The organism is Aequorivita sp. 609, assembly GCF_014212065.1.
GTDB lineage: Bacteria > Bacteroidota > Bacteroidia > Flavobacteriales > Flavobacteriaceae > Aequorivita > Aequorivita sinensis.
This window is the reverse complement of record NZ_JACJVM010000034.1, coordinates 1-57,671: the sequence shown is the minus strand read 5'-3', so window position 1 is coordinate 57,671 and position 57,671 is coordinate 1. Positions and strand designations below refer to the sequence as shown.

Annotated in this window: 58 protein-coding genes (1 of these 58 running past the window's edge); 35 read left to right on the top strand and 23 right to left on the bottom strand. The window is 34.9% G+C overall.

Going from position 1 to position 57,671, the window contains the following annotated elements:
- Positions 1-368 carry the 5' portion of an FAD-binding oxidoreductase gene (locus H4O20_RS09730; protein ID WP_185099121.1) on the bottom strand. 289 nt of this gene lie to the left of the window's left edge, so 368 of the gene's 657 nt are visible here — the first part of the coding sequence; its start codon is at positions 366-368; its stop codon lies off the left edge, out of view.
- A 187-nt stretch (positions 369-555) separates the two neighbouring features.
- Here H4O20_RS09730 and H4O20_RS09725 point away from each other — a divergent pair, with 187 nt between their 5' ends.
- Together H4O20_RS09725 and H4O20_RS09720 are read left to right on the top strand one after the other, a co-directional pair.
- Positions 556-894, top strand: coding sequence for a T9SS type A sorting domain-containing protein (locus H4O20_RS09725; protein WP_185099120.1), 339 nt, complete (start codon positions 556-558; stop codon positions 892-894).
- 4 nt (positions 895-898) lie between these two features.
- Positions 899-1,417: a hypothetical protein gene (locus H4O20_RS09720; RefSeq protein ID WP_185099119.1), complete on the top strand. Its 519-nt coding sequence runs from the start codon at positions 899-901 to the stop codon at positions 1,415-1,417.
- Positions 1,418-1,480: 63 nt separating this feature from the next.
- Here H4O20_RS09720 and dusB read toward each other — a convergent pair whose 3' ends face one another.
- Positions 1,481-2,473 (bottom strand): tRNA dihydrouridine synthase DusB, encoded by a 993-nt coding sequence (gene dusB, locus H4O20_RS09715; RefSeq protein WP_185099118.1) that lies wholly within the window; start codon positions 2,471-2,473, stop codon positions 1,481-1,483.
- Positions 2,474-2,804: 331 nt separating this feature from the next.
- On the opposite strand from dusB, the gene lepA reads away from it, so the two are divergent.
- Positions 2,805-4,601, top strand: a complete 1,797-nt coding sequence (lepA, locus tag H4O20_RS09710) for a translation elongation factor 4 (RefSeq protein WP_165144745.1) — start codon at positions 2,805-2,807, stop codon at positions 4,599-4,601.
- On the opposite strand, the gene H4O20_RS09705 is transcribed toward lepA, so the two are convergent.
- Together H4O20_RS09705 and H4O20_RS09700 are read right to left on the bottom strand one after the other, a co-directional pair.
- Positions 4,598-4,825 (bottom strand): hypothetical protein, encoded by a 228-nt coding sequence (locus H4O20_RS09705; protein WP_139853932.1) that lies wholly within the window; start codon positions 4,823-4,825, stop codon positions 4,598-4,600. The genes lepA and H4O20_RS09705 overlap by 4 nt on opposite strands.
- A 36-nt stretch (positions 4,826-4,861) precedes the next feature.
- Positions 4,862-6,730 carry a sodium:proton antiporter gene (locus tag H4O20_RS09700; protein WP_139853931.1) on the bottom strand — a complete coding sequence of 623 codons (1,869 nt, stop codon included), beginning with the start codon at positions 6,728-6,730 and terminating at the stop codon, positions 4,862-4,864.
- 138 nt (positions 6,731-6,868) lie between these two features.
- On the opposite strand from H4O20_RS09700, the gene H4O20_RS09695 reads away from it, so the two are divergent.
- From H4O20_RS09695 to H4O20_RS09685, 3 genes are read left to right on the top strand one after another with little or no spacing between them, the layout of a single operon-like run.
- Entirely contained in the window at positions 6,869-7,729 is an 861-nt protein-coding gene (locus H4O20_RS09695) for an MBL fold metallo-hydrolase (protein ID WP_139853930.1), read from the top strand.
- 18 nt (positions 7,730-7,747) lie between these two features.
- Entirely contained in the window at positions 7,748-9,415 is a 1,668-nt protein-coding gene (locus H4O20_RS09690) for a S8 family serine peptidase (RefSeq protein ID WP_185099117.1), read from the top strand.
- The gene (locus tag H4O20_RS09685; protein ID WP_185099116.1) at positions 9,415-11,310 is read left to right on the top strand and encodes a M1 family metallopeptidase; all 1,896 of its coding nucleotides are present in this window, start codon (positions 9,415-9,417) and stop codon (positions 11,308-11,310) included. The genes H4O20_RS09690 and H4O20_RS09685 overlap by 1 nt, the downstream gene beginning before the upstream one ends.
- Here the strand turns inward: H4O20_RS09685 and H4O20_RS09680 are convergent.
- Together H4O20_RS09680 and ahcY are read right to left on the bottom strand one after the other, a co-directional pair.
- Complete coding sequence (locus H4O20_RS09680; RefSeq protein WP_185099115.1) at positions 11,307-12,449, bottom strand: methionine aminotransferase; 1,143 nt, start codon at positions 12,447-12,449, stop codon at positions 11,307-11,309. The two genes, H4O20_RS09685 and H4O20_RS09680, sit on opposite strands and share 4 nt — an antisense overlap.
- A 146-nt stretch (positions 12,450-12,595) precedes the next feature.
- Positions 12,596-13,912, bottom strand: coding sequence for an adenosylhomocysteinase (gene ahcY, locus H4O20_RS09675; protein WP_185099114.1), 1,317 nt, complete (start codon positions 13,910-13,912; stop codon positions 12,596-12,598).
- A 93-nt stretch (positions 13,913-14,005) separates the two neighbouring features.
- Here ahcY and H4O20_RS09670 point away from each other — a divergent pair, with 93 nt between their 5' ends.
- From H4O20_RS09670 to H4O20_RS09630, 9 genes are all read left to right on the top strand, one after another.
- Positions 14,006-14,641 carry a 4'-phosphopantetheinyl transferase family protein gene (locus tag H4O20_RS09670; RefSeq protein WP_139853925.1) on the top strand — a complete coding sequence of 212 codons (636 nt, stop codon included), beginning with the start codon at positions 14,006-14,008 and terminating at the stop codon, positions 14,639-14,641.
- Between the two features lie 3 nt (positions 14,642-14,644).
- Complete coding sequence (locus tag H4O20_RS09665; RefSeq protein WP_185099113.1) at positions 14,645-15,358, top strand: geranylgeranylglyceryl/heptaprenylglyceryl phosphate synthase; 714 nt, start codon at positions 14,645-14,647, stop codon at positions 15,356-15,358.
- Between the two features lie 140 nt (positions 15,359-15,498).
- Positions 15,499-15,759 carry a thiamine-binding protein gene (locus H4O20_RS09660; RefSeq protein ID WP_139853923.1) on the top strand — a complete coding sequence of 87 codons (261 nt, stop codon included), beginning with the start codon at positions 15,499-15,501 and terminating at the stop codon, positions 15,757-15,759.
- Positions 15,743-16,381: a nicotinamide riboside transporter PnuC gene (pnuC, locus tag H4O20_RS09655; RefSeq protein WP_185099112.1), complete on the top strand. Its 639-nt coding sequence runs from the start codon at positions 15,743-15,745 to the stop codon at positions 16,379-16,381. The genes H4O20_RS09660 and pnuC overlap by 17 nt, the downstream gene beginning before the upstream one ends.
- The gene (locus H4O20_RS09650; RefSeq protein ID WP_185099111.1) at positions 16,378-16,908 is read left to right on the top strand and encodes an AAA family ATPase; all 531 of its coding nucleotides are present in this window, start codon (positions 16,378-16,380) and stop codon (positions 16,906-16,908) included. Before pnuC ends, H4O20_RS09650 begins: the two co-directional genes overlap by 4 nt.
- 84 nt (positions 16,909-16,992) lie before the next feature.
- Positions 16,993-18,528 carry a DUF4301 family protein gene (locus H4O20_RS09645; RefSeq protein ID WP_306785645.1) on the top strand — a complete coding sequence of 512 codons (1,536 nt, stop codon included), beginning with the start codon at positions 16,993-16,995 and terminating at the stop codon, positions 18,526-18,528.
- On the top strand, positions 18,525-18,929 hold the full coding sequence (gene arfB, locus H4O20_RS09640; protein WP_139853920.1) for an alternative ribosome rescue aminoacyl-tRNA hydrolase ArfB: 405 nt from the start codon (positions 18,525-18,527) through the stop codon (positions 18,927-18,929). Before H4O20_RS09645 ends, arfB begins: the two co-directional genes overlap by 4 nt.
- 205 nt (positions 18,930-19,134) lie before the next feature.
- Positions 19,135-19,515 carry a hypothetical protein gene (locus tag H4O20_RS09635; RefSeq protein WP_185099109.1) on the top strand — a complete coding sequence of 127 codons (381 nt, stop codon included), beginning with the start codon at positions 19,135-19,137 and terminating at the stop codon, positions 19,513-19,515.
- Positions 19,516-19,639: 124 nt separating this feature from the next.
- Complete coding sequence (locus H4O20_RS09630; protein WP_139853918.1) at positions 19,640-20,998, top strand: sigma-54 dependent transcriptional regulator; 1,359 nt, start codon at positions 19,640-19,642, stop codon at positions 20,996-20,998.
- A gap of 2 nt (positions 20,999-21,000) precedes the next feature.
- Here the strand turns inward: H4O20_RS09630 and H4O20_RS09625 are convergent, their stop codons facing one another.
- Complete coding sequence (locus H4O20_RS09625; RefSeq protein ID WP_185099108.1) at positions 21,001-23,502, bottom strand: ATP-binding protein; 2,502 nt, start codon at positions 23,500-23,502, stop codon at positions 21,001-21,003.
- A gap of 504 nt (positions 23,503-24,006) precedes the next feature.
- Between H4O20_RS09625 and H4O20_RS09620 the strand changes: the two genes are divergently transcribed.
- The gene (locus tag H4O20_RS09620; protein ID WP_185099107.1) at positions 24,007-26,394 is read left to right on the top strand and encodes a TonB-dependent receptor; all 2,388 of its coding nucleotides are present in this window, start codon (positions 24,007-24,009) and stop codon (positions 26,392-26,394) included.
- Between the two features lie 82 nt (positions 26,395-26,476).
- Here H4O20_RS09620 and H4O20_RS09615 read toward each other — a convergent pair whose 3' ends face one another.
- A complete protein-coding gene (locus H4O20_RS09615) occupies positions 26,477-26,911 on the bottom strand; it encodes a hypothetical protein (RefSeq protein ID WP_139853915.1) in 435 nt (144 codons plus the stop codon).
- A 189-nt stretch (positions 26,912-27,100) separates the two neighbouring features.
- Here H4O20_RS09615 and greA point away from each other — a divergent pair, with 189 nt between their 5' ends.
- Complete coding sequence (gene greA, locus H4O20_RS09610) at positions 27,101-27,577, top strand: transcription elongation factor GreA (RefSeq protein WP_139853914.1); 477 nt, start codon at positions 27,101-27,103, stop codon at positions 27,575-27,577.
- A 2-nt stretch (positions 27,578-27,579) separates the two neighbouring features.
- On the top strand, positions 27,580-27,975 hold the full coding sequence (locus H4O20_RS09605) for an HIT family protein (protein ID WP_139853913.1): 396 nt from the start codon (positions 27,580-27,582) through the stop codon (positions 27,973-27,975).
- Here H4O20_RS09605 and H4O20_RS09600 read toward each other — a convergent pair.
- Entirely contained in the window at positions 27,970-28,317 is a 348-nt protein-coding gene (locus H4O20_RS09600; RefSeq protein WP_185099106.1) for a hypothetical protein, read from the bottom strand. The two genes, H4O20_RS09605 and H4O20_RS09600, sit on opposite strands and share 6 nt — an antisense overlap.
- 2 nt (positions 28,318-28,319) lie before the next feature.
- A complete protein-coding gene (locus H4O20_RS09595; RefSeq protein ID WP_139853911.1) occupies positions 28,320-29,471 on the bottom strand; it encodes a HAMP domain-containing sensor histidine kinase in 1,152 nt (383 codons plus the stop codon).
- 97 nt (positions 29,472-29,568) lie between these two features.
- Here H4O20_RS09595 and H4O20_RS09590 point away from each other — a divergent pair, with 97 nt between their 5' ends.
- The 4 genes from H4O20_RS09590 to H4O20_RS09575 all read left to right on the top strand — a co-directional run bounded on the left by H4O20_RS09590 (position 29,569) and on the right by H4O20_RS09575 (position 32,121).
- Positions 29,569-30,447 (top strand): flavin reductase family protein, encoded by an 879-nt coding sequence (locus H4O20_RS09590; RefSeq protein WP_185099105.1) that lies wholly within the window; start codon positions 29,569-29,571, stop codon positions 30,445-30,447.
- Positions 30,448-30,518: 71 nt separating this feature from the next.
- Positions 30,519-30,899 carry a DUF3127 domain-containing protein gene (locus H4O20_RS09585; RefSeq protein WP_185099104.1) on the top strand — a complete coding sequence of 127 codons (381 nt, stop codon included), beginning with the start codon at positions 30,519-30,521 and terminating at the stop codon, positions 30,897-30,899.
- A gap of 95 nt (positions 30,900-30,994) precedes the next feature.
- Positions 30,995-31,639 carry a leucyl/phenylalanyl-tRNA--protein transferase gene (gene aat, locus H4O20_RS09580; protein ID WP_139853908.1) on the top strand — a complete coding sequence of 215 codons (645 nt, stop codon included), beginning with the start codon at positions 30,995-30,997 and terminating at the stop codon, positions 31,637-31,639.
- A 224-nt stretch (positions 31,640-31,863) separates the two neighbouring features.
- Entirely contained in the window at positions 31,864-32,121 is a 258-nt protein-coding gene (locus H4O20_RS09575) for a hypothetical protein (protein ID WP_139853907.1), read from the top strand.
- A gap of 5 nt (positions 32,122-32,126) precedes the next feature.
- On the opposite strand, the gene H4O20_RS09570 is transcribed toward H4O20_RS09575, so the two are convergent.
- From H4O20_RS09570 to H4O20_RS09545, 6 genes are all read right to left on the bottom strand, one after another.
- Positions 32,127-32,696: a DNA-3-methyladenine glycosylase I gene (locus H4O20_RS09570; RefSeq protein WP_139853906.1), complete on the bottom strand. Its 570-nt coding sequence runs from the start codon at positions 32,694-32,696 to the stop codon at positions 32,127-32,129.
- 53 nt (positions 32,697-32,749) lie between these two features.
- A complete protein-coding gene (locus H4O20_RS09565) occupies positions 32,750-33,478 on the bottom strand; it encodes a hypothetical protein (protein WP_139853905.1) in 729 nt (242 codons plus the stop codon).
- 71 nt (positions 33,479-33,549) lie between these two features.
- Positions 33,550-34,239 (bottom strand): tRNA pseudouridine(55) synthase TruB, encoded by a 690-nt coding sequence (truB, locus tag H4O20_RS09560; RefSeq protein ID WP_139853904.1) that lies wholly within the window; start codon positions 34,237-34,239, stop codon positions 33,550-33,552.
- The gene (locus H4O20_RS09555) at positions 34,240-35,034 is read right to left on the bottom strand and encodes an undecaprenyl-diphosphate phosphatase (protein ID WP_139853903.1); all 795 of its coding nucleotides are present in this window, start codon (positions 35,032-35,034) and stop codon (positions 34,240-34,242) included. It lies immediately after the preceding gene.
- Positions 35,034-35,297 (bottom strand): DUF3098 domain-containing protein, encoded by a 264-nt coding sequence (locus tag H4O20_RS09550; RefSeq protein WP_139853902.1) that lies wholly within the window; start codon positions 35,295-35,297, stop codon positions 35,034-35,036. The genes H4O20_RS09555 and H4O20_RS09550 overlap by 1 nt, the downstream gene beginning before the upstream one ends.
- A 29-nt stretch (positions 35,298-35,326) precedes the next feature.
- Positions 35,327-36,205, bottom strand: coding sequence for an ABC transporter permease (locus H4O20_RS09545; protein WP_139854408.1), 879 nt, complete (start codon positions 36,203-36,205; stop codon positions 35,327-35,329).
- A 153-nt stretch (positions 36,206-36,358) separates the two neighbouring features.
- Between H4O20_RS09545 and leuS the strand changes: the two genes are divergently transcribed.
- A complete protein-coding gene (gene leuS / locus H4O20_RS09540) occupies positions 36,359-39,238 on the top strand; it encodes a leucine--tRNA ligase (RefSeq protein ID WP_185099103.1) in 2,880 nt (959 codons plus the stop codon).
- Between the two features lie 129 nt (positions 39,239-39,367).
- Positions 39,368-40,057 (top strand): zinc metallopeptidase, encoded by a 690-nt coding sequence (locus H4O20_RS09535; RefSeq protein ID WP_185099102.1) that lies wholly within the window; start codon positions 39,368-39,370, stop codon positions 40,055-40,057.
- 74 nt (positions 40,058-40,131) lie between these two features.
- Here the strand turns inward: H4O20_RS09535 and H4O20_RS09530 are convergent, their stop codons facing one another.
- Positions 40,132-41,505, bottom strand: a complete 1,374-nt coding sequence (locus H4O20_RS09530) for a saccharopine dehydrogenase family protein (protein WP_139853899.1) — start codon at positions 41,503-41,505, stop codon at positions 40,132-40,134.
- Between the two features lie 70 nt (positions 41,506-41,575).
- Here H4O20_RS09530 and H4O20_RS09525 point away from each other — a divergent pair, with 70 nt between their 5' ends.
- The gene (locus tag H4O20_RS09525) at positions 41,576-41,974 is read left to right on the top strand and encodes a DUF423 domain-containing protein (protein WP_185099101.1); all 399 of its coding nucleotides are present in this window, start codon (positions 41,576-41,578) and stop codon (positions 41,972-41,974) included.
- A gap of 70 nt (positions 41,975-42,044) precedes the next feature.
- Positions 42,045-43,646, top strand: coding sequence for a phosphoenolpyruvate carboxykinase (ATP) (gene pckA, locus H4O20_RS09520; RefSeq protein WP_139853897.1), 1,602 nt, complete (start codon positions 42,045-42,047; stop codon positions 43,644-43,646).
- A gap of 73 nt (positions 43,647-43,719) precedes the next feature.
- Here pckA and H4O20_RS09515 read toward each other — a convergent pair whose 3' ends face one another.
- Both H4O20_RS09515 and H4O20_RS15380 read right to left on the bottom strand, forming a co-directional pair.
- On the bottom strand, positions 43,720-44,469 hold the full coding sequence (locus H4O20_RS09515; protein ID WP_185099100.1) for a uroporphyrinogen-III synthase: 750 nt from the start codon (positions 44,467-44,469) through the stop codon (positions 43,720-43,722).
- A 36-nt stretch (positions 44,470-44,505) separates the two neighbouring features.
- Positions 44,506-45,159 carry a DUF4271 domain-containing protein gene (locus H4O20_RS15380; protein WP_185099099.1) on the bottom strand — a complete coding sequence of 218 codons (654 nt, stop codon included), beginning with the start codon at positions 45,157-45,159 and terminating at the stop codon, positions 44,506-44,508.
- 115 nt (positions 45,160-45,274) lie between these two features.
- Here H4O20_RS15380 and H4O20_RS09505 point away from each other — a divergent pair, with 115 nt between their 5' ends.
- Genes H4O20_RS09505 through H4O20_RS09495 form a run of 3 tightly spaced genes read left to right on the top strand, consistent with a single transcriptional unit; the run spans position 45,275 to position 47,761 of the window.
- A complete protein-coding gene (locus H4O20_RS09505) occupies positions 45,275-46,024 on the top strand; it encodes a polyprenol monophosphomannose synthase (protein ID WP_185099098.1) in 750 nt (249 codons plus the stop codon).
- Positions 46,005-47,345 carry a dihydroorotase gene (locus tag H4O20_RS09500; RefSeq protein ID WP_185099097.1) on the top strand — a complete coding sequence of 447 codons (1,341 nt, stop codon included), beginning with the start codon at positions 46,005-46,007 and terminating at the stop codon, positions 47,343-47,345. Before H4O20_RS09505 ends, H4O20_RS09500 begins: the two co-directional genes overlap by 20 nt.
- The gene (locus H4O20_RS09495) at positions 47,345-47,761 is read left to right on the top strand and encodes a DUF4296 domain-containing protein (protein ID WP_185099096.1); all 417 of its coding nucleotides are present in this window, start codon (positions 47,345-47,347) and stop codon (positions 47,759-47,761) included. The genes H4O20_RS09500 and H4O20_RS09495 overlap by 1 nt, the downstream gene beginning before the upstream one ends.
- On the opposite strand, the gene H4O20_RS09490 is transcribed toward H4O20_RS09495, so the two are convergent.
- Positions 47,753-48,763, bottom strand: a complete 1,011-nt coding sequence (locus H4O20_RS09490) for an NAD-dependent epimerase/dehydratase family protein (RefSeq protein WP_185099095.1) — start codon at positions 48,761-48,763, stop codon at positions 47,753-47,755. The two genes, H4O20_RS09495 and H4O20_RS09490, sit on opposite strands and share 9 nt — an antisense overlap.
- Positions 48,764-49,027: 264 nt before the next feature.
- Here H4O20_RS09490 and tyrS point away from each other — a divergent pair, with 264 nt between their 5' ends.
- Positions 49,028-50,326, top strand: coding sequence for a tyrosine--tRNA ligase (gene tyrS / locus H4O20_RS09485; RefSeq protein WP_185099094.1), 1,299 nt, complete (start codon positions 49,028-49,030; stop codon positions 50,324-50,326).
- Positions 50,327-50,506: 180 nt separating this feature from the next.
- On the opposite strand, the gene H4O20_RS09480 is transcribed toward tyrS, so the two are convergent.
- Both H4O20_RS09480 and H4O20_RS09475 read right to left on the bottom strand, forming a co-directional pair.
- Entirely contained in the window at positions 50,507-51,481 is a 975-nt protein-coding gene (locus H4O20_RS09480; protein ID WP_185099093.1) for an acyl transferase, read from the bottom strand.
- A gap of 88 nt (positions 51,482-51,569) precedes the next feature.
- Positions 51,570-52,547, bottom strand: coding sequence for a T9SS type A sorting domain-containing protein (locus H4O20_RS09475; RefSeq protein WP_185099092.1), 978 nt, complete (start codon positions 52,545-52,547; stop codon positions 51,570-51,572).
- A gap of 220 nt (positions 52,548-52,767) precedes the next feature.
- On the opposite strand from H4O20_RS09475, the gene H4O20_RS09470 reads away from it, so the two are divergent.
- Both H4O20_RS09470 and H4O20_RS09465 read left to right on the top strand, forming a co-directional pair.
- Positions 52,768-53,448 (top strand): response regulator transcription factor, encoded by a 681-nt coding sequence (locus tag H4O20_RS09470; RefSeq protein WP_139853887.1) that lies wholly within the window; start codon positions 52,768-52,770, stop codon positions 53,446-53,448.
- Positions 53,449-53,512: 64 nt separating this feature from the next.
- Entirely contained in the window at positions 53,513-54,550 is a 1,038-nt protein-coding gene (locus H4O20_RS09465) for a cell wall metabolism sensor histidine kinase WalK (RefSeq protein WP_185099091.1), read from the top strand.
- Here the strand turns inward: H4O20_RS09465 and H4O20_RS09460 are convergent.
- Positions 54,524-55,591 (bottom strand): glycosyltransferase, encoded by a 1,068-nt coding sequence (locus H4O20_RS09460; protein WP_185099090.1) that lies wholly within the window; start codon positions 55,589-55,591, stop codon positions 54,524-54,526. The two genes, H4O20_RS09465 and H4O20_RS09460, sit on opposite strands and share 27 nt — an antisense overlap.
- 181 nt (positions 55,592-55,772) lie before the next feature.
- Here H4O20_RS09460 and trmB point away from each other — a divergent pair, with 181 nt between their 5' ends.
- From trmB to H4O20_RS09445, 3 genes are read left to right on the top strand one after another with little or no spacing between them, the layout of a single operon-like run.
- Complete coding sequence (gene trmB / locus H4O20_RS09455) at positions 55,773-56,447, top strand: tRNA (guanosine(46)-N7)-methyltransferase TrmB (RefSeq protein WP_139853884.1); 675 nt, start codon at positions 55,773-55,775, stop codon at positions 56,445-56,447.
- Positions 56,448-56,485: 38 nt separating this feature from the next.
- Entirely contained in the window at positions 56,486-57,112 is a 627-nt protein-coding gene (locus H4O20_RS09450) for a LysE family translocator (protein ID WP_139853883.1), read from the top strand.
- A gap of 1 nt (position 57,113) precedes the next feature.
- On the top strand, positions 57,114-57,437 hold the full coding sequence (locus tag H4O20_RS09445; RefSeq protein ID WP_139853882.1) for an MGMT family protein: 324 nt from the start codon (positions 57,114-57,116) through the stop codon (positions 57,435-57,437).
- Positions 57,438-57,671: the final 234 nt, after the last annotated feature.

Sequence of the window (57,671 nt, the reverse complement as noted above, 5' to 3'; positions counted from 1 at the left end):
AAAAGCGCTCTAAAAATTGCGATAAATGGAGTTATCCCAGTTCCGCCAGCAATAAAAATACCTGGCCCTTTATATTTTATAGTCCCAAAAACCTCGTGAAGTAGAAGCTCTGCTCCCGTGTTGAGTTTTCCCATTTGAGCGCTAACGCCTTCGTGCTCTTCGTAAATTTTTACGATGATCTCTAAATAATCCCAATGCTGTAATGAAGTAAACGTGTAGGGACGTAGCTGATTTTCCCAGCCCGGAATATTTATAGAAATAACCGCCGATTGGCCGGGGGCGTAGGTGAAATCTTTCGGTTTTTCTAGTACAAAACGTTTTACGTTATGGGTTATATATTGATTGCTTATTATTTTGAGGGTTTGCATTAGGCCAATTTAAACGTCAAAGATAGAAAGGTTTTTAATGAAAAACAGTTTATTTATTTAAACAAACTTTTAATCATCAAAAACTTTAAAAATGTAAGCAGAGTCATCGCTTATTATTTTTTAATATTTTTCACAATTCTATTGTAAAAAAACAAAAAAATTAATTTTCTTGTAATTAATTTGGAGTATGTTTGATAAAATTTTATTTTTAAAAATCTTAGCCCCCTCTCTCTCCCCCTCCCCCCTCCCTTATTTAAAAAGATGGTTTCTGTCTTTTTTATTTTTAATTCCTTTTGCCTTAATGGCACAGAATGGCCAAGAAGCCGCTTTGGGCTGTGGAACAACCACAGGTGCTGAAGAGTATTTGTTAGACACTTTTTACGGCTCTAACCAAAAGATTGTTGATGTGTTGCTTGAGAACAATGTAAATATCATAAGCGTTTCCTCCTTGCCCAATGGTATTTATTACGTAAGACTCGAAGGCGCAACGGGCGTTTTTACCAAAAAGCTAATCCTTAAAAAATAATATTATGAAAACATTTTATATAATTCTTGTCTTTTCTTTATTGCTCATTTTAGGATGCAACAAAGAAGAAAATAATACACCAGTCGGTTATCCTATGAGTTTTGATGTTTACTTGGATTTACAAAAACCCGATGGCTCGCCATATAACGAAGGCGAGGTTGAGGCAAAAGGTGGCTTCCTTGATGAAGAAGGCCACTTAATTTTTAATGGCGATTGGATTACATTGCCCGTTGATGTGGAGATCTCAGCCATGTTGGAAAAAAGAGTATTTGGGCCATTCGGGTTAAGTATCGGGTGGGAGTCCGGCGAAGAGCCAGAAGAAGGTACTGAATGGGTAATAAATAATATACTCTTGCTACTTTATAAAAATATTTCAGACATAGATACCTTACGTGGTCGGGATAGCACACGATATCCAGAATTCCGTTATTTCGATATATTTAAAAACGGCACATTGCTCCAACGCTTTAACGATCCCGATAATTATATTGAAAGACCGTGGAACATTACCATACAAAAGTAAAATAATCGCAATAATCCCTTAACCTTCCTCTATTCGGGGAAGGTTTTTTTTATTAGCAAAAAACTATGCAAACTCATAATCCCCAAACGCTTCCAAAACCTCATCAAAAGCTTCAAAAACGGAAGCAGAATCATCGCTAGTTACCATTTTCATTCGGTATTCCTTAAAGTTTGGAATTCCTTTAAAATAGTTGGTATAATGGCGGCGGGTTTCAAAAACGCCAAGTTTTTCACCTTTCCAATCAATTGCCATTTGTAAGTGGCGTTTGGCGGCTTCTACACGCTCAAGCATCGATGGGGGTGGTAAGTGTTCGCCAGTTTTAAAATAGTGTTTTACTTCTTTAAAAAACCAAGGATATCCAATACTAGCACGGCCTATCATTGCACCGTCCAACCCATATTTATCGCGCATTTCCATTGCTTTTTCGGGCGTATCAACATCTCCATTTCCAAATACAGGAATATGCATTCTTGGATTGTTTTTTACTTCGGCAATAGGAGCCCAATCGGCATTACCTTTATACATTTGGGCGCGAGTACGACCGTGTATAGAAATTGCTTGGCAGCCTACATCCTGTAAACGTTCGGCAACTTCCATAATTTTTATACTATCGTGATCCCAGCCTAATCGTGTTTTTACGGTTACAGGCAGTTTTGTGTGCTTTACCATGGCTTCGGTAAGGCTAACCATTAAATCGATATCCTTTAAAATCCCTGCACCTGCGCCTTTACTTACTACTTTTTTTACGGGACAACCAAAGTTAATGTCGATAATGTCTGGACCGCTGGCTTCTACAATTTCTACACTGCGCAACATAGATTCTAGAACAGCTCCAAAAATCTGAATTCCTACAGGGCGTTCCTTTTCATAAATATCAAGCTTCATCACACTTTTTGCAGCATCCCGAATAAGTCCTTCCGAAGAGATAAATTCAGTAAAAACCACATCGGCGCCTTGTTCCTTACAAAGTGCACGGAAGGGCGGATCGCTTACGTCTTCCATTGGGGCTAGTAATAATGGAAAATCAGGCAGTTGTATGTTTCCTATTTTTGGCAATTTCTTTTTATTTGAGAATGCAAAAGTAGTAAATATCAGTATAATAAATCACTATTGCCTTACTAAGACTTAAGACCGCTTCGCTAAAGGACGTAAGACATAAGATTTGACCTGTAAAATATTGATGTATAGTATTTTGTCGTTATTTATTTTTAAAATGCGCTAATTTTATGTAATATTTTTTAGGTCTTATGTCTTACGTCTAAAAGTCTTATGTCGTTTATTAAAATTAGTTCTACTAATGAAATTATTATTAACTACTGCATCATAACTAAAATAATCACTCTTTTAATCTATATTTGCAATTCGTAGCACGAAGAAGGATTAATTTATGAAGAACATCAGAAACTTTTGTATTATAGCGCATATTGACCACGGGAAAAGTACTTTGGCCGACCGACTATTGGACGCCACAGGTTCCGTTACTAGTCGTGAAAAACAAGCGCAACTATTAGATAGTATGGACTTGGAGCGCGAGCGTGGTATTACTATTAAAAGTCACGCGATACAGATGGACTATATGTACAAGGGTGAGCAATACGTATTAAACTTAATTGACACTCCTGGTCACGTAGATTTTTCATATGAAGTTTCTCGATCTATTGCTGCCTGTGAAGGCGCATTACTAATTGTAGATGCTGCACAAAGTATTCAGGCGCAAACGATTTCTAATTTATACTTAGCGCTAGAAAATGATTTGGAAATTATTCCAGTATTAAACAAAGTAGATCTTCCTTCGGCTAATGTTGAGGAGGTTACCGATGATATTGTAGACCTTCTAGGGTGTAAGCCAGAAGAGGTGATTCCAGCTAGTGCAAAAACAGGGCTTGGTATTGAAGAAATACTTAGCGCTATTATCGAGCGAATTCCACCACCAACAGGTGTATTGGATGAGCCCTTACAAGCTTTGATATTCGATTCTGTTTACAATCCATTCCGTGGTGTTGAAACGTACTTTAGAGTTTTAAATGGTGAAATAAAAAAAGGGCAGCACATAAAATTTATGGCTACCGGAAAAAGTTATTACGCCGATGAAGTTGGAACTTTAAAATTAAAACAACTTCCAAAAGATTCGATTAAAGCTGGAGATGTTGGGTATTTAATTACAGGAATCAAAGAGGCTAAAGAAGTAAAAGTAGGTGATACCATTACCGATTCAAAAAATCCGACAGTCAATATGATTGAAGGATTCGAAGATGTTAAACCTATGGTTTTTGCTGGAATTTATCCTGTAGATACTGAGGATTATGAGGAGTTGAGAAACTCAATGGAAAAACTTCAGTTGAATGATGCTTCTTTAATATTTATTCCTGAAAGTTCTGCAGCTCTTGGATTTGGTTTCCGTTGTGGTTTCTTGGGAATGCTACACTTAGAGATTATTCAAGAGAGATTGGAAAGAGAGTTTGACATGACAGTAATTACTACCGTGCCAAACGTATCATATCATGCATTTACTAATAAAGAGCCGGATACACCAATTTTGGTGAATAACCCTTCCGACTTACCTGAACCTTCAACTTTAAATAGAGTAGAGGAACCATTTATAAAGGCCACAATTATTACAAAGTCAGATTTTGTTGGTTCTGTAATGTCTCTTTGTATTGAAAAGAGAGGTGAAATTACAAATCAGACGTATTTAACTACCGAACGTGTAGAGCTAACTTTTGATATGCCTTTGGCAGAGATTGTTTTCGACTTTTACGATCGATTAAAAACAGTTTCTAAAGGTTATGCTTCTTTCGATTATTCTCCAATAGGAATGCGTCAATCTCACTTAGTTAAGGTAGATGTGTTATTAAATGGAAACGTTGTAGATGCACTTTCTGCTTTGCTTCACCGAGATAATGCTTATGATATTGGAAAGAAAATTTGCGAAAAACTTCGCGAACTAATCCCAAGACAACAATTTGATATTCCTATTCAAGCTGCTATTGGAGCAAAAATTATTGCTCGTGAAACGGTTAAAGCACTTAGAAAGGATGTTACCGCAAAATGTTATGGGGGTGATATTTCTAGAAAGCGTAAACTTCTTGAAAAGCAGAAGAAAGGTAAAAAGCGTATGCGTCAAGTAGGGAATGTTGAAATTCCTCAGGAAGCGTTTATGGCTGTGCTTAAGCTAAATGACTAATTTCCGCAGCTAGCACCAGTTTCTTCTAAACCAGAAATATAAGTTCCGTAGGGAGTCCCTGTATCTTGTCCGTTTACAGAAGCATTGCCATTGCTTTCTTCACACACTTCAAAATCTAATGTTGAAGGTGAAGAGCAAGTAGTGCAAGATCTTCCGTCGTCTTTTTTACAAGAGGAAACGAAAAGGATGCAAATGATTCCTGTAATATAATAGACTTTCTTCATTTTTTCTTTTTATCTAAAAACAAAAATTTCAACGGTTTATTTCTCAGATTTACCTTCGTTCTCTGAACGCGTAGCATTTACTACATCTTCAAAATCCATAGGTTTTCCTAAGTAAACTAAATTACTTCCTTCTTCAGTTTCTAATTCAGTAGGGGAAGTAATCAGGTCTAAAAATCCGTCTGGGTGTTTTAAAAATAGCGGGATTGCATTTTTATCTTCACCAACAATATTGAGAACTCTTAAAAACTGATTGTGATTTTCAACAGGAATTTCTTGTATAGACGGGAATTCTTGGGCAACTTGTGCAAACCTAGAGTAATCGTGAGTATAAGAGAACAATTCTTTAATCGATAAGTTTTTGTTCTTTTTCATTTCGTCTGAGGTAATTAACCTAAATGTTCCATTTTCCCCAAAATATTTTTCAAATCGGTTAATTGCTTGCTTGTTAATTTCGTCACTCCCCGTCATGGCTAGTATATATCCCACATCATTTAGCTCTATATTGTCTGTTAAATCATCGGTATAGATATTCGCAGTAAAGGCTTCTAATCCTAATTCTTTAGCTCTATTAATATTTAGCTGGTTAGAATCTACTAGCACTACGTGGCGTTCGTTTTTATGTAAATAAGTGGCAATTAGTCTAGATGCTTTTGAAGCTCCTACAATTAAAATTCCTTCAGACTTTTTAAGGTAAACTCCCATCCATCCAGCAACTAATCTGGCAGTAGTTGCGTTTAAAATTACTGTAATTAAAACCACAGCAAAAACTAATGGTGTAATGTATTCGGCACCCACAACACCTTTTGTAACAAGTTTAGTTCCAAATAAAGATGAAATACCAGCGGCAACTATCCCACGAGGTCCTACCCAGCTAATAAAAAGTTTTTCATTTACTTTAAGAGAGGAACCGGTAGTACTGGCAAAGACAGTTAATGGCCGCAAAATAAAAATAATAATAGCTAATAATATTGCCGTTTTCCAGTTGTAAACTAATAGCAAATCTTCAATGCTAATATTTGCGGCAAGTAGAATAAATAGAATTGACACTAGTAAAACACTCAGTGATTCTTTAAAGTAAAGGAGTTCCTTAAGACTGGGAAGATCGCTGTTTCCTAAAAACATTCCCATTACTACCACGGCTAATAAACCAGATTCGTGAGCAAACAAGTCGCTGATTACGAATACCGCCATTACCATTGAAAGTGCAACAACATTAGATAGATAATGAGGTACAAGTTTCTTTTTAATGGCAAAATAAAGCGCATATCCCGCGGTAATACCAAAGGACATACCTATTAATACAATTTTTCCGAAGTCTAGTAATGCTTGCTTAGTATAGCCCGAATCGCCTTCAACACTTATAAACTCATAGACAAGTACAGCTACAAGTGCGCCAATAGGGTCAATTAATATACCTTCCCATCGCAACACTGCAGCAACGTCTTTTTTCAGTGGAATATTCCTCAAAATAGGAGAAATCACCGTCGGACCTGTTACTATAATCAAGGCTGAAAATAGAAACGAAATTCTCCAGTCTAATCCAAAAATATAGTGTGCAGCCGCACCAGCTCCAATAAATGTAATCGCGGCACCTATACTTATAAGTTTACCGATTGCCGGCCCTACTTTAGAAATCTCATCGCGTTTGAGCGTTAGTCCTCCTTCAAAAAGTATAATTCCTACCGCTAGTGATACAAAATAGAAGAGATTCTCCCCGGGGAAGAGCCCTTTTTCTCCATTCCAAATGGGCTGAAGCCATTGAGTTCCATCAGCAGAAATAAGTGTAGAGATTGGTCCTACCAAGAGGCCAATCATAATTAAAGGTAAAATGGCAGGTATTTTAAATTTCCAAGCTACCCACTGAGCCAATATTCCTAAAATTATAATTCCTGCAAGTTCTACCATAAAAAACGGGGTTTTGGCAAATTAAAAAATTTTCTCTTCCACTGAAAAAGAATAATTTGTTAAAAATAGTATAATTATTTTTACTTGGGCCTTAGGAGTGTAACGCTTTTGTTATTTTGCAACTCATTTCTTCAAATTATGCAACTATTTCCAATTGAAGCCGGTAATTTTAAATTAGATGGCGGTGCAATGTTCGGCGTTGTGCCAAAAACCTTATGGACGAGGACGAATCCTGCGGACCAAAATAATATGATTGATATCGCTGCGCGTTGTCTTCTTATTGAAAATGGCGATCGATTAACACTTATTGACACCGGAATGGGTGATAAACAAAGTGAGAAGTTCTTCGGTTACTATTTTAGATGGGGCGACCACAACCTTGACAGCTCTTTAAAGAAACATGGATTTCATCGTGACGATATTACCGATGTTTTTATGACACACTTACACTTCGATCATTGTGGTGGTAGTGTTCAGTGGAATAAGGAACGAACAGGCTATGAAACTGCTTTTAAAAACGCGACATACTGGAGCAATAAAGACCATTGGAAGTGGGCTACAGAGCCTAATAGACGTGAGCAAGCTTCTTTTCTAAAAGAAAATATTTTACCAATGCAAGAAAGCGGGCAGCTTAAATTTGTAGAGCAGCCAACGTCAGACTTTTCGGAGGCTAAGGAGCTGGACTTTGGAATTCTTTATGTCGATGGACATACCGATAAACAAATGATTCCGCATATAAACTATAAAGGAAAAACGTTGGTTTTTATGGCAGATTTGCTTCCTACGGCTGGTCATTTACCACTTCCGTTTGTAATGGGGTATGATACAAGACCACTATTAACCCTTCCCGAAAAAGAAAAATTTCTGAACAAGGCTGCAGAGAACAATTTCTATCTTTTTCTAGAGCACGATGCTCACAACCCAATTATTACAGTAAAAAATACCGAAAAAGGGGTTCGACTTAACGAAACTTTTTCCCTAACAGAATTCTTTAACTAACACTTTAATTACTATAAAATGAATATTTTTAAGATCTCTTTACTTGCAGTTGGTTTTTCAACTGTCTTGGCTAGCTGCGGTGGTGCCTCAGCAATTATTGCTACTCCAATTGAAAACATAGATACGAATCCCTTAAAAACAGCTCCATTAACCGATGCTGAATTAAAGAACTGGCCAATGATGGATCTTGTGGCCGATACAGTTCCTGGAATGAGTGTTGATAAAGCGTACAATGAATTAATTGGAAAAAGAAAAGGAAAAACTGTTATTGTAGGTGTTATTGACAGCGGTGTAGATATAGACCACGAAGACCTTAAGAATGTACTGTGGACGAATCCTGGTGAAATACCTGGAAATGGAATTGACGATGACAATAATGGATTTATAGATGATGTTTACGGATGGAACTTCCTAGGTGATATCACTGGTGAGAATATGGAGTTTGTTCGTATTATCAGAAAACTTAAACCAAAATATGAAGGTAAAACCGAGTCTTCAATTAGTGCAGCTGATAGAGCAGAATTTGCTATCTATCAAAAGGCGTTAGCTGAGTATGAAAAAGAAAAGGCTGAGGTTGATATGAATATAGCTCGTTACGGGCAAATGCTTTCTCAAATAAAACCAGTGCATCAAGCAATGGCGAAAAAGCTAGGTAAAGAAGATTACACTAAAGAAGATTTAGCTGCTATTAAAAACCCTACTGCTGAAGAGCAGCAACAAATAGGAATGCTTAACCAAATGTTGAGTTTTGGAGACTCTATACCTGAACTTATCGAAAATATTGAAGGAGGATTAAAGTACTTCAATTCTAGAGAGCAGAATCATTTTAATATGACAAAAGATTTCCGTGCAGTATTAGGAGACGATCCTTACGATATCACTGATAATATTTACGGTGATGGCAATGTTGCTGGGCCGGATGAATTAAGAGAAGAAGCTAAACACGGAACACACGTAGCAGGAATTATCGCAGCACAACGCGACAATGGAATTGGAATGAATGGTGTAGCTAATAATGTTCAAATCATGTCTGTTCGTGCAGTACCAGATGGTGATGAGTACGATAAAGATATTGCTTTAGCTATTCGTTACGCAGTAGATAATGGAGCTAAAATCTTAAATACTAGCTTCGGAAAATACTACTCTCCAAATTCAGAGTGGGTTTACGATGCAATTAAGTATGCTGCTTCGAAAGATGTATTAATTGTAAATGCAGCTGGAAACGATGGGTTAGATTTAGATACTGTAAACGTTTATCCAAACGATCAAGTAGACAATGGTCCAGAAATGGCAGATACCTTCTTGACCGTTGGTGCGCTTAACTATAAATACGGAAGTGAATTAGTAGCAAACTTCTCTAACTACGGAAAAAACAATGTGGATGTTTTTGCACCGGGTGTAAAAATTTATTCAACAACACCATTAAGTACTTACGAATATTTACAAGGAACATCTATGGCAGCACCTGAAGTTGCTGGTGTGGCAGCTGTAATTCGTTCATACTACCCAGAGCTATCTGCAGTTCAAGTAAAGCAGATTTTAATGGATAGTGGATTAACTTCAACTGCAAATGTTATTTTAGGAGGTGAGCAATCGAACACTAAACCATTCTCAGAAATTTCAAAGTCTGGGAAAATGGTGAATTTGTATAACGCCTTAATTATGGCAGATAAAATGAGTAAATAATGAAAAATATTTTTAGCGTATTATTTATAACCGCTTTAATTTCTGGTCTTTCGGCAACCCTTTATTCGGCCACTGCACAAAACAATAAGTGTTATTGGCAACAAAGAGTTGATTATAAAATGAACATCGATGTAGATGTCGAAAAATATCAATATAAAGGGACTCAGGAGTTGAAATACACAAACAACTCTCCTGATACATTAAACAAAGTTTTTTATCACTTATATTTTAACGCATTTCAACCTGGAAGTGAAATGGATGTGCGCTCTCGTACCATTGCCGATCCAGATAGAAGGGTAGGTGATAGAATTTCAAAATTGACATCGGAAGAGATTGGGTATATTAAACCAACCTTTTTCACTCAAGATGGTGAAGCCGTTAAATACACTATTAAAGGAACTGTGATGGAAGTGATTTTGAATAAGCCTATTCTTCCAAATGAAACCACAGTATTTAATATGAAGTGGGACGCGCAAGTACCTTTACAAGTACGTCGTTCAGGTAGAACAAGTGCTGAAGGTGTAGCATTAACAATGACACAATGGTACCCAAAGATAGCTGAATACGATTTTGAAGGTTGGCATGCACATCCATATATTGGACGTGAATTTTACAGTGTTTGGGGAGATTATGACGTAACTATTACAATTGATGAAAATTATACAATTGGAGGTACTGGATATTTACAAAATCCAGCCGAGGTTGGTCATGGTTACACACTACCAGGTCAAAAACCAATGCATCCTAAAAACGGAAAGTACACATGGCACTTTTTAGCGCCAGACGTTCACGATTTTGCTTGGGCGGCAGACGATAACTACATCCACGATACTTATGAAGGTCCAAATGGGGTTACACTTCACTTTCTTTATAAGGACAATCCTGAAATTGCAGAAAACTGGAAAAATCTTCAGAAAAAGACTGCAGAGTTAATGGAATTTTTCAATGAACATGTAGGTCCCTACCCTTATGAGCAATATTCAGTAATTCAAGGTGGAGATGGCGGAATGGAATATGCTATGAGTACAATGATTACTGGCGAACGTGATTTTGGAAGTTTAGTAGGTGTTACGGCTCACGAACTTGCACATATTTGGTTTCAATTTGTGTTAGCAACAAATGAAAGTAAACACGAGTGGATGGATGAAGGGTTTACAGTTTACATTGCAGATGAAGCAATGAATTATGTAATGGAAGAAAACAAAGCTAATCCACATGCAGGTTCATATAGAAGTTACTTTTTTAACGCAACTAGTGGCCAAGAACAACCACAAACCACTCACGCAGATAGATATGCTACAAACCGAGCTTATAGTATAAATGCATATAGCAAAGGTTCTGTTTTCTTAGCACAACTTGGCTATGTAATTGGTCCTGATAACCTTTCAAAAACGTTGAAGCGTTATTACACCGATTTCAAATTTAAGCATCCAACTCCAAACGATTTTATTCGTACTGCTGAAAAAGTTTCAGGATTTGAATTGGATTGGTATTTGACAGACTGGACCCAAACTACTAATACGATAGATTATGGAGTTAAAGCGGTTGAAACTGAAGGTAAAAACACTAAGGTTACTTTAGAAAGAATTGGTTTAATGCCACTGCCTATAGATCTATATGTAACTTATGAAGATGGATCGCAAGAGTTATTTTACATTCCACTAAGAATGATGTGGGGAGAAAAGCCAAACCCTTTTGCTGAGTTGAATCGCACCGTTTTAGACGACTGGGCTTGGGCATATCCTACCTATACATTCGAAATTAAGAATGGAAAAAAAGTTAAGAATATGATGATAGATGCTACACAAAGAATGGCAGATATCAACCCAGAAAATAACTTTTGGGAGAAAACAAAAAACAAGAGTTTAATAGAAGTAAATAAGAAAAATCCTTAAAACTCATTAAGGATTTTTGCGGCCTCTGCCAAAGTATCATCGGTTTTTGCAAAGCAGATTCGGATTTGTTTATAATCTTTTTCAGCCTTGTTAAAAACCGATGTTGGTATGGTCGCAATTCTATGTTCTTTAGTAAGTCTTTCTGCAAAGACAATATCACTCTCATTTGAAATTTCAGAAAAATCTAACATCTGAAAATAAGTTCCCTTGGAAGGGATAATTTTAAAACTAGATTCTTTCATTAAGTTGAGAAAGAAATCACGCTTTTGCTGGTAGAAATCCGAAAGCTTTAAATATTGGCTATCATCTTTTAAGTAAGTTGCAAATGCTTTTTGAAAAGGGTGATTAACGCTAAACACTATAAATTGATGCAATTTTTGAAATTCTTTCATTAAAGGTGCAGGTGCTACACAATATCCAATCTTCCATCCTGTATTGTGAAATGTTTTCCCAAATGAAGCTGTAACAAAACTGCGGTTTGCTAAATTTTCAAATTTTGAAGCACTTTGATGTATGTTTCCATCAAAAATAATGTGTTCGTATACCTCATCACTTAAAACGAATAAATCATTTACTTCAGCTAAATGCTGTAACTGAAGCATATCGTCTTCAGAAAAAAGCATTCCACTTGGGTTATGCGGACTGTTGATGATAATCATTTTAGTAGATGAAGTAATTTTATCTGCAACTTCTTGCCAATCTAATTTATAGTAAGGTGGTTTTAATTGAATTGGAACAACTTTTCCACCAAACAAAGCTACTGTAGGCGCATAACAATCATAAGCAGGGGTAAATATAATTACTTCATCTCCTTTTGAAATTGTTGCTGAAATTATTGTAAATATTGCTTGAGTTGCTCCAGCAGTTACTGTGATTTCTGTTTCTGGATTATAAAAATGATTGTGAAGTTTTTCAATCTTTTTTGAAATCTCCATTCTAAGTTCAAAATCTCCAGCCATTGGTGCGTATTGATTGAAACCCTCTTCCATAGCCTGATCTACAAGTGCACTTAAAGCAGGATCGGTTGGAAAGTTTGGAAATCCCTGCGAAAGATTAATGGCGTCGTAATCTGCCGCCATTTTACTCATAACTGAGAAGATGGAGGTCGGGATATTTGGGAGTTTTGAGTTTTTAATCATATTGATTGAATTTTTAGACTTGAATGTGCTTGTCTAAGTTACTATTTATTTCAACCAATAAAAAAACCCTCGCTCCCAATAATTATCAGGACTGCAAGGGTTCTAATGTTAATATTGTAAATCTAAAATCTACAATCGTAAATCAATTAATATCTGTAGTACTCAGGTTTGTAAGGTCCTTCAACAGTTACACCGATGTATTCGGCTTGATCCTGGCGAAGCTCTGTAAGTTCAACTCCAATCTTTTCTAAGTGAAGTTTAGCAACCTTCTCATCTAAATGCTTTGGAAGCATATAAACCTCGTTCTCATAGTTTTCACCATTTTTCCAAAGTTCGATTTGAGCTAATGTTTGGTTTGTAAAGCTGTTACTCATTACAAAACTTGGGTGACCAGTAGCACAACCTAAGTTTACTAAACGACCTTCAGCTAAAAGAATAACATCTTTTCCATTGATAGTATATTTATCAACTTGTGGCTTAATTTCAACGTGAGTGTCTCCATGGTTTTCCTTTAACCAAGCAACAGCAATCTCGTTGTCGAAGTGACCGATATTACACACAATGGTTTTATCCTTCATCGCTTCAAAATGCTCACCGCGAACGATATCTTTATTTCCTGTGGTTGTAATTACAATGTCTGCATTGCCAACAACAGTTTCTAATCTTTTCACTTCAAAACCGTCCATTGCAGCTTGTAAAGCACAAATAGGATCAATTTCAGTTACAGTAACGATACTCCCCGCACCTTTAAACGAAGCAGCAGTTCCTTTTCCAACATCACCATATCCACAAACCACTACACGCTTTCCAGCAAGCATAACATCAGTTGCACGGCGAATTGCATCTACGGCACTTTCACGGCATCCGTATTTGTTATCAAACTTACTTTTTGTAACACTATCGTTAATATTAATAGCTGGCATTGGTAAAGTTCCTTTTTTCACACGCTCGTAAAGACGGTGAACACCAGTTGTAGTTTCTTCAGAAATTCCTTTTACAGCATCAGCAAGTTCTGGATACGTATCCAAAACCATATTGGTAAGGTCACCTCCATCATCAAGAATCATATTTAAAGGCTTGCGTTCTTCCCCGAAGAAAAGCGTTTGCTCGATACACCAATTAAATTCTTCCTCTGTCATTCCTTTCCATGCGTAAACTGGAATTCCAGCAGCAGCAATTGCAGCGGCAGCGTGATCTTGAGTAGAGAAAATATTACAAGAGCTCCAAGTAACTTCGGCTCCTAGAGCAACTAATGTTTCAATAAGTACAGCAGTTTGGATGGTCATATGTAAACATCCAGCAATGCGAGCACCTTTTAGCGGCTGTTCCTTCCCGTATTCTTCACGAAGAGACATAAGGCCCGGCATCTCAGCTTCTGCAAGCTCAATTTCTTTTCTTCCCCAGTCTGCCAGAGAAATATCTTTTACTTTATAGGCCGTATAAGGCACAGTTTTAGTTGACATATTTATTATATTTATACCCTATAATGCGGATATCTGTTAATATTTAATTTTGATTTTCAGACCGCAAAAATACATAATATCCCTCAAAAGTCTATGCCACTTTACAAAACTATAACAGTTAATTCCAGCACTAAAGTCTTCATTTGGAAGATTGAAGAGTCTCTTGAGGCTCTTTCCGATGGAATTGAATTGACAGAGAATTGCGCCAATCGTGTAAACAATATGAAAAGCGAGTTGCACCGCCGTGGCTTTATGAGTATTAGACACTTAATGGCCATGGAAGGTTATACCGATTTTGATTTGTATTACGACGAAAATGGAAAACCCCATTTAAAAGATGATAAACACATATCAATTACACATTCGTTCAATTTCGCTGCAATAATTATCAGTGATAAAGAAGTGGGAATAGACATTGAAAAACAACGAAACAAAATTCTGAGAATTGCTCATAAATTTACACCAATTGAAGAGTATAGAACTATTGCAAATGAAGATGCAATGATGCGGAAGCTTACAATTGTTTGGTGTGCTAAAGAATCGCTTTATAAAAGTTACGCAGAAAAAGGAGTAAGCTTTTTGGAAAATATTTATGTAGATGAATTTACTTTAGATGAAAATAAAACAACTGCAAATGTAAATTACGAGGGCAAAGAGCAGAAATATACTGTAGATTTCTTCGAGTTCGAAGGTTTTACTTGTGCTTATGCTCTTCAAGCTGAAGCGTAATACATGGGTGATTCTTTCTACAAATACTTTCAGAAAAACATTGCTGCAGGTAAAAATCAACTTGCAATTTTAATCGATCCAGACAAGTTTGACATTTCTGAAACTGAATTATTTCTTCATAAAATCCCTAACGATACTACACATCTTTTTGTTGGGGGTAGTACAGTTGAAAATGGGCAAACTGAAATAACAGTAAAAGCTATAAAAACTAAAACTGAACTTCCTATTTTTCTATTTCCAGGTGATTTTTCACAAATAACTAACGAGGCCGATGTACTTTTATTTTTAAGTCTTCTTTCAGGAAGAAACGCAGAATATTTAATTGGGCAACAAGTAAAATCCATTTCAAAATTGAAAAATTCTAACTTGGAAATTATTCCTACAGGGTATATTCTAATCGATGGAGGCAATAATTCAGCAGTATCAAGGGTAACAAACACTCAACCGTTGTCTCAGAATAACATTGAAACGATTGTTGATACTGCAATTGCAGGACAGTATATGGGCGCTAAACTCATCTACTTGGAAGCAGGTAGTGGAGCTAAGAATGTTGTAAATTCAAAAATTATTTCAGAAGTAAAAAAAAATATAAGTATCCCGTTAATTGTGGGGGGTGGTATAAGAAGCGAAGAGCAAAAAAAGGAAGCTTATAACGCCGGAGCCGATATGGTTGTTATGGGAACAGCGTTTGAAGAAATTCCCAAATTCAAACACTAAATTTCAAACAAGTAAAAAATTAAATTCTCTGTTTCTCTGTGATATAGTGACAACAATAAGGATGAAACTCTAAACTGCCACTGCCTGTATGCCTAGGGAGGAAATACTATTTATAATTGTAACTTTGAAAAAAAATAATAATGAAAATCTCAGTTGAACTAACCTTAAGCCCGCTGCAAGACGATTACGAACCAGCGATAATTGATTTCATTAAAAGTCTACGAAACTCTGGACTTACAGTTCTCGAGAACCCATTAAGCACCCAAGTTTATGGAGAGTATGATGAGGTGATGAGCTTACTTCAAAAAGAGATGAAAATTGCTTTGGAGGCCGTTGAGAGAGGCTTGCTTTACATAAAAATTGTAAAATCTGATCGCAGCGAGTATGAGCCCCATTTTTGATTGGTTTTTTGCGCAATACCAAGAAGTTCCTACGCATTTAGTAGTACTAGAGGTTATTGCCGTTATTTTTGGTTTTCTAAGTGTTTGGTATGCAAAACAGGATAACATTTTGGTGTACCCTACAGGAATAATCAGTACTGCCATTTTTGTTTATATACTTGCGGTTTACTCACTTTTAGGCGATATGATGATAAACGCCTATTACTTTGCTATGAGTATTTACGGTTGGTATATATGGACAAGAAAAGTGGATGATACTCACTATACACCAATTACAAAAACCACCAAAAAAGAACATAAAACGTCATTATTTATATTTATTGCAACCATAATTTTCGTGTTTGCCGTTTATCAATTTTCGGATAATTGGAATAGTTGGACAGCATATGTTGACATAGTTACCACAGCAATTTTCTTTGTTGGAATGTGGCTAATGGCAAAAAAGAAACTTGAAAATTGGATTTATTGGATTGTCGGAGACTTAATTTCTGTTCCGCTATACCTTTATAAAGGGTTGGTATTTAGCTCGTTTCAATATCTTTTGTTTACTGTAGTAGCTATTTTTGGATACCGCGCTTGGCAGAAAAGTTTAAACAAACCTGAAAAAAGTCTTCTCAATTGATAAAAGTAGTTTTATTTGGTCCCGAATCTACGGGTAAAACCACCTTGGCAAAACAATTGGCAACGCATTATAAAACGCATTGGGTGCCTGAATATATGCGGGAATATCTTGAGGAAAAATGGGAAAATAAAGGTGAACTAGTTACAAAAGAGGATTTAATTCCTATAGCCAAAGGGCAATTAAATCTAGAAAAGAAAATTGCCAAAAAATCTGACAACTTGCTTTTTTTGGATACGAATTTGTTAGAGTTAAAAGTGTATTCAGAATATTATTATGATGGATATTGTCCAGAAGAAATAAAATATGAAGCAACCAAAAATAATTATAGTATCTACCTACTAACTTATATAGACATTCCTTGGGAAGCAGATGTTTTAAGAGACAGACCCTATAATCGCGTGGAAATGTTCAGTATTTTCGAAGCTGAATTAAAAACGCAAGGTTTCCCTTATAAAGTATTAAAGGGGAATGAAATAGAACGATTTAATAAAGCAGTTGAAATAATTGACAAATTATTGATGAAATAGATACTCTTTGTAAATTTTTGCCTCTGCGGTAAATAATATTACACAGCAAAGACGCAAAGTAGGAAGAGGAAAAATCAAATTTGAATGCAAACCATGTTTACAGAAAAAAATATACAACAAATAAAAGCTCACGGCCTCTCAGAAGGTAGTGTAAAAGAGCAACTTCAAATATTTAAAAATGGAATTCCTTTTGCCAATGTAGTAGAACCTGCTTCAGCAAATAAGGGGATAAAAGTTTTTTCGGATGAAGAACAGCAACAATTTGTAAATCTATTTGAAGCCAACAAGGCTAAGCTCGAATTATTAAAATTTGTTCCCGCCTCTGGAGCAGCAACGAGAATGTTTAAATTTCTGCATCAGTTTTTGGAAAACTTCAATCCAGATGAGGATGATATCGAAACATTTATTCAAAAAGAAGAAAATAAAGACCTAAAGACATTTTTTTCTTCTACTGATAAATTCGCTTTTTCACACCTTGTAAAAGCTAAGTTAAACGAAAAATATCCCGATTTTAAAGACTTTAGTTTAGGGAAAAGATATTATTTGTTTGTTCAAGAAGTGCTAGGTGAATCTGGATTAAACTTCAGTAATACACCTAAAGGACTCGTTCCTTTTCATAAAGACGGGGAAGATTTTATAACTGCCTTTGGCGAACAATTGTATGAGGCTGCTTACTATGCAACTTCTAATAATGTTGCGAATTTGCACTTTACGGTTTCAGAAGAGCACCAAGAAAAGTTTAAATCTCGCTATAATGAAATTCAAGATTCAATAGAAGCTAAGACTGGAGTAAAATTTAATATATCGTATTCTTTTCAAAAGAACGAAACCGATACAGTTGCTGTAACTCCCGAGAACGAATTGTTTTTAGATGAAAATGGAAATATTGTTTTTCGTCCTTCAGGGCACGGAGCGCTTCTAGAAAACTTAAACGACATTGATGCCGATATAATTTTCATCAAGAATATCGACAATGTAGTTTCTGAAAATTATGTTGAAACGATTGCTTTTCAAAAGAAAGTTCTAGTCGGAAAATTAATTTCACTTCAGCATAAAATTTATAGTTATGTTGAAAAACTTCAATCTGAAACAATTTTAGATGAAACACTTCAGGAAATTTCACAATTTATTTCTGAAGAGCTAAAGGTTCCTAATATTTCAGTTGATAAGGAAACACTTTTAAATATTCTCGAACGTCCACTTCGTGTTTGTGGTGTGGTTGAAAATACCGGTGCTCCAGGTGGGGGTCCATTTCTTATAAAAGATAGACATGGAAATCAGTCATATCAAATTGTAGAAATGTCTCAGATTGATATTAATAATCCACAGCAAAAAGCTTTGGTGGATAAAGCAACACATTTTAATCCAGTCGATTTAGTTTGTGGGGTTCGAGACTACAAAGGCAAGAAGTACGATTTGTTAAAATATTCAGATCCTGACACCTGCTTTATTTCATCTAAATCCCATCAAGGGAAACCTATAAAAGCCTTGGAGCTTCCAGGTTTATGGAATGGGGCAATGGCAAATTGGAATACCGTTTTTGTTGAGGTGCCACTTATTACTTTTAACCCTGTGAAAACAGTAAACGATCTTTTAAACGAAGCCCACCAACCAAAATGATTGTAGAAACGCTAATATCGGAACTTGCCTTTAAAGCCATTCGCAGTAGTGGTCCGGGAGGACAACACGTGAATAAAACAGCTTCAAAAGTTGAGCTTACTTTCGATTTAGAAAACTCTCAAGCGCTTTCGGCAACTGAAAAAGAACGACTTCGATTAAAACTCTCTTCAAAAATTACTACTGAAGGTTTAATCATATTACAATGTGGTGAAACCCGGAGCCAACATAAAAATAAAGCTATTGTAATAGAGAGATTGATAGATTTACTCAAAACAAACTTGAAAGTTGCAAAAAAACGTAAAAAAACTAAACCTTCTAAAAGTGCCATTGAACGTCGTTTAAAAAGTAAAAAAGTAACCGCATTTAAAAAGCAAAATCGAAAACCTCCCCAGATTGATTAGAGATTATACATTAAGTGTATAATTTTTACACGGCTGTATCGCCTATTACACAATTATCTTTTATCAGAATATTTCCTAATCACTTGTTTTGTTGGTGTTTGTGGGCTTTGTCTAGAGTGTCCTTTCTGTGGCACTAATTTTTCTATATACAAGTCAACAAACAAACTTAGTAAACGATATATATAATATTTAAAAAACAAAAACTATGAAAAGATTAATTTTAAGTACAGCGATAGTATTAGGAGGTTTAACTGCAGTAACTGCGCAATCTGATAAAGAGGTAACTGCTATGAATGAGCAAAAGTCTGCTGCTTTAACTCAGGTTGAAGAAAAAGTTGAAGCTGCTCAAGATTTAAAACTTTCTGCGAACGCTGTTCAAGATTTTAAAGAAGTAAAAGCTTCTGAACTACCTGAAGCCGTACAAAATGCCGTAGCTAATGATTTTGACGGCGCAACTATATCTAAGGCTTATGTGAATGCCAAGGGAGATTATAAAATCGAACTTACTACTGCAGATGCAAAAAAGGCAACTGTATATGCAAACGCTAAAGGTGAGTGGATTAAAAATGAATTAAAGAAGCAGTAAGCTGCAGGTATTTTAGATTCAATACTTCTTTAAAAAGACGCTCTTAAATGTGCGTCTTTTTTTATGATAATTTTAGAGATTACCCTCCTATATAGTCGCTATTTTTACCCTTTGAGATAATACGATGGCGCAGAAAATACACATAGTAGAAGACGATTTAGCATTTGGAAAAATGCTTGGGTCCTTTTTGGAGCGTAAAGGCTTTCAAATTTCAATTTCGTCAACAGGAGAAAGTGCTCGGAAAGCAATAACGGAGGGCGATTTTAACCTGCTTATTACAGATTTAAAACTTCCGGATGATTCTGGTTTAGACCTACTAGAATTTGCTCAAAAAACTTCTCCAAACACCAAAGTAATTTTAATGACCGGTTATGCTGAAGTTGACACGGCAGTAAAGGCAATTAAAAAAGGTGCAATAGATTACATTTCAAAGCCATTCCGCCCCGAAGAATTATTAATGATAATTCAAGAAGATTCTTTACAATCAAAGTCGGAATATACAGACGAGCGTGACAATAAAAACGAATTTAAAAAAGTAGAAGCTCCTCAAATAAAACCAAATTTTGTTGTTGGGATAAGTGAATCATCCAAAAAGTTTAACGAGTACATAAAACTCGTTGGCCCCACGGATATGTGTGTGTTGATACAAGGAGAAAGTGGAACAGGAAAAGAAGTTGCAGCAAAAGCTATTCACGATTTTAGTTCAAGAAATAATAAAACTTTTGTAGCAGTAGATTGTGGCGCAATTCCTAATGAAATTGCAGCAAGTGAGTTTTTTGGTCACATAAAAGGAAGTTTTACTGGCGCTGTTAACGATAAAAAAGGTCATTTTGAAGCTGCAGATGGCGGAACACTTTTCTTAGATGAAGTGGGAAATCTTTCTTATGAAAACCAGATTCAGTTATTGCGTGCTTTACAAGAGAGACGAATAAAACCAGTTGGTAGTAACACAGAAATAGAGGTAGATGTTCGAATTCTTTCAGCTACTAATGAAGATTTATTAAAAGCTGTTCAAGAAGGGAAATTTAGAGAAGATTTATATCATAGATTAAACGAATTCTCAATTCATATTCCTTCATTACACGAACGTAAAGAAGATCTATTTTTGTTTATTGAATACTTCCTAGCCGAAGCAAACGCATCTTTAGGGAAAGAAGTGCTCGGGCTGTCGAAAGAAGTAGAAGAGGCCTTCAAAGCCTATTCTTGGCCAGGTAACTTAAGAGAGTTGAAAAATGTAATTAAGCGTTCGGTATTGTTAACCAATTCAAGTTTAATTCCGTTGGAAGTAATACCACGCGAAGTAATTTTTTCTGTGAATAAAAAGAATGAAATAGTTGATTTTTCAAAAGAAACCAACGAAAAGCAATTAATTCTTAATGCGTTAAAAGAAGCTGATTTCAATAAAACTAAGGCTGCCAAATTGCTTAATATTACTCGAAAAACACTTTACAATAAATTGGAATTATATAATATCGAACTTTAATCTTATCGATTATTAAGTGCTTGTTGTAACACATCAAATTTTTCCACTAGCTTATTAAAATCGCTTCTCATTTCTAACTGAAGTTCATTTGATATTTTGGTAGTTACTTCTGGGTATTCTTCCATTTTTTCTAAAATAGCAACCACATCTTTAGCTTGAAGTTGTCTCGTCATCGTAAGCATTCTATGTGTGATTTCTTTAACTTTATCGACATCGTTATCTTCAATTGCTTTATCAATAAGCTGTAAATCGGTTTTAGTTTGCTGATTGAAAATATTTAAAACTTCTTCTAAAGCTTCAGGTGTACTCAAAAATGAATTTAGCAGCGATAAATTAAAAATATCACCACTCTTTGAACTTTCATTGGTGGTGTTATGTTCATTAGAGCCTTCTGATGCTTCCCATTGCTTAGGGAATAAATGTTTTAGAATATTAATTAAGTCTTCTTTTGAAAAGGGTTTCGCAAGCATTTCAGCAAAACCTTCTTTTAAATAATATTCACGATTGCGCTCTCTACTACCTGTCATTGCTATGATTGGCTGGTTTTTGTAAGCTTTGACTTCCCCTTTCTTTAAGTTTTTTAATAGCGTAAAACCGTCGGTATTTGGCATTTGAATATCGGTTAAAACAAAATTGGCGTTTGTATCCACACGAGATTCAGAATCGGCGTTTTTGAGTTGTTCATAGCTACTGAATGTTTCTGATTCTATCTTCAATTGCTCCAAAATCTCTTTCAAAAGTGCTCGCATTGTTTGGTCATCATCAATAATAATGGCTTTTAAACTATTAAAACTGCTTACAACGTTTTTGGTTTTTGTAGGTAAAATTCTATTGCTATGCTGCAATGGAAGCGTTAAAGTGAATGTACTTCCCTCGCCTAAAACACTTTTTACTTTTAAAGTCCCACCTAAAAGTTCAGTCAGCTTTTTAGATATTGCTAATCCCAATCCATTTCCACCAAATTTATGGGCTATTTCAGTTTCAGCTTGGGTGAATTCATTAAATATGAGTTCTTGCTTTTCTTTCGAAATACCAATTCCCGTATCAATAACTGAAATTTGAATATTAGAAATTTCGTTCTTCTTACTAACTCCTGTTTTCGCGTTTGACAATTCTTCAACTCGAATTTCAACACTTCCTTTTTCAGTAAACTTAAAAGCGTTTCCTAATAGATTATTTACAACCTGCCTAATGCGAAGTGGATCACTCTTATAAAACTTGTTCTTGATAGATTCTGAAATTGAAATCTTAAGTTCCACCGGTTTTTCAATGTACTGTTGATGAACAGCATTTGCGGCATTTTCTATTATGTTTTCTAATGAAAAAGCCACATTCTCAAGAGGTAGTTTTCCAGCTTCCAATTTTGAGAAATCTAATAAGTCATCAACTAATTGAGAGATAAATTGTGAGCTCGATGTAATTTGAGATAGGTAGTATTTTTGTTTTTCAGAGAGTGAAGAGTTTTCAATTAATTCTGAATAACCACTGATAGTATTTAATGGTGTCTTTAAATCGTGGCTTACAGTAGAAATAAGTTGTTCACGACTTTTTAGTAAAGTTTCAGCATAGTTTTTAGAAGCTTCTAAATTCTTTTTATATCGATCGGCTCTAAAAAAGTCTGAAAGAATAAAATAAGAAAAGAGCAGTACTACGATACCACCTAGTAATCCAGCAAATTTCAATATGTCGCCAGTTCGTTTTATCGAAGCTTCGCGTTTCTGTTTTTCAATGAGGTTGTTTTTAGAAATTTCACGATCGAAACTTGCAATAATCTCCCTAAGTTGTTCAGAAATATTAAGGTCATTCCTGATAAGTTCATTTTCTTGTTGATTTAAAGATTTTCGTATTCGAGAATTTAATTTTTTAGCTTCAGCCACTATATAGCGAGAAGCTATAAGCATAGAATCTACGGTTTTAGACCTTACTTTGGCGGTGTCTCGAGTGGAATCTCTATTGAGGTAATCGGCATAATTCTGCCAAATGCGACGTTCATTTCTACTTAGTTGCGAAGGATCTTTAATTAATGATTCGACCGAATTTAATCCAACAGAAGCTTCGAGCTTTCTTACTTCACGCATAATATCATCTAGCGAAGTATCCTTTTGATTTGTAAGCCTAAGGATTCGAAGTTGTTCTATATTTCTATTTTTCTCTTCAATTAGAGATTTTACACTGTCTAATTGTTTAATCTGAAAATCATTAACAGTAAGGGATTTTATTTCTTTAATCTTTTTAAATAGTGAGTCTGTTTTAACTACGTATTTTTCATAGTCTTCTTCACTTTCAGAAAGAAGCGCAAGTCTCGAAAACCCATCTGTTTCGTAAACTAGATTGATTAATGTTCCTGTTTCAATAAATTTTTTCTCACCTGTTTTTTCAATATTTTCGGCAGTGTAGTTTTGAAATTCAGAATATAAAAAGAATCCAACAAGCACTGCTAAAGCAATCAAAACCAAGTAACTTAGTATGATTTTAAGTGTGAATTTATTTCTTGAATTAGCCATCGTGTAAATGTAATTACAATGCGATTGTATAAGTATTAAGGAATTGATAAAATCAGCTGTAAAAACTTATCCAAAAATAAGGATGGAACTGCTATTTAAAATCAATATGGTGCTATTAAAATATCACAAAAGACATTCCAAATAAGTAAATGGACAGCTTTTAATTATGGTTGAGGAAGTCTATTTTAAAGGTTTTGATATATTATGTTTATGTCTAAAAGTAATGTACTTTTGCCGAACATCTCAAAGGGGTGCAGATTTTAGTTAAGAGTTATTAGAATTGAGAGGTAGGTTGAAAAACTTTAAACTCAAAACTTTGAACTCTATACTTGAAGAAGCTGAGATTATACCCAAAGAACCTGAGCAGGTAATGCTGCTAAGGGAAAATTATAAGGTACCCCTGTGATATTGCGCGACGCGATATTTTCAGGGATTTTTTATTTAAAACCATTTAATAAACCAAGAATAACGCCCCTTTTATTCGTAAACTTTAAACTATTACGAATGAAAAAGTTATTGATTTTTTCAGTATTTGCCTTTTTTAGCTTCATCACATTTGCCCAGGAACATATTGTTTCTGGAACTGTAACTAATTCTGATGGGGAGCCTTTAGCTGGAGCTAATGTTGTTTTAAAAAGTAACAGCGGAACAATTACCGATTTTGATGGAAACTATAGTGTGACCGTAAATCATGGAGTTCAATCAATTGTTTTTAGTCACTTAGGATATAATGTCGAAACTAGATCTATTGTTGTAAATGGTGATATGGAGTTAAATATTACTCTTGTAAAAACCACAGAAACGTTGGATGAGGTTTTGGTTCAAGCTATTCGCGTAGATGCCGATTCACCAATTACCCACTCAAATATTGGGAAAGAAGAACTGGAAAAAAGAAATCTAGGGCAAGACATCCCTTATATGTTAAGTTATATGCCGTCTGTAGTTACTACTAGTGATGCTGGAGCAGGAGTAGGATATACTTACATCCGTGTTCGTGGTAGTGATGCTTCTCGTGTAAATGTTACGCTGAACGGAATACCTTATAACGATTCTGAAAGCCAAGGTACTTTCTGGGTTAATTTACCAGATTTTACATCTTCAGTACAAAGTTTACAGCTTCAAAGAGGTGTTGGAACTTCTACAAACGGTTCTGGAGCATTTGGTGCAAGTTTAAACTTGTTAAGCGATGCAGTATCAAATGATGCATATGGCGAAATTTCTAATTCTTTTGGAAGTTACAATACACATAAACACAACGTTAAATTTAGTACTGGCTTACTTTCTAACCATTTTGAAGTATCGGGTAGATTGTCAACAATTAAATCTGATGGCTATATCGATAGAGCGAGCTCAGACTTAAAATCGTACTTTCTTCAGGCTGCATTTGTGGATGACAACACTTTAATTAAGGCCTTAACTTTTGGAGGGAAAAATATTACTTATCAGTCTTGGAATGGTCTAGAAGATCCTGAGAAACTTGAAAATGATAGAACCTTTAACTCTGCAGGTATGTATACCGATGAAAATGGAAACATACAGTTTTATGATAACGAAATAGACGATTACGCTCAAGATCATTATCAGTTACTATGGAATCAGCGCTATGATAGTAATTGGAGTACAAACTTATCTTTTAACTACACTAGAGGAAAAGGATATTTTGAACAATATAAAGAAGATCAAAAGTTTAAAACTTATGGATTTGAGCCTCTATATATAGGTGGTGACACAATTAATAGAACCGATGTAATCCGTCGTCGTTGGCTAGATAATCATTTTTATGCGGGTAATGCCACTGTTAATTACAAAAACAATACTATAGATTTTACGGGAGGTGCATTTTACAGCTATTATACTGGAGATCATTACGGAGAAGTAATTTGGGCGAGATATGCTAGTGCTTCAGAAATTAGAGACCGTTATTACGATAGTAATGGGGAAAAGAGTGAGTTTACTATTTTCTCAAAAGCTACTTACAGATTAAACGATAGGTTAAGTGTATTTGGAGATTTACAAGGAAGATTTTTAAACTATAACACTACAGGTATTACTTCTGATTTGGTTTTAATGGAGATTGATGAAGATTACGCTTTTTTTAATCCAAAAGCTGGTTTGACTTATAAATTGAATCCATCAAATCAATTTTACTTCTCTTATGGTAAAGCACATCGTGAACCTTCAAGAAATGATTACGAACAAGGAATTACTACTCCAGAAAAATTAGATGATTTTGAGTTAGGGTGGAGATTTGGTTCTGCGAAAACAAAAGTTAATACAAACATTTACTATATGCACTATAAGGACCAATTGGTGCTTTCTGGTGAATTGAATGATGTAGGAGCTGCTTTAAGAACAAGTAGTGGGAAAAGCTACCGTTTAGGCCTTGAAGTTGATGCAGAAATTCACCTTTTGAAAAACCTAAGAACTCTTCCTAATATTGCTTTAAGTACAAACAAAAACATAGATTTTGTTACATCTCGTGATGGGGAGCTTGTTAATCTTGGAAAAACAAATATTTCATTTTCTCCATCTGTAGTTGCTGGAAATATGCTTGAATATTCACCAACAAAAAACTTTCAAATAGGCTTGCTTTCAAAATTTGTAGGGGAGCAGTACATGGGAAATATTGATAGTGAAGCTTCAAAGTTGGATAGCTTCTTTATTAACGACCTTAATATTGTTTATACCTTAGATAACTTACCATGGGTTAAAGAAATTGTTTTCTCTGGATTAGTGAATAATATTTTCAATGTAAAATATGTGTCTAACGGATACTTCTACACTTGGGACGATGATTTTAGTAATCCTGGAACGGTTACTACAATTGAAGGTGCGGGTTATTATCCGCAGGCAACAACAAACTTTCTTTTAGGAGCTACAATAAAGTTCTAAATAAACACAAAGACTCCGATAAAATTAGCGGAGTCTTTGTTTTGTAAAATATCGTAAGAGAGTATTGAGTTAACTTAAAGTGTTAGTTATTTATAATAACATTGTTTCCACTTCTTTCAGCTCTATATTGTTGCATAGGATATTTTAAATCAGGTTCTGAAATATGCCTCCCTGATGTAATATAGTATGAGTTTTCATCGTTAGGACAAGGACAAGATGCTGTAATACCATCTATATCCATACGCGAACAGTTGCTAGGAGCGTGGTTGGGATCGGTAAGGTCGAAAGCCAAATACATTTGTTCGCTAACACAATACACAACGATTCCCTTTATTCCTTGGTTAACAATTACATAATTGCCAGGAAAACGCAACGGGTTGTATTCTGGGAGGTTTAAGTTTAGATTTAAGCTTACTAAGGGATCGGTTAAGTAAGGATTGCGTTCACGTTTATCGTCGCTTTTTGAACAAGAAGCAATTACTATCGTGATTATCAGTAAATAAAGTGTTTTTTTCATTAAAATGAATTAAATTTAAAGTTCGAAATTACAACAATTTACATAAGATGTAAATTTTTAGTATATTTGTTTGATATAATCCCATCATCGCATGGGATTTTTTCAGTTTATTAAAGTTAGTCCCGCACGTGTCGGGATTTTATTATATATATAGAATATGTATGTTTTACATACACAAACGATGAAGTTATGAGTAAAGTATCTTATTACACAGCCGAAGGGTTAAAAAAATTAAGAGATGAAATAGATCACTTACGTGATGTAGAGCGTCCAAGAGCTTCTAATGCTATTGCTGAAGCCCGTGATAAAGGTGATTTAAGTGAGAATGCCGAATATGATGCTGCCAAAGAGGCACAAGCTATGTTGGAGATGAAAATCTCTAAACTTGAAGCTGTACTTGCTAATGCCCGTTTGATAGATGAATCTCAATTAGATACTAGTAAAATACTAGTGCACTCTACTGTTAAGTTAAAAAACCAAACTAATGGTATGGAAATGACCTATAAATTGGTAGCTCAGAGCGAAGCAGATTTAAAAGCTGGAAAAATTTCAGTAGATTCACCTATCGGAAAAGGTCTTTTAGGTAAGAAGCAAGGCGAAGTAGCTGAAATTCAAGTTCCTAATGGAATTCTTAAATTTGATATATTAGAAATCTCAAGAGATTAAATATGGCGTCAATTTTCACAAAAATCATTGAAGGAGAAATCCCAGCTTATAAAGTAGCAGAGGACGATAAGTTTATTGCTTTTTTGGATATAAACCCCAACTCCAAAGGACATACCCTTTGTGTGCCAAAAGAAGAAATTGACAAGATATTCGATATGGGAGAACATATGTATCTACAATTGATGCAATTTTCTCGTAAAGTTGCTCATGCTATAGAAAAATCTGTTCCTTGTAAACGCGTGGGCATGGCAGTTGTTGGCCTTGAAGTACCACATGTTCACGTGCATCTTATCCCTTTAAATGAAATGGATGACATGCGTTTTACCAAAAAAATAGATATGAAGGATGAGGAGTTTAAAGCATTAGCAACTAAAATCGCTGAAAATTTAAATTCATAAAGCGTTCATCAAAAAGTAAATACTCAAGGCAATTAATATAATTGCTACAATTAGTACAATATAGAATAGCGGTTTTACCTGTAAATTATGTTTATTGGTTTCCGCTATTTTTTTATTGTATTCATAAACCCGCTCAATGTCTTCAGTCCAATTTACTGGATAAATTATGGTAGTACAAGTATGGCAATAGAGCTTTTCCTCCATTTGTTTTACAGGCTTTTTATAAAACAGCGTTTCTATTTCATCTTGAAAAAATGTAAATTCAAGCCCGTCTGTCCCAAAACAGTTTGGGCAATTATTTTTAGAACGTGCAGTATGCAACGTATGAGTTTTTGTCGACATTTTTAAACGTTAGTTTTAAGAGCAATTTCCATAGTAGTTCCTTCGTTAGGAACACTTTTCAACACACGAATTTTTCCCTTGTGATATTCCTCAATTATACGTTTTGCAAGTGATAATCCCAAACCCCAACCGCGTTTTTTTGTGGTATGTCCAGGTGTGAATATTCTTCTAAACTCACTTTTGGTAAGTCCTTTTCCTGTATCAGAAATATGTACATAAGCAAATCTTGAGTTTTGCGCTATAGAAATACTTATCTTCCCTTTTCCACGCATTGCATCAATCCCATTTTTAACTAAATTTTCAATCGTCCAACTGTATAGCTGTGGATTCATTTGAACGTATATTGGATTTTCAGGAATATCCAGTTGAAATTCTATGAGCTTTGAAGAGCGCTTTTGTAAATATTCAAATGTTGTTTTTGTTTCTTCAACTAAATCGTGTTTTTCCAACTTTGGAACAGAACCAATTTTTGAAAATCTATCTGTAATCTTTTCAAGCCTTGAAACATCTTTTTCCATTTCAGTAATATACTCAGGATTTACATTTTCAGTTTTTAGAATTTCAGTCCAACCTACCAAAGATGAAAGCGGAGTACCTATTTGATGCGCTGTTTCCTTTGCCATTCCGGCCCAAAGTCTATTTTGTTCAGCAGATTTAGATGTTTTATAGAATAGATAAATAGCTAAAATGAAAAGAAAAATAATTAAAATTAAAAAAGCTGGATAATACTTTAGTTTGTTAATAACTGGTGAGTTACCGTAATAAATTGTGGCAAGTAGATTGTTTTCATTTCGAATTTCTATTGGAGTGTATTCCGAAGAAAATTGCTTGATTAACTTCTCCTTTTTCTCTCGCGTATTTATATCGTTTGGATCAATATTTCTATCGGTATATATATCTTCTTTATGAGTATATAATATCATTGGAGTAGTAACATTTCCTTGAATAACCGTAAGAATTACATCTCCAACAGGAGTATCGAGACTGTTATTTTGTAGAAAATCATTATATGCAGCAGCCCATATTTCCATTTTAGCTCGCTCGTTTTCTTTAAGTTGATTAAAGAAAATATAGGTGTTCCATAAAATAAGCCCCACTATAAAAACTGAAGCAATAATAAAAGCCCAACGTGAAAACGTTTTTTTCTGAAGCATAAAGAAAATTTTACCTGAATAAATATAAAGCAAATATGTTGATATTATTGTACAATCAAGTTTTTACAAGCTATAATCTTTGATACCTTTGCATTCTATGATTTCTATAGAACCACACGAATTATCAACAGCAAAATTACACGGTTACCTTTTAGGGGCTGTGTCTCCAAGGCCTATATGCTTTGCGAGTACAATCGATAGCGAAGGAAATGTAAATCTTTCCCCATTTAGTTTTTTTAATGTTTTTAGTGCCAAACCCCCTATCTTAGTGTTTTCACCGGCAAGAAGAGGGCGTGATAACACTACTAAACACACTTATGAAAATGTTTTAGAAGTAGCAGAAGTGGTTATAAACATTGTAAGTTATGATATGGTGCAACAAGTGTCACTTTCTTCTACGGAGTACGACAAAGGTGTTAACGAATTTATCAAAGCCGGATTTACCGAAGAGGCTTCCGATTTAATTACACCTCCTCGTGTTGCTGAAGCACCAGTGCAATTAGAGTGTAAAGTAAACGACGTAATTTCACTCGGAAAAGAAGGTGGAGCTGGTAACTTGGTTATATGTGAAGTTGTAAAACTTCATATTAAAGAAAACATTCTTGACGACGACGGTGCTATCGATCCATTTAAGATTGATACAGTTTCTCGACTTGGAGGAAATTGGTATAGTCGCGCTAAAAACGGACTCTTTGAAGTGCCAAAACCATTGAGAACCCTAGGAATAGGGGTGGATAAGCTTCCTGAAGCTGTCAGAAACAGCAAAGTATTGACTGGTAATGACTTAGGGGTGCTGGGTAACGTTGAAAGTTTTCCAAATACAGAAGAAATTCGTACTTTTATAGATTCTTCAACAGAACTAAAAGATTTAATATCTTCAAACAATATTGAGGCAATTCATAAAAAAGCTCACGAGTTTCTAAGTGAAGGGAAGATTAGCGAAGCTTGGAAAATTTTGCTAGGAAATCAGGCATAAAAATTGCCTTTTTGTAAAGGAGAATAGCATTAAAAATAAAAAATACCAATAACACAGTAACATAATTACGGATGGAATTACAAGGAAAGATAAAATTAATAGACGAAACAAAAACCTTTGGAAACAATGGGTTTAGAAAGCGCGAAATGGTGATTACTACTGAGGAGCAGTATCCACAGACTATAATGATAGAGTTTGTTCAAGACAAAACTGATTTGCTAAATGCATACAAAGTTGGACAAGATGTTAAAGTTAGTATCAATATACGTGGTCGTGAATGGGTAAACCCTCAAGGGGAAACTAAGTATTTTAATAGTATTCAAGGCTGGAGAATTGAGAGTTTATCGCAAGCTGCACCTGATGCTTCAGGAATGCCTCCAATGCCACCTGCAGATGCTTTTGAGCCTGCAAACGACTTTAAAGAAGAAGATCACGACGATCTTCCTTTTTAAAAATACTTTTTTAAAAATAGTATAAAACATATAAACCTCGATGCGTATTAAACGTTTCGAGGTTTTTTATGAAACATTTTTAGCAATTTCGAACAATGCATTTCTTAACTGAAAAACTTTGGTTTCCAAATATAGAAGAAGCAACGTTAGATGGGCTTCTCGCTATTGGTGGTGATCTTTCTATCGAACGATTATTACTAGCATATAATTCTGGTATTTTTCCTTGGTATGAAGATGGACAACCAGTGCTTTGGTGGAGTCCAAATCCAAGAATGATTCTAAAGCCAAATAAGTTTAAAGTTTCTAAAAGCCTGAGAAAAAACATTAGAGACAAAAAATTTACAATTACTTTCAATAAAGATTTTAAATCTGTTATCTCATACTGCGCCTCTGTTCCACGAAAGGGTCAAAATGGTACTTGGATAACTAAAGAGATGCAACAAGCATATATAGCGTTGCACAATGCGGGTCACGCTGTTTCTGTTGAGGTTTGGGAGGACAATAGGCTAGTGGGTGGCCTATACGGAATAGACCTTCAAAATAAGAAAGTATTTTGTGGTGAAAGTATGTTTAGCCTAGTAGGTGATGCTTCTAAAGTTGCTTTTTATCACCTTTCTGAGTTTGTAAAAGCAAAAGATTATAAATTAATCGACTGTCAGATATATAATGAACACTTAGAAAGTTTAGGCGCAGAAGAGATAGAAAGAGACGATTTTCTAAAAATACTAAAATCTAAATAGAGTTATTTGTGTTAAATTGAATAAAATTGTCGTTTAATCGCTTTATTTTCAGTTTTTTTGTGGAAGGATGATCCATACTATTAACTATTGACGTATAGTATAAAGATTGTTTGAAAGTAATGTTATCTCTCACATCTCCAATGACTTTAAAACAAACATTTTTTACTGTTTTTTTGATTGCCTGTGTCTCATCCATTTCTTATTCTCAAACTAACAATAAAGTTATGGATGTAAATAAGGATATTGATGTAGTACGAGTTTATGAGCAAGTAGTGCGCGAAGGGTACGGAACACCGTTTATATATAAGCATTTAGCAATAGCTTATTATTATAATAGCGAATATTCCAAAGCAATTACTTGGTTTCGAAAATTTTTTTCTGTTGAGAAAAACACAGATCCTGAATTAGATTCACATTATCGTCAAGCTCTGAAAGCAGTTGCTGCTGCAAATTTATTGAAGTCTAAGAAGAATATTTATTAGAAAAATTAAACTTGTTGATAACGGAAACAATCAGTTATATGATCGTTTACCATCCCTACCGCTTGCATATATGCATAAACAACAGTACTCCCCATAAATTTAAAACCTCTTTTTTTTAAATCTTTACTTATAGCATCACTTATTGAAGTGGTTGCAGGAACATCTTTGTGGTTTTTCCAACTGTTTTTAATCGGTGTATTGTCAATAAACCTCCAAATATAATTGCTGAAGCTTCCAAATTCATTTTGAATTTCCATAAAAGCCTTGGCGTTGGATACAGCAGAATTCACTTTCAATTTATTTCGGATAATCCCACTGTTTTGAAGTAATTCATCAATTTTATTCTGATTGTATTTCGCTATTTTCTTGTAATCGAAATTATCAAATGCCATCCTGAAGTTTTCTCTTTTTCGAAGAATAGTAATCCAACTTAATCCCGCCTGAAAGCTCTCGAGAATAAGAAATTCAAACAGTATTTTGTCATCCTTAACTGGCACTCCCCATTCTTCGTCGTGATATTTTATATACAACGGATCGGTGCCGCACCAAGCACAGCGTATTTTATTATTATCCATAAGTTGATTCTTTAGATGGAAACTACCCACTACAACTTCGTTAAGTGGACAAATTATTGTTGCCCTGGGAAATTGAAAGTTATTGTACCCAATTGTTTTTCTTTTGAAGCGTCGGTTGTAAAACGAGCTTGCTTTGAATAATCAAGAGCGGCATCTATCAAACATTGATTGGAAGTTGTTGATGCTGTTTTGTTGTAGGAGTTTTTTACAACTTTCCCGAGATTATTTACCTCAATATTTATCACCACCTTTCCATAGCCATAACAAGTATAAACAGGATTAGGTAAATCTATATCCTGGCGGTTTACTAATCGATAACTAATGGTTGTGTTTCTATTTCCACCTTTTACAACAGCCTCACCTTTATCATTACTGTCGGTATTTGAAAAATTTGTTTTTTTCTCTTTTTCAGGTTTAGAGACTTTAGTTGAGATGTTCCCGTTCAAGCTGTTTTTAGAATTCTCCAAGGCTTCTTGCATTTCCTGAAGCTTGCCTTCGGTTGTTTCAGTTAATTCTCGATCTTCACTTTCAAAAGGAGATTTATATTTTTCTGCCTCATTAAAAGCTTTGTTTGTTTCAATTCTACTAACTTCTGGAGTTAACTGCGCGATTTCCTCTTCTTTTTCTTCAGGCAATACCTCATCTGCCATTTCAACCTCATAGGTATCATAGTTGAGTTCTTCCTTCTGCTTTGAAAGTTTTATGCTAAATAGAAATAGCACTAGACTTCCTGTAAGAAGTGAAGTTATTAAAAAAGCTTTATATGAATAATTAAAATTCATTTATGCAAGTACTGAAATTTTATACAAAATTCCACAAAACACTTGAAAATTAGGGCTCTATTAGAGATATTTTAACTAGGGAGCGAAGATTCGAAGTCTGAGATGCTTATAGCATTCGCCACAGAAAAATCACCAATCTTTGTTCTGCGCAATGCAGATAGATGAGCACCATTGTTAAGAGCCTTGCCAAAATCGTTAGCTAGAGACCGGATGTAAGTGCCTTTACTGCAAACCACTCTAAAGTCTACATTTGGAAGGTCTATTCTTGTTATTTCAAACTCTGAAATAGTTATTTTTCTAAAAGGAATTTCAACTTCTTCGCCATTTCTAGCAAATTCATAAAGGCGTTTCCCGTCTTTTTTCAACGCTGAAAATACTGGGGGTTGCTGCTGAATTTCACCTATAAATTGCTTAGTTGCCTCGTGTATTTGTTCTGAAGTGATTTCGGAAATATCGAAATTCTGATCTATTTCAGTTTCTAGGTCGTAGCTGGGCGTAGTAGCTCCAAGAGTGAAAGTCCCTGTGTACTCTTTTTCCTGAGCTTGAAAAGTGTCAATTTTCTTTGTAAACTTTCCTGAACAAATTATTAAAAGGCCAGTTGCGAGTGGGTCTAAAGTGCCGGCGTGACCGACTTTAATTTTCTTAAATCCGAAAGATTTTTTAATTAACCAACGCACTTTGTTTACCGCTTGAAAAGATGTCCATTCTAGTGGTTTGTCTATTAATATTACTTGGCCTTCTTTGTAGTCTTCTCCTGTCATTTATATGTATAAGCTGGTTACTATTGCAATAATACCAACTATCACACAGTAGATTGAAAAATAACGTAGTTTACTCTTCTTAACTAAGGAAATCATCCAAGTACAAGCTATAAGTCCGCAAATAAACGCTGCAATAAATCCGACGCTTAAAGTTCCAAAATTAGTGCTGTGCGTTGTAATATCACCGCTAAGTAGATCCTTTGCAATTTTTCCAAAAATTAATGGGACGACCATTAAAAATGAAAATCTAGCAGCTTTAGACTTGTCGTTTCCTAATAAAACTGAAGTAGAAATTGTAGCCCCACTACGAGATATGCCGGGTAGCATAGCAATTGCTTGAGCAACTCCAATAATAATTGAGTCTTTGAATGTTACAGGTTTTCCAGTGTTTTTTGCAAGATCGGCAAACCATAAAAGTACTGCTGTAACAATTAGCATAGCCCCTACAAAAGCAATACTTCCGCCAAAAAATGACTCTAATTCTTTTTCAAAAAGCAAGCCAATTACAACAGCTGGAATCATTGAGAGAACAATTTTTGTTATGAATTGAGTTTCTTCGTTCCATTGAAATTTAAAGAGCCCTGAAACAATTTCAATGATATCTTTTCTAAACACTACAATGGTGCTTAAAGCCGTAGCGAAGTGAAGAATTACAGTAAAAAGTAAACTTTCTTCTGGGACTGATGTATCTCCTAATATTGCTTTTCCTAATTCAAGATGGCCACTTGAAGAAACAGGTAAAAATTCAGTAAATCCTTGGATAGCTCCAAGAATAATTGCGTCTAGATAATCCACTAATTCTGTTCTTTGTTATCAGGTTTTAATAAAATGGCGTAAACTTCAATTGCAAATCCTATTAGGACTAAGGCTGGAGCTAAACGGATTCTTCTCCAATTATAAATTTCGGGATTAAAAACATTTGGGTCATCACTTCCACCGCCAGTCATTAAAATAAATCCCAATGCGATAAATGCAATGCCAATAAGCATAAACTTGTAGTTTTTACGTTCAAACACAAAGTCTGGCTTAAACCCTTCTTTATTTTTTTTCTCTCCCATTTTTAATATTTTTTATTTTCCACTCACCACTAATAATACAAATCGTCAGTTCTTAGGTTTAAGAATCGTTGCGTAGCAATAAAAGTACTTATCCAGGTAATTAAAACCCCCATCAAAAAGATGAAGATAAATAAACCTGCAAGCATAATTTTATCGCCTAACAATTGAAGTTGTGGGAAGCTTTCGTTTAAGTAATACAGCACCAATCCCATTCCAATCATAGCTACAATAGCACCAATAACTCCTAGACGTACACTTTTCCATACAAATGGCTTGCGAATAAACTTTTTGGTAGCACCTACCATCTGCATTGTTTTAATTGTAAACCTCTTTGCGTAAATACTAAGACGAATGCTGCTATTTATTAGTAAAACAGCTATAAATGTAAAAATACCGCTAATCACTAAAATCCAAAAGCTGATGCGTTTAACGTTGTCGGTAAGTTGTGCAATTAAAGGTTTGTCGTATATAACATCATCTACAAAACCTTTTTCTTTCAGCTCTGTAGTGATTTCTTCCATTTTTTGTGGCGTAACGTAATCGGCTAAAATGTATACGTCAATACTATTTTGAAGCGGGTTTTCGCCCAAATATTCTATAAAATTCTCTCCTAAAGTCTCTTGGTGTTCCTTGGCAGCGTCTTCTTTTGAAACAAATTCAGCGCTTTTGGTGTACTCTGCTAAAGCCAAACTTTGTTTGAGTTGCGTGATTTCAACTTCTTTGGCGCTGTCTTTAAGGAAAACAGTAATTGCAATTTGTTCTTTAAAGTAGTCTGCTACTTTTTTAGAATTTAAAACTAACAATCCCAGTAATCCCAATAGAAATAGCACTAGTGATATACTGATGACTACTGAAAAGTAGGAAGAAATCAATCTGCGTTTTTGATATTTTTCAAAAGAAGCACTCATAGGGTTTGTAGAATTTTGCCGTAAAAATACAAGTAATTTTGCATCTTGCACTAAACAACGTTTAAAGTTTTGACTTTCGTACAATAGCAGTAAATTTGTGCCCAATCTCCTGAACATAAACAAGGGGCTGTTTTTTTACTTGAAACTAATAGAATGAGCAAATATCACTTCAACGAAATAGAAGCAAAATGGCAAGAATATTGGGCCAAAAACCAAACTTTTAAAGCTGAAAATACCAGTGGAAAGCCAAAATACTACGTTTTGGATATGTTTCCTTATCCTTCTGGAGCAGGACTTCACGTAGGACATCCACTTGGTTATATTGCTAGTGATGTTTACTCAAGATTTAAGCGTCATCAAGGTTTTAATGTTTTGCACCCGATGGGTTATGATTCTTTCGGACTTCCGGCAGAACAGTATGCAATTCAAACAGGACAACATCCAGCGGAAACCACAAAAGTGAATATTGAAGGTGGAGTTGATAAAAATGGAAATGAAATTGAGGGCTATCGCAAACAATTAGATAGAATTGGGTTTTCATTCGATTGGAGTCGTGAAGTTCGTACTTCAAACCCCGAATATTACAAATGGACCCAATGGATTTTCTTACAACTTTTTGAAAGTTGGTATGATAAAGATGTGGACAAAGCAAGTTCTATTGAAGAATTGCAAGATGTTTTTTCTACTGAAGGAAACAAGAGTGTAAATGCAGTTTGTGATGAAGATGTAGAGGTTTTCACTTCAGAACAATGGAAAGAGTTTTCTGAAACTAAGAAACAAGAAATCCTTTTAAAATACAGGCTTACATATTTAGCTGAAACAGAAGTAAATTGGTGTCCTGAGCTAGGGACTGTTTTGGCGAATGACGAAATTGTAAATGGTGTTTCTGAACGCGGAGGTTATCCTGTAGTCCGAAAAAAGATGAAGCAGTGGAGTATGCGAATTACTGCATATGCACAACGCCTATTAGACGGTCTTAAGGATATCGATTGGCCACAGCCTTTAAAAGATTCTCAAACCAATTGGATTGGAAGAAGCAAAGGAGCTTCTGTTAAGTTCAGAGTTATGAGTTCAGGGTCAGGAGAAAATTCACCATTTGAAATTCCAGTGTTCACAACCCGTCCAGACACAATTTACGGCGTGAGCTTTATGGTATTGGCACCTGAACACGAATTAGTTTCAAAAATTACGACTGCCGAACAAAAAGAAGCAGTTGAAAATTACATAGCTGTTACAGCAAAACGCAGTGAGCGCGAGCGTATGGCAGATGTTAAAACCATCACAGGAGTTTTTACAGGAGCTTATGCAGAACATCCATTCTCAGGGGAGGCAATTCCTATTTGGATTGGGGATTATGTATTGGCTGGATATGGTACTGGTGCTGTAATGAGTGTTCCTTGTGGAGACCAACGTGATTATGATTTCGCAAAACACTTCAACTTACCAATTCCAAATATTTTTAAAGGAGTAGATATTTCAGAGGAAGCGTATTCCGATAAAGAAAATACAGTTATCACAAATAGTGATTTCTTAAACAACTTAAATTATAAACAGGCAACAGAAAAAATCATCGCTGCTTTAGAAGAAAAAGGAGTAGGTGAAGGTAAAATAAACTACCGTTTACGCGATGCAGTTTTCAGCCGACAAAGATACTGGGGAGAGCCATTTCCAATTTTCTACAAAGATGGAATGCCACAAGCAGTACCAACTGAATGTTTACCACTACACCTTCCTGAAGTTGAAAAATACTTGCCAACCGAAGAAGGCGAGCCACCATTAGGCCGTGCAGAGAATTGGGCTTGGGATACAGAAAACGCTACTGTGGTTAGTAATAAACTTGTAGATAATAAAACTATTTTCCCTCTTGAGTTGAACACTATGCCTGGTTGGGCCGGGAGTAGCTGGTACTTCTTCCGTTATATGGAAGATGCCAAACGCAACGAAGTTTTCGCTTCTAAAGAAGCTATTGACTACTGGCAAAATGTAGACTTGTATATAGGTGGTAGCGAACACGCAACAGGACATTTATTATACAGCCGTTTTTGGGTGAAGTTTATGAGTGATCGCGGATTGGTGCCTGTAGAAGAACCATTTAAAAAGCTTATTAACCAAGGAATGATTTTGGGTGAAAGTGCGTTTGTTCATAGAATTGAAGGGGAAAACAAATTTGTAACTTCTTCCTTGGCAAAGGATTATGTAACACAGCCAATTCACGCAGATGTTTCACTAGTAAACATTCAAAACGAACTGAATACCTCTGCTTTTAAAAATTGGCGTGAAGAGTTCAAAAACGCAGAATTTATCACTGAAGAAGACGGGACTTTCAAAGTTTCTCGCGAGGTAGAGAAGATGTCTAAGTCTAAATACAATGTAGTTAATCCCGATGATATTTGCGAGCAGTACGGAGCTGATACATTAAGGATGTACGAAATGTTTCTTGGACCTCTAGAACAAGCAAAACCTTGGAATACTGCAGGAATTACAGGAGTACACGGTTTCCTTAAAAAATTGTGGAAGCTGTATCACTCTGGTGCAGATGAAAGCTTTAGTGTTTCTGAAGATGCGGCGTCAAAAGACAGTATGAAAACGCTGCATAAAACTATAAAGAAAGTAGAAGAAGACATTGAAAACTTTAGTTTTAATACTTCTGTTTCATCTTTTATGATTGCGGTGAATGAGTTTTCAGCACAAAAATGTAATTCAAGAGAAGTATTAGAGCCTTTAGCTATTCTAATTTCACCTTATGCACCACATATTGCAGAAGAGCTTTGGAGTAAATTAGGACATTCTGAAAGTATTGCTACAGTATCTTTCCCAAAGTTTGATGAAAAACATTTGGTTGAAAGCAGTAAAGAGTATCCTATATCATTCAATGGGAAAATGCGCTTTACCTTAGAACTTTCTTTAGATTTAACGAAAGACGAAATTGAATCTGCCGTAATGTCACACGAGAAAACAGCTCAATATTTAGAGGGTCGTACGCCTAAAAAGGTGATAATTGTACCTGGAAAAATTGTAAATATTGTAGGATAAATTTTTGCACGTTTTTTGATATATTGTTTTTGAAAACTTTGTGTCTTGTAGAATTACGAAGTAGATTTACAATGCACAAGTGATAAAAGTTATAGAAAAAGAAACAAACAAACCTAAAACATTAAAATTATGATGGGATATTATGTAATTGCTGGACTTATCTTTTTGGTAAGCTGGTATGTTAGCAATAAGCTAAAAAGTAAGTTTAAAAAATACAGCAAGATCCATCTCCAAAATGGAATGAGCGGTAAAGAAATCGCTGAAAAAATGCTTGCCGACAATGGAATTACAGATGTAAGAGTTATCTCGGTTGCGGGACAATTAACAGATCACTACAATCCGGCAGATAAAACAATAAATTTAAGTGAGCCAGTTTATATGCAACGAAATGCTGCGGCTGCGGCTGTAGCTGCACATGAGTGCGGTCACGCGGTACAACATGCTACTGCATATAGTTGGTTACAACTGCGTTCTAAAATTGTTCCTGCAGTAAGTGTATCTAGTAAATTATCCAATTTTGTGATTATGGCTGGGCTTATTTTATTTGCTACTGGTTCTGCTTTTGGAACTTGGGTGTTTGGGATTGGTATAGCCTTATTTGCAGTGACTACTGCCTTTGCATTTATTACACTTCCGGTGGAATTTGACGCTAGTAAAAGAGCTTTAGTTTGGTTGGAAACTAATAATATGGTCACTCCACAAGAACACGAAGGTGCAAAAGATGCTTTAAAATGGGCGGCTAGAACTTATGTAGTAGCTGCAATTGGGTCTTTAGCAACCTTACTATATTTTATCTCAATATTCCTTAATAGAGATTAATATCAAACTATATATAAATAATAAAAGCCTGCATTTCTGCAGGCTTTTATTATTTATGATTTTAAATTAAGTGATTATCCTAAGTGCAGGTTTTCTGGGTTGTAGCCTAAATACTTCACTTCTTCCTCTTTAAAAATTACACCGTGATCCTCAAGTTCTTTTAAGATTGGTTCGTAAACTTCTTTAGCAATAGGGCGCTGAACTCCAGGTGTAGTAATTTCACCGTTAAGGATTTTTATGGCGGCGATAGCAACAGGTAATCCTACTGTCTTTGCCATGGCAGTATGAGTTTGATCTTCACCAATTAAAGTCATATGACTGTCAATTTGATGCTTTTCCCCATTTAGTTCATAACCAAATTTGTGGTACATTACAATCATATCTTTATCTTCTTCAGATAAAGTCCATTTTTCCTCCAATATTTTTTGAAGAGCCATGGCAGGCGTAGCATTCTTAATACCAATAGTTTTCTTATCGTTGAAAATGTCTAATTCCTCAAGTTTTTCCCACATTAAATCGTCTTGATCGATTTTTAATGCATAGCGAAGCTTAAGTTCAACTGAATCTGTTGGAGAATAAGCTAAGAATAAATTCACGAAATCACGATAAGTTAAGTTTTCAGAGTCTGGGATGGTGTAAGTGTCATCCGTCATTCCAAGTTGAACAAACATATTCCAAGCTTTGCTAAAACCAACCCTTCTTATGGTTCCGCGATATAAAGTAAGAATGTCTTCAAGTCCATAAACAGATTGATATTGCAGTGAGTTTCTGTTTGCCAACACCTCAAATTTTCCATAGCCTTCAATATTGATAAATTCGGTTCTACGGAAAAGTCTGTGATAAGGGATGTATTTGTACTTACCTTCCTGAATAAATTCAGCCGCGCCACCTTGACCAGCTAAAACTACATTTCTCGGATTCCAAGTAAATTTATAATTCCACAGGTTATCATCACTTTCTGGAGCAATTAATCCACCGCAAAACGATTCAAAAAGAAGCATTTTACCACCTTTTGCTCTAATTCTGTCTATTATTTGCATGGCACTCATATGGTCAACACCAGGGTCAAGACCTATTTCATTCATAAAAATTAGTCCTTTTGCCTCAGCTTTAGGGTTAAGAGCTTGCATTTCTTTGCTCACATATGAAGCCGTAACCATGTTTTTTCCAAGCGCTAGGCAGTCTTTAGCTACTTCAATATGATAGCGAGCTGGTAACATTGAGATTACTAAATCACTGTTTTTAACAGCTTCTTTTCGTTGTGCGTCATTAAAAACATCTAGTAATATCCCTTTTGCATTTGGGTGATTTTGAATTAACTTCTTTGCAGATTGTACTGAAATGTCACCAATGGTTATAAAAAGATTTTCTTCTTCACTTTTGTCTAGCAAATACCGAATTAAACTTGTTGCTGATCTTCCTGCACCTATTATTAATATGTTTCTCATTGGGAGAGTTTTTTTGTTAACTTTGAAGTTTATTTAAGAAGGACGAAATTACTAATTCCAAATTTTAAAAATGACAGTTTTTGATAAAAATGTAGCTGCAACAGCCTCGATCATTTTAGCAATTACCATTGGTATTGGAGCATTCGGAGCGCATAGTTTAAAGGAAGTGTTAAATTCATCATCTCTCATAACTTTTGAAGTTGGAGTGCGTTATCAAATGTATCATGGCCTTGCAATTTTATTTTTAGGACTAGTTCCTTTAATACCGCAGCAGCTAAAAAAGAAAATATTTTGGTTATTTATTACGGGCATTATATTTTTCTCAGGGTCTATATATTTATTGTCTATGGATGAAATTCTATCATTTGATACATCGGTTATAGGTTTTATTACACCTATTGGTGGTTTATTGTTTATGGTAGGCTGGATTTTGTTAGCATTTGGAATTTTAACGTTAAAGAAGCGATAAATTTATTTTAAATTCAGAAGTCTGTATAAGAATTGTTATTTTTGTACACTTCAAAAAACTAAAACAAGTTATGGTGGGTAATAACCAAACTAAAAAAACGATTTCCATAGATGAATATGGAATCAAAAACGCAAAAGTTAAGTATCAACTTTCATCTCAAGAACTTCACGAGGAAACTTTACAAAAGGGCCAGGGGAAGGAATCTAGCACGGGTGCCCTAGCTGTTAATACTGGGGAATTCACAGGGAGATCTCCAAAAGACAGGTTTATTGTAAAAGACGATGTAACTCGTGATAAAGTATGGTGGGGAAATATAAATATTCCATTTCCACCAAGTATGTTTGACGCGCTTTACGACAAGGTTGTAGATTACCTTTCTGGTAAAGATGTATATGTTCGCGATAGCTATGCTTGTGCAGAAGAAGATTACAAACTTAACATCCGTGTAATTACTGAGACTCCATGGTCTAATATGTTTGCTCACAATATGTTTCTTCGTCCTACAGATGAAGAGCTTGCAAGCTTTGATCCAGAGTGGTTAATTGTAAATGCACCAGGATTTATGGCAGACCCTGAAGTTGATGGAACACGTCAGCACAATTTTGCTATCTTAAACTTTACAAAAAAGATTGCACTTATTGGTGGTACTGGGTACACAGGTGAAATTAAGAAGGGGATTTTCTCTGCTCTTAACTTTATACTTCCTGTTTACAAAAATACCATGCCAATGCACTGTTCTGCCAATGTAGGAGAAGATGGTGAAACAGCTATTTTCTTTGGTCTTTCAGGAACAGGAAAAACTACACTTTCTGCAGATCCAGAGCGCAGATTGATTGGTGATGATGAGCACGGTTGGACAGCAGATAACAAGATCTTCAACTTTGAAGGTGGATGTTACGCAAAGGTTATTAACCTTTCTCAAGAAAACGAACCAGATATTTACAACGCAATTAAGCCTGGGGCTATTCTAGAAAACGTTGTGATGAATGATAAAGGCGAAGTAGATTTTGCCGATACAACTATCACACAAAACACGCGTGTAAGTTATCCTATTTACCATATTAATAATATTCAGAAGCCGTCTATGGGTGAAAACCCGAAGAATATTTTCTTCTTAACGGCTGATGCTTTTGGTGTGTTACCTCCAATTTCAAAATTAACTCCAGGACAAGCTGCTTACCACTTTATTAGTGGATACACTGCAAAGGTTGCTGGTACTGAAGAAGGGATTAACGAGCCAACACCGAGCTTCTCAGCTTGTTTTGGTGCGCCTTTTATGCCACTTCACCCTACAGAATATGCAGAAATGTTAAGTAAGAAGATGAAGGATTCTGGTGTGAATGTTTGGTTGATAAACACTGGATGGACTGGTGGTCCTTACGGAGTTGGAAACAGAATGAAATTAAAGTACACTCGTGCAATGATTGCTGCAGCACTAGAAGGTGAATTAAAAGGTGTTGAGTTTGAAAAACATCCAATCTTCAACTTAATGATGCCTAAATCTTGCCCTAATGTGCCTTCTGAAATCTTAAATCCGAAAGATACTTGGAAGAATAAAAAAGCTTATGATATTCAGGCTAAAGAACTTTCAAATTCATTTAAAGAGAACTTCTCAAAGTTCGAAGCCTATGCTAATGATGAGATTTTATCAGGTGCTCCAGCTTCAGAATAACTATTGAAATATACAGATACAAAAAAGGCTTACCATTTGGTAAGCCTTTTTTTTGCAATTAATCGAAGTAATATTATTTCTTATTATTAACTTCTTTTATATATTTCTCCAAGGCCATAGTCATAGATGGTGTTTCAGGTGTTGGAGCTTGTATGTCTACGCGTAAGCCTAACTCAGTAGCCGCTTTTACTGTAGTATTCCCGAAAACAGCAATACGAGTGTTGTTTTGCTTAAAATTTGGGAAGTTTTCGAATAATGATTCTATTCCGCTAGGGCTAAAGAATACCAAGATATCGTAATAAACATCGCGAAGATTAGATAAATCGCTAATTACTGTTTTGTAAAAAGTTGCTTCTTTCCAATCTACTTTAAGTTCATTTAGAACCGCTGGCACTTCAGGTTTTAATTTGTCTGATGTAGGTAATAAGAATTTTTCATTCTTATACTTCTTAATAAGAGGAGCTAGTTCTTGAAAAGTTCTTTGACCAACATATATTTTTCTCTTTCTATAAACCACATATTTTTGTAGGTAGTAGGCTACCGCCTCACTCTGACAAAAATATTTCATAGAATCTGGAACTTTGAATCTAAGCTCTTCTGCAATACGAAAAAAATGATCTACAGAATTTCGACTTGTAAGAATTAAAGCCGTGTATTTTGTAAGATCAACCTTTTGAGTGCGGACTTCTTTACTAGAAACGCCTTCAACGTGAATGAAAGGAACGAAATCTATCTTTACCTTTTGCCTCTCAATAAGGTCAAAATAAGGCGAGTTTTCAATTTTAGGCTCAGGCTGGGAAACCAAAATAGTTTTCACTTTCATAAGGAATTACGATTTTTTAATGAGACAAAATCCGATCTAAATAAACAATTTATAAAGGATTATATATGGTGCTATTTCAAGTGCGCAAAGATACAAAATAAAATATAAGAAATTACCTAATATTAAATCTCCATTTTTTTTATAACTGTATAACAGTACAATAGCGTTTAACACTAATAGAATAAAGGTAAAGATGAGTATTGAAGTAGCTGTTGGTGGGTAAATATAAAGGAAGAATAAATTGCCAATAAAGAATAAAATACCCAGATAGTTGCGATAACTAAGTTTTTGATACAAATAATTGTTGATAATCACGTCTAATGAAAAGATGTTCGCTATAATTTTTTCTAATGAAAATTTAATTAAAACAAACAAACTATAAGCAGTGCAAATTTGCACAAAAAGCCACTTATTGTTCTGAGCCTCAGAAGGATTGAATACGGTGTACAATATGTAAGCGAAAATTGAAACACTTATTATTTGCGTTACAAATAACAGCATGTTGAAAGGATGTTTTAACTCATCACTTTTTCCGTGTACAAAGAAATATTGATTGGTAATCGGGAGTAAAGAGAACTCTTGAAATCTTCGTGGATAAAAATATTTTGCAACGGCAAATAGAGCGAAGCAGCCAACAAGCAAAAATGTAGCCCAATCTGAAGAGATTATTATTCTTTCGCTAAATTCCACGCAATAAATTTTTAGCAAAGGTACGGTAAATTATAGTTTCAGATTAAAGCGTCAAATAGAATTATCTTCACAATTATTTGATCAAAAAAGGGTACATTTGCGCTAAAATTGCAGTATGTCTAAGGCGTTAGTAGTGGTGCCAACCTACAATGAAATTGAAAATATAGAGCGACTTTTGCGCACTATATTTTCATTACAGCGCGAATTTCACGTTTTGGTTGTGGATGACAACTCCCCTGACGGTACAGCACAGGTGGTAGAAGCAAATTTTGATACTTACCCCGAAAAACTTTTTATTTTAAAACGTACAAAGAAAACAGGTTTAGGTTCGGCATATATTGCAGGGTTTAAATGGGGATTAGCTAATAATTACGATTATATCTTTGAGATGGATGCCGATTTTTCGCATAATCCAAACGATTTAATTCGCTTGTACAATGCTTGCCATAAAGACGGTAACGATATGGCTATCGGTTCGAGGTATGTTACTGGTGTAAACGTGGTAAATTGGCCAATGAGCAGAGTTTTGCTTTCTTGGTTAGCTTCAAAATATGTACGTCTTATCATGGGAGTAGATATTTATGATACTACGGCTGGTTTTATTTGTTATAAAAGAGAATTACTGCAAAAAATAAATCTGAATAACATACGTTTTGTGGGATACGCATTTCAAATTGAAATGAAGTTTAAGGCCCACCTAAGTAATTTTAAAATAACAGAAGTACCGGTAATTTTTACCGATAGAACAAAAGGCGAATCAAAAATGAGTTCAGGAATAATTTCTGAAGCTATTTTTGGTGTAATTGCAATGAAACTCAAAAGTGTATTTAATAGAAAAAAATTCAATGAAAGCAGTTTTAATTAAGAATGCGAATATTGTAAATGAAGGGAAAATCTTTAAAGGCGATGTGCTTGTAAATGATGGACGAATTACGGAGGTGTCGGAAACAATCAGTATGAAAACTGCCGACACTAAAATCATTGATGCTGACGGGAGCTATTTATTGCCAGGGATGATTGATGACCAAGTACATTTTAGAGAACCAGGGTTAACACATAAAGCAAATATTGAAACTGAGTCTAAAGCCGCAGTTGCTGGAGGTATTACTTCATTTATCGAAATGCCAAACACAGTGCCTCAAGCTACAACGATCGATTTGCTGGAAGAAAAGTTTGAGATAGCTTCTAAAACTTCTTGGGCTAACTATTCGTTTATGTTTGGTGGAACAAACAATAACTTGGAAGAAATTCTAAAAGTAGACCCTAAAAAAGTTGCAGGGTTAAAACTGTTTCTTGGTTCTTCAACAGGAAATATGTTGGTAGACGATCCAAAAATATTAGAAGAAATTTTCAGCAAAACCAACTTGCTAATTTCTGCACATTGTGAGGATGAAGAAACTATCAAACAAAATTTAGAAAAATATAAAGCCGAATACGGTGAGGATATTCCAATTGAAATGCATCCAAAAATTAGAAGTGAGGAGGCTTGTTATATTTCATCGTCTAGAGCAATAAAACTCGCCCAAAAAACTGGAGCAAGACTTCATGTATTTCACGTTTCAACAGAAAAAGAAACCCATCTCTTTAGCAATAAAAAGCCATTGGCAGAAAAGAAAATTACAGCCGAAGTTTGTGTGCATCACTTATGGTTTACAGATGAGGATTATAAAAGCAAAGGCACAAAAATTAAATGGAATCCTGCTGTAAAAACTCAAAAGGATAAGGATGGATTGCTAAAAGCACTTTTGGATGATCGCATAGATGTAATCGCAACAGACCATGCGCCACATACCTTAGAAGAGAAAAACAATAACTATTTAAACGCGCCTTCAGGTGGACCTTTGGTGCAGCACGCCTTAGTAGCGTTGTTGGAGCTATATCACCAAGGAAAAATATCTCTTGAGAAAATTGTTGAGAAGATAGCTCATAATCCGGCGATATTGTTTCAAATAAAAGAACGTGGTTTTATTCGCGAAGGTTACAAAGCCGATTTAGTTCTTGTTGATTTGAATTCACCTTGGAATGTAAAAAAAGAAAATATTCTTTATAAATGTGGTTGGTCACCTTTTGATGGGAAAATCTTTAAATCACGAGTTACTCATACCTTAGTGAATGGTATTGTAGTTTACGAAAACTCAAAATTTCCAAACAAAAGCAACCCAGAAAGACTTACTTTTAATAGATAATGAAACAATCACTCATTTTAATATTTGTCGTTATAAGTGCTTTGGGCTGTCAGGATGTTAATATACCTGAAAAGCCTGAAAACCTCATTGCTAAAGATAAAATGATTGATATTCTTAAGGAAACTTATCTAATTAATGCGGCTAGAAGTGTAAATAACAAGGCGATTATTTCAAAAGGTATAAAAATAGATTCTATGATTTATGCTAAGTATCAAATTGATAGTTTACAGTTTGCAAAAAGTAATGCGTATTATGCTTCCGATATAAATAGTTATATGATAATGATTCAAAAAGTAGAAAGTGAATTATTATCTATGCGGGAAGAAATGGATAGCATTATTAAGTTAGATAGGGCGAGAAGAGATAGTATTAGTGAAAGATTAAAATCGGCTAATAAAGTCGACAGTTTAAATTGATGCTTGTTTAATTTCAGTTACAATTCTTTTTAGTGTTTCATCGGTTGGTGTGTACTTAAAATCGAATTGATCTCTTAGTTTATCTGTATTGTAGGTAGTATTGGTAAACATAGACAAGACATTAGCTTTTACAACTTTTCTCTTGGTGTTAAAAAGCTTATTCAGTAGCCAGTCTATTCCGCTAATAAATAACATAATTCCTTTAGAAAGTTTCTTTGTTGGTGGTTTTTTTTCAAATAGTACAGCTAATTTGGATAACAATTCTTTAAAAGTAATGTTTTTACCTACTAAAATATACTGTTCATTCTTAACCTCAGAATTCATCAAGAAGATCATCGCGCGCACTACGTCTTTTATGTCTACAATTCCCATCGATCCACTAGGGTAAAAAGGAATTCCTTTTGCGCCTAAACCTACTATAACTCCGCTACCATCATTATTTGGGGAAGTACCGAGGATTACTCCGGGATTAACTATTACGGCATCCAAGCCTTCCTGAGTACCACGCCATACTTCCATTTCGGCACCGTATTTCGTAATAGCGTAAACGCTGTTTTTCTCATCAGAATTCCATGGAGTTTCTTCAGAGATAAAACTATCAATTATATTGCTACCTAAGGTAGAAACTGAACTCACATAACATAACTTCTTTACATCGTTTGCAAGAGAAAGATTTACAATATTGGCTGTGCCTTCAATATTTACTTTTTTGAGAAGTTTGTATTCTGAAGAGGCGAAGCTGATTATTGCGGCACAATGATAAACACGTGTGATATTTTTAAAAGCTTCTGTTAGTGCAGGAATATCGTTTACACTTGCTTCTACCCATTCAATTTTATTGTAAAGTGAATCAGCTTCAGATGTGTATAAGGAAAAGATTTTTTTTACAGAGTTTAAATCGCTTTTCGCTCTGTGAATAGCTCGCACTTTTTCATTTTCCTGTAAAAGAAAATATAAAAGATGTGAGCCTACTAAACCTGTACCACCAGTAACTAAAATCATAAAGCTAAAATAGTCAAAAGGAATTCGAATTCGAAATTCAATTTCATTTATGTTTATAGTACAATTGAAACAACTTTTTAAAAGGAAAACAGCTTCTTGTATAATAAATATTTGCTGTTAGTTTCCGAAGTGAATAGCTTTCTACATGCTTATTATAACATAACTAATTCAAATTATAAATCTTGAACATTGAATCTTTAAACGATAAACGTATCTTTGCACCCTTAAATTCCGCAACAAAGCACTGTACAAAAAAAATACAAAATGAAGCTAAAAAATTTCGTTGAAGAACTACAATGGCGAGGCATGATACACGATGTAATGCCAGAAACTGAAGAGCACCTTATGGAGACCATGCGTTCTGCGTATGTTGGATTTGACCCAACTGCAGATTCGTTACACATTGGGAATCTTGTTCCTATTATGCTTTTGTCGTTTTATCAACGTTGCGGACATAGACCTGTTGCTTTAGTTGGTGGGGCTACAGGAATGATTGGGGATCCTTCAATGAAGAGTAGCGAACGAAATTTGCTAGATGAAGAAACCTTAAAAAGGAATCAAGAAGGTGTTAGAAATCAACTATCACAATTCCTAGATTTTACTTCTGGAGCTGAAAATCAAGCTGTGCTTGTTAACAATTACGATTGGATAATGGAATTTTCTTTCCTTGATTTTATTCGTAACGTAGGTAAGCATATCACCGTAAATTATATGATGGCTAAAGATTCTGTAAAAACTAGATTGAGCGGTGAGAGTGCCGATGGTCTATCGTTTACAGAATTTACTTACCAATTGATTCAGGGATATGATTTTGTTCATTTGAACAGAAATTTAGACTGTACCTTACAAATGGGAGGTAGCGATCAATGGGGAAATATTACAACTGGTACCGAGCTTTTAAGAAGAATGGACAGTACAAAAGGCTACGCTCTTACGTGTCCGTTGATAACAAAGAGCGATGGAACTAAATTTGGGAAAAGTGAAGGCGGCAATGTTTGGCTTGACGCTAATAAAACGTCACCTTACAAATTTTACCAATATTGGTTAAATACTAGTGATGAAGATGCTGAAAAATACATTAAGGTTTTCACGTTCTTAGATAAAGAGACTATTGAGACTATAATTGCTGAACATAGAGAAGCACCACATATGCGTTTGCTTCAGAAAAGATTGGCTCAAGAAGTTACAACTACAGTGCACAGTGAAGAAGAGTTTGAAAATGCAGTAAAAGCTTCAGAAATTTTGTTTGGTAAATCTACTTCAGAAGATCTAAAACAATTAAATGAGCAAACATTTCTTGATGTTTTCGACGGAGTGCCTCAAGCTGAAATATCTAAGGAAGACATTAAAAATGGAGTAGACATTATCGGCGCATTAGCTGAAAAAACAGGGTTTTTAAAATCCAATGGTGAAGCTCGTCGCGCTTTAAAAGAAAATTCAATTTCAGTTAACAAAGAAAAAGTTTCAGACAACTTTACTGTTACTGAAAACGATTTGATTAACAATCAATTTGTTCTTTTACAAAGAGGTAAGAAAAATTACTTTATTATAAAAGTGGTATAAACTCTAAGCGGTTTGAGTTAATTCTACAAAATTAAAAATCCCCTGCATTGAATGCACGGGGATTTTCAGATTAACTAACCAACCAAATTATGAAAAATCATCACTTTTTCATAGAGGATATGTCGTAACGTTTTAGAGTTACTTACGTTTGCATATAATAAAATAATGTTAAAAAAATAATTAAAAAACCATCAGGTTACAACCACGCACATCGCTGTTGTCGAAACGTCCTATAACTTCGAAGGTATCGTCACGAAAAGTCTTCCCTAAGTCTTGTGTGGCAATAAAGGAACAGGAGTAAAGATTGGCAAGATCGATTACATTTATACCTCCGGTTTTTTCAATGGTATAGGTAAGCGCATCTTCAGTGTCGCGAGTTAAAATTTTCATCCAAGGCGGACAAGAAAAAACACCATCCCCAACAGAATACGCCTGTGAAAGTAATTCAGTCATCCCGTATTCACTGTGAATTTTTTCTACTCCAAAGCCATTTTTTAAGATTTGGTGTAACTCCTCTTTTATCATTTCTTTCCTTCTGCCTTTCATGCCTCCTGTTTCCATAACAATAGTATTCTTTAATTGAAATTTTCTTTTTTCAATTAAATCCAACAAAGCGTAAGACACACCTATAAGAATTGTTTTTTGCTCTCTTTGTTCTAGAAACTCAAGCTTCTCAATTAGTTTATCAGTTTCATAAAGGTAGAAACCGCTATTAGGATTGTTACTCTTATTAATTAAATCTTCTACCATATAAATAAGGGAAGATCCTTCTCGCTCCAAATATGAGGGAAGAAGGGCCAATATGGTATAATCTTCTGGATTTCCGTATTGATTTTTAAAAGCCTTTAAGAAACTTGTTTCGTACAATTTTAAACTTCCAACATAATGCTTACTCGTGATGCTTCCAGTAGTTCCACTACTTGTAAATACTGTTTCTTCAATTGAGTTTGTAGCAATTATCTTGTGGCTTTTGAAAAACTGAATAGGAAGAAACGGAATTTCTTTTAAAGATTCTACTTCTGAAGAGTTTACATTTAGGTGCTTACAAAACTTTTGATATACCTCTATATTTTCATATTGAAAGCGGAAGACATCCAATGCAATTTTCTCAAATTCTTCGGGAGAAGTGATATTGAAAATTTCCTTTTCGAGCATATTATTAAGAGAGTAAATTTTTTCAAAAATAGATAAATAAAAAAGCCCTTGCCATAACAAGAGCTTTAAAAGTTCAATTCCCGTAGCTTTATCTAACGATAAGCTTTTTAGTAGTGGAGTCCTTTCCTTGTTCAATATTCAAAATATAAACACCGCTGTTTAAATTAGATATATCAAGCCTATCGCCTTTTATTGTTGTTGATAGTATTTCTTTACCTAATATATCATAGATGGTGATTTTTTTATTTTCATACAGATTCGATGTTATGTAGATATATCCTTTCTCTGCAGGATTCGGGTAAATGTTGGCTTTATACTTTGAAAAATCTTTTACACCTATCGCGCCATCAAAAACAATATTATCAAACCAAAACGATTCTGAAGTAGCATTATTTCTTCCTTCAATAACCAATTGTACAATAGTATCTGGAGATAGTTGCGCTTCTACGGTTTGCCATTGAAGTAAATATTCGCCAATGGAAGAGTCGAAGGGAACGAAGTCGTCAAGATTGCTTCCTGTTGAATTAAATAAATCAATTTCAACTTGATTGGTTAAATCCTTCACAAAGATTCTAAGTCTATCGTGACCAGATTCGTTAATAGTTCCGTCACCTTCATAATTCCCTTTGGTAGGATTACTATTAATAGATAAAAGAAAATCAACAAAAACCACAGGTGCAGATACACCCGATAAATCAACTTCGTCAAACTTTAAAATAAAGTTCCCATCGGTATCACTCATTCTATACCCGTTAGCACCATCTGTAAAAGTTACGGTTGATGAAGGTTTAGTTTTGGTTACACCAACGTAATCTCCATCGGTAGAACCAACTCCTGGAGTGTCGTATGGAATATATGAGGCTTTAAAACCAAGCTCAATCCCGGTACTTGTAAAGTTGACAAGAGGTTCATTGGCATTGTTAATCAAGTCGTGTGCAACATTGGGGTCGCCTGTATCTGTGTATTTCCCAGCAAATACCTCTGGCTCTTCAAAGCTAGTACTTGCTATTTGAGAAAAAGTTACAACACTAACGAGGAGTGCGGCAAATAAAGTAATTTTTTTCATGGCAAGAGATTTTATATTGATTAGTAAATATACAAAATAATTTAATTAAATATCTGAAAATCAGTAAGTTGAAGTTATTTTTAAAATTATTTTGATTTATGTCGCTACTTAAGCAATATGTTATCTTAAGGTTATCTTATAGTTAACAATAAACGTGCTAAAGTTATCCTGCGATTAATAATAGTATCTTTACAGCATCAAAAAACAACTGGTTTTAAGTATGAAAAAAAAGGATATAACAATTTTATTAGTAGATGACGAACCAGATATTCTTGAAATAGTGCGATACAATTTAGCCCTAGAAGGATATAAAATTGAAACAGCAGAAAATGGTGTTGAGGCAATCGATAAGGCTAAAAAAGTAAAGCCTCAGCTTATCATTATGGATGTTATGATGCCTAAAATGGATGGCATTGAGGCGTGCGAAAAAATAAGATCTATTCCAGATTTATCAGAAACAGTGATTACGTTTTTAAGCGCTCGCGGTGAAGATTTTTCTCAAGTTGCTGGTTTAGACGCTGGAGCAGACGATTATATTACAAAACCTATAAAGCCAAAGGTTCTTGTAAGTAAGGTAAAAGCTTTGCTACGCAGGTTTAAGGATGAGGAAGAAAGCGATAAAATGAAATTAGGTGACCTTGTTATCAATCGCGAAGAGTATAAGATCTTGCTAGGAAAAGAAGAGATAATGCTACCGAAGAAAGAATTTGAACTCCTGGCACTACTTGCATCAAAACCAGGTAAAGTGTTTAAGCGTGAGAATATTTTAGATAGTATTTGGGGAAATGACGTTATAGTAGGAGGTCGAACTATTGATGTACACATTCGAAAACTTCGCGAGAAAATAGGCGACGAAAGGTTTAAAACAGTTAAAGGTGTTGGTTATAAATTCGTTATTTAAAACACCTATTGTTATCTTCTTTTCTTTAATTTAATAGTTTGAAAAGATAACCGAACTCCTATAGATGAAAATTTCAAAAAAATATAGATTTGCTGCGTCCACAGCATTTTTGATAGCGCTATTCTCAGTTTTGGGATTGGTTGCGTTTCAATATGTTTTAAAGGAAAGCATTTCGGGTTGGTTACTGCTTTATTTTGTAATTCTATTTTTCATTTCGTATATAATTCTTCAGTATCGTGTTGAAAAATTTATTTATCTGCGAATAAAGAAAATTTACAAGGATGTAAGTGTTTTATACGAAAAGGACTTTCCACAACCTTCTGTGACTACAGATTTGGAAGGCTTAACTAAGGAAGTTGAACGCTATGTAAACGATAAAAAAACCGAAATAGAATCCTTAAATATTCGTGAGAATTACCGAAAAGAATTTATGGGTAATGTTTCTCACGAACTAAAAACCCCATTGTTTACAGTTCAAAGTTATATTCTAACGCTGTTAGATGGAGCGTTAGACGATAAAAAAGTGCGTAAAGAATATCTTAAAAGGGCTAGTAAAGGAGTAGAAAGACTTGCTTATATTGTAAATGAGCTCGATTTGATAGCTAAGTTGGAAATAGGGGGGCTTGTTCTTAAAAAAGAGAATTTCAATATAATCGAGTTAGTTCAAAGTATATTCGACTTATTAGAAATGAAAGCCGCGAAGAAGAATATTTCTCTGGTTTTTGATAAGGAATACAAAGAGCCTATAATTGTAAATGCCGATAAGGAAAGGATTGAACAAGTGCTAACAAACTTAATTGTCAATTCAATTAAATATGGTAGGAAGGAAGGTACTACCGAAGTAGGCTTTGATAATATCGGTAAAAATAAAATTCTATTAAGGATTACCGATAATGGAGAAGGGATTTTACAAGAAAACCTAAAGCGAATCTTTGAACGTTTTTACAGAGTAGATAAAAGTGGTTCTAGAAAAGAGGGTGGAAGTGGACTAGGACTTTCTATTGTAAAACACATCGTTGAGGCTCATAAAGAAAAGATTTATGTAGAAAGCCAATACGGAATAGGATCGGAGTTTTCATTTACGCTCGAAAAGGGAAAATAATTCTGAATAATTAATAGGCTGTTGGACTATTTGCTCCAAGCCTTTATAGTTTTCTACTGCATCAAGTTTATCCAAAGAAAAATTTTTCTGCTTACAGGAAGGGGCGATTCCGAGATTCTTTAACCGATTTGCTAAATATTTCTGTTCGTATTGTCCAGGTGTCGGAATAAAATATGCTTTTTTTTCTAATACCGTTAAGTCCATTAATGTAGTGTAGCCAGATCGCGAGATAACTAATTTGCTTGAGTTAATAGCATCTTCAAGTTCATTACTCATCATAAAATTCACTGTTTTTATATTTTCGAAATCTTGCCATACTTGTTCATTTTCTATAACACCTCGCACCATTAAAACATTCTTATCAGTTTTTTTAAATGCCTGTTTTAATTTCTCTTCAAAAATTGAGCGTTGCGGTTCTGGACCAGAAATAAGCACTAAAACATCGGTGGTTTTAGGTAGCTCGTTTCTCATCATTCTGCTAGAGATACCAATGTATTTTATTGGAAATGGATGGCGTTTTAAATGTCCTAATTTCCCGCTGAGGTTCATAATTAAATCATCTACATCTGGTACCCAGCAAACATCAAATTTCTTGATAATCTTTTGATGGATTTTACTGCTTAAATAAGAAGTGCCTCCCGACAATACGTTTAACTGATGTGTTATAAATACGGAAGGAATCCCTGCGTTTCTTACACCGAACCTATTGTCGCTTATAATTCCATTGATTTTTCCAGAATCGACTAAATTTTTTACAATTCGCTTTTCCGCTGCAATTGCTTTTTGAATTCGAGGAAGTTTTAGAAACATCTTCCACTTAAAATAACTACCTTTTTTGGGGTAGGTGATGTTGTATGAAGGTAGGTTTAACGATTCAAGAAGTGGAAATTCTTTTTGGAGAATTTTTAGAGCTTCTCCATCCGAAGCAATTAACACATTGTAATTGTATTCTAGAAGTGCGCGGATAATGGGGATACACCGTGTAGCGTGCCCAAGTCCCCAATTTAATGGAGCCACTAATATTGTGTTGTTTTTCCGCATAAAACAAAGGTAGCAATAATTGCCGCGAAGTTATATTTCATTAATTTTGTCAACCTGCAAGGGAACAGCTTATGGTTTACACGTTTGTGTTTATCAAAGTTACAGTTCGGGCAGGAAATAATCGGGTAAATCCAATAAAGGCTAGAAACCCAATATTCAATAACTCATAACTTTATATACATTGGGAAGTAAAAATAAACTGAAGCGCTTTAGAGAAAATGAAACTTTTGATAATGTGGTGCAACCCTCACGAGAAGAGGTAATAGGCGATTTGCTTAAGCTTAAAGGTAACTGGTGTAAAAATTTCTTTAAAAACGATAACCCTTTGGTGTTAGAACTCGGTTGTGGGAAAGGAGAGTATTCGGTAAGTCTTGCAAAACTAAATCCTAAAACTAACTTCTTAGGAATAGATATTAAAGGAGCCCGTTTTTGGCGCGGTGCAAAAAGTGCCTTGGAAGAAAACCTAGACAACGTTGGTTTCCTACGCACCCAAATTGAACTTGTTGATCATATTTTTGAGGAAAATGAAGTAGATGAAATTTGGATTACGTTTCCAGATCCGCAAATAAAATACAAGCGTACTAAGCACAGATTAACCAACGAAGATTTTTTAAATAAATATAAAAAGATATTAAAGCCAGGGGGAGTAGTACACTTAAAAACCGACAGTGAATTTATGCACGGTTACACTCTTGGTTTGCTTCACGGGCTACGTGAAACTATTGAATATGCACATCACGATGTATATGGAAGTGATGGAGCGCCAGAAGCAGTTACTAATATTCAAACTTTTTACGAAAATCAATATTTAGAGAAAGGAAAGAAGATAACCTACATTAGATTCAAATTTCGTTAGAAATAAAATTAGTATATTCACAAAAAGAACACCCCTGAATGACATTAGTTTACAATTTTTTAATAGGATTTCTAGGGTCGTTTTTAGGTGTTTTGCCTCCTGGGTTAATAAATATGTATGCTGCTAAAATTAGCATGAAGGAAGGCAGAAAACGAGCTTTTCTTTTTTCTTTAGGTGTGTGTATTACTGTAATGACTCAAACGTATATAGCGCTTATCTTAGCGCGCTATATAGAGCAACACCCCGAAGTGGTAAGCATGCTTCAGAAAGTGGCTTTAGGTATATTTATTAGCCTTACCATTTACTTCTTTTTTATTGCGAAAGATACTCGCCGGGAGATTCGCGACCGCGAGCACAATTCTAAAAGGAATAGATTTTTCTTAGGAATTTTTATTGCAATGCTAAATTTACTGCCGCTACCATATTGGATGTATCTAAGTATAACTTTTTCTGCTTTCGAGTTATTCTCCTTTTCACAACTCGAAATTTGGATGGCAGTTATTGGTTCGGGAATAGGAACTTATTCTAGTCTTGCCTTATACGTTCAGTTTTTTAGACCTAAGGAACATTCTAAAAAATTGAGTTTGAATATGAATTATGTAATCGGATTGGTAACTGCAGCCATTTCTATTATTACCTTATTTAAAATTTTAAGAGAAATCTAGAATGTCTGATACAGGCTTTTTTGAAAAAGTTTATCAAGTTACGGCACTTATCCCATACGGACGGGTAACTTCATACGGAGCTATTGCAAATTACTTAGGAGCATCAAGAAGCGCGCGGATGGTAGGATGGGCATTAAACAATAGTAACAAAGCTGAAGTGCCCGCACATAGAGTTGTAAACAGAAAAGGACTGTTAACAGGGAAACACCACTTTAAAGGCACTAACTTAATGCAACAACTTCTGGAAAGTGAAGGCGTTGTAGTGGTTGATAATCAAATTCAAGATTTTGATGAAATTTTCTGGGATCCAGGGAAGGAGTTGTAGTTTCTTCTTGTATAGATTAACAACGATTTTTGCATAAACACAACAATTGTTCTTGATCCCGTAGAATTCTTTCTGTATAGATTAACAACGATTTTTGCATAAACACAACAATTGTTGGATCATTCTCAAAAGTTGTGTGTGAATTGAAATAGAATTCTGATTTTTGTTTTTTAAAACAAAGCTTTGGACAATTATCTAGACCTACTGAAACTTATCCTGCCTGAATTTTTAATC

Coding starts and splice junctions, on each gene's coding strand:
- H4O20_RS09725 (WP_185099120.1), top strand. CDS start 556: ATGTTTGATAAAATTTTATTTTTAAAAATCTTAGCCCCCTCTCTCTCC.
- H4O20_RS09720 (WP_185099119.1), top strand. CDS start 899: ATGAAAACATTTTATATAATTCTTGTCTTTTCTTTATTGCTCATTTTA.
- lepA (WP_165144745.1), top strand. CDS start 2,805: ATGAAGAACATCAGAAACTTTTGTATTATAGCGCATATTGACCACGGG.
- H4O20_RS09705 (WP_139853932.1), bottom strand. CDS start 4,825: ATGAAGAAAGTCTATTATATTACAGGAATCATTTGCATCCTTTTCGTT.
- H4O20_RS09700 (WP_139853931.1), bottom strand. CDS start 6,730: ATGGTAGAACTTGCAGGAATTATAATTTTAGGAATATTGGCTCAGTGG.
- H4O20_RS09695 (WP_139853930.1), top strand. CDS start 6,869: ATGCAACTATTTCCAATTGAAGCCGGTAATTTTAAATTAGATGGCGGT.
- H4O20_RS09690 (WP_185099117.1), top strand. CDS start 7,748: ATGAATATTTTTAAGATCTCTTTACTTGCAGTTGGTTTTTCAACTGTC.
- H4O20_RS09685 (WP_185099116.1), top strand. CDS start 9,415: ATGAAAAATATTTTTAGCGTATTATTTATAACCGCTTTAATTTCTGGT.
- H4O20_RS09680 (WP_185099115.1), bottom strand. CDS start 12,449: ATGATTAAAAACTCAAAACTCCCAAATATCCCGACCTCCATCTTCTCA.
- ahcY (WP_185099114.1), bottom strand. CDS start 13,912: ATGTCAACTAAAACTGTGCCTTATACGGCCTATAAAGTAAAAGATATT.
- H4O20_RS09670 (WP_139853925.1), top strand. CDS start 14,006: ATGCCACTTTACAAAACTATAACAGTTAATTCCAGCACTAAAGTCTTC.
- H4O20_RS09665 (WP_185099113.1), top strand. CDS start 14,645: ATGGGTGATTCTTTCTACAAATACTTTCAGAAAAACATTGCTGCAGGT.
- H4O20_RS09660 (WP_139853923.1), top strand. CDS start 15,499: ATGAAAATCTCAGTTGAACTAACCTTAAGCCCGCTGCAAGACGATTAC.
- pnuC (WP_185099112.1), top strand. CDS start 15,743: ATGAGCCCCATTTTTGATTGGTTTTTTGCGCAATACCAAGAAGTTCCT.
- H4O20_RS09645 (WP_306785645.1), top strand. CDS start 16,993: ATGCAAACCATGTTTACAGAAAAAAATATACAACAAATAAAAGCTCAC.
- arfB (WP_139853920.1), top strand. CDS start 18,525: ATGATTGTAGAAACGCTAATATCGGAACTTGCCTTTAAAGCCATTCGC.
- H4O20_RS09635 (WP_185099109.1), top strand. CDS start 19,135: ATGAAAAGATTAATTTTAAGTACAGCGATAGTATTAGGAGGTTTAACT.
- H4O20_RS09630 (WP_139853918.1), top strand. CDS start 19,640: ATGGCGCAGAAAATACACATAGTAGAAGACGATTTAGCATTTGGAAAA.
- H4O20_RS09625 (WP_185099108.1), bottom strand. CDS start 23,502: ATGGCTAATTCAAGAAATAAATTCACACTTAAAATCATACTAAGTTAC.
- H4O20_RS09620 (WP_185099107.1), top strand. CDS start 24,007: ATGAAAAAGTTATTGATTTTTTCAGTATTTGCCTTTTTTAGCTTCATC.
- H4O20_RS09615 (WP_139853915.1), bottom strand. CDS start 26,911: ATGAAAAAAACACTTTATTTACTGATAATCACGATAGTAATTGCTTCT.
- greA (WP_139853914.1), top strand. CDS start 27,101: ATGAGTAAAGTATCTTATTACACAGCCGAAGGGTTAAAAAAATTAAGA.
- H4O20_RS09605 (WP_139853913.1), top strand. CDS start 27,580: ATGGCGTCAATTTTCACAAAAATCATTGAAGGAGAAATCCCAGCTTAT.
- H4O20_RS09600 (WP_185099106.1), bottom strand. CDS start 28,317: ATGTCGACAAAAACTCATACGTTGCATACTGCACGTTCTAAAAATAAT.
- H4O20_RS09595 (WP_139853911.1), bottom strand. CDS start 29,471: ATGCTTCAGAAAAAAACGTTTTCACGTTGGGCTTTTATTATTGCTTCA.
- H4O20_RS09590 (WP_185099105.1), top strand. CDS start 29,569: ATGATTTCTATAGAACCACACGAATTATCAACAGCAAAATTACACGGT.
- H4O20_RS09585 (WP_185099104.1), top strand. CDS start 30,519: ATGGAATTACAAGGAAAGATAAAATTAATAGACGAAACAAAAACCTTT.
- aat (WP_139853908.1), top strand. CDS start 30,995: ATGCATTTCTTAACTGAAAAACTTTGGTTTCCAAATATAGAAGAAGCA.
- H4O20_RS09575 (WP_139853907.1), top strand. CDS start 31,864: ATGGATGTAAATAAGGATATTGATGTAGTACGAGTTTATGAGCAAGTA.
- H4O20_RS09570 (WP_139853906.1), bottom strand. CDS start 32,696: ATGGATAATAATAAAATACGCTGTGCTTGGTGCGGCACCGATCCGTTG.
- H4O20_RS09565 (WP_139853905.1), bottom strand. CDS start 33,478: ATGAATTTTAATTATTCATATAAAGCTTTTTTAATAACTTCACTTCTT.
- truB (WP_139853904.1), bottom strand. CDS start 34,239: ATGACAGGAGAAGACTACAAAGAAGGCCAAGTAATATTAATAGACAAA.
- H4O20_RS09550 (WP_139853902.1), bottom strand. CDS start 35,297: ATGGGAGAGAAAAAAAATAAAGAAGGGTTTAAGCCAGACTTTGTGTTT.
- H4O20_RS09545 (WP_139854408.1), bottom strand. CDS start 36,205: ATGAGTGCTTCTTTTGAAAAATATCAAAAACGCAGATTGATTTCTTCC.
- leuS (WP_185099103.1), top strand. CDS start 36,359: ATGAGCAAATATCACTTCAACGAAATAGAAGCAAAATGGCAAGAATAT.
- H4O20_RS09535 (WP_185099102.1), top strand. CDS start 39,368: ATGATGGGATATTATGTAATTGCTGGACTTATCTTTTTGGTAAGCTGG.
- H4O20_RS09530 (WP_139853899.1), bottom strand. CDS start 41,505: ATGAGAAACATATTAATAATAGGTGCAGGAAGATCAGCAACAAGTTTA.
- H4O20_RS09525 (WP_185099101.1), top strand. CDS start 41,576: ATGACAGTTTTTGATAAAAATGTAGCTGCAACAGCCTCGATCATTTTA.
- pckA (WP_139853897.1), top strand. CDS start 42,045: ATGGTGGGTAATAACCAAACTAAAAAAACGATTTCCATAGATGAATAT.
- H4O20_RS09515 (WP_185099100.1), bottom strand. CDS start 44,469: ATGAAAGTGAAAACTATTTTGGTTTCCCAGCCTGAGCCTAAAATTGAA.
- H4O20_RS09505 (WP_185099098.1), top strand. CDS start 45,275: ATGTCTAAGGCGTTAGTAGTGGTGCCAACCTACAATGAAATTGAAAAT.
- H4O20_RS09500 (WP_185099097.1), top strand. CDS start 46,005: ATGAAAGCAGTTTTAATTAAGAATGCGAATATTGTAAATGAAGGGAAA.
- H4O20_RS09495 (WP_185099096.1), top strand. CDS start 47,345: ATGAAACAATCACTCATTTTAATATTTGTCGTTATAAGTGCTTTGGGC.
- H4O20_RS09490 (WP_185099095.1), bottom strand. CDS start 48,763: ATGATTTTAGTTACTGGTGGTACAGGTTTAGTAGGCTCACATCTTTTA.
- tyrS (WP_185099094.1), top strand. CDS start 49,028: ATGAAGCTAAAAAATTTCGTTGAAGAACTACAATGGCGAGGCATGATA.
- H4O20_RS09480 (WP_185099093.1), bottom strand. CDS start 51,481: ATGCTCGAAAAGGAAATTTTCAATATCACTTCTCCCGAAGAATTTGAG.
- H4O20_RS09475 (WP_185099092.1), bottom strand. CDS start 52,547: ATGAAAAAAATTACTTTATTTGCCGCACTCCTCGTTAGTGTTGTAACT.
- H4O20_RS09470 (WP_139853887.1), top strand. CDS start 52,768: ATGAAAAAAAAGGATATAACAATTTTATTAGTAGATGACGAACCAGAT.
- H4O20_RS09465 (WP_185099091.1), top strand. CDS start 53,513: ATGAAAATTTCAAAAAAATATAGATTTGCTGCGTCCACAGCATTTTTG.
- H4O20_RS09460 (WP_185099090.1), bottom strand. CDS start 55,591: ATGCGGAAAAACAACACAATATTAGTGGCTCCATTAAATTGGGGACTT.
- H4O20_RS09450 (WP_139853883.1), top strand. CDS start 56,486: ATGACATTAGTTTACAATTTTTTAATAGGATTTCTAGGGTCGTTTTTA.
- H4O20_RS09445 (WP_139853882.1), top strand. CDS start 57,114: ATGTCTGATACAGGCTTTTTTGAAAAAGTTTATCAAGTTACGGCACTT.